Genomic DNA, 53,936 nt, shown 5'->3' on the forward strand with positions numbered 1-53,936 from the left:
AGCGGGGCCCAGGAGCCCCGCAGGGGACAACGGCCCTGGCGGGCCGCACCGGGCTCCGCCCGGACCCGCGCCTCAAACGCCGGCGAGGCTGGGTGTGGCCGGGGCCGCCTCGGGCTCTGCCCGGACCCGCGTCTCGAGCGACGGCGGGGCTGGGTGTGGCCGGGGCGGCATCGGGCTCTGCCCGGACCCGCGTCTCGAGCGACGGCGGGGCTGGGTCGCCGGGCCGCATCGGGCTTTGCCCGGACCCGCGTCTCGAGCGCCGGCGAGGCTGGGTGTGGCCGGGGCCGCATCGGGCTCCGCCCGGACCCGCGTCTCGAGCGCCGGCGGGGTTGAGGTGGCCGGGCCTCGGGATGTGCGGCCCTCGCATCGATGATCTGCCGCGGTCGGCCCGGCCCCCTCAGAAGGCCCCGCGGGTCACGTGGACGTAATAGGCCACCAGTCCCACCACGCAGGCGACGACCAGCCACGAGCCGAAGCCGGTGTGCCGTCCGGTGCGGCGCGGGCGGCGGATGCGCCGGGGGCGCTCGCCGCGCGCCCGCGGCGCCGCTCCCGCCGATCCCGGCGCCGTCTCGGCCAGCAGCCGACGGCAGACCGCGGCCAGTTCGGCCGTACCGGCGGACAGCCGGGCGACCGCCTCGCACCGGGCCGGGGCGGTGGTCCCGCCGTCGAGGATGCGTCCGGCGCGCAGCAGGACCTCGTCCGCCCCCGCGCCCGAGGACAGGCTGATCCAGCGCTGGACGTGATCCCCCCGGATCACGACCACGCCCGACCGGTCGCGGTAGACGGTGTGCTCCCGCCACAGCACGGCGGCCAACTCGCCTGCGATATCCCTCAGTTGCGTGTTCATCCACGCACCCCCACTTCACCCGGACATTCGAACAAGCTGGTGATTCTAGCGGCCGCCTCCGACACTCCGACCGGTGGGCGACCGGCCATTGCGGTCAACTCAGGCCAAACGAGCGCGAAGAGGTCCGGGGCAGGGCCTCGGGAGGTCAGAATGATCAAGAATGTCCGCGGACCGAACCGAGCCCGCGGACCGGAGAACGGGAGACGCAGATGCCTTCCCCACGCCTCGACCGACACCACCTCGACCGCCAGCGCCCCCACCGACGGCGCCGCATCCAGGGCGCGGTGGCCGCCGCCGCGGTGCTGCTGTCCCTGCCGGCCGGTGCGGTTCCGGCGGCGGCCACCGCCCCCGCGGATTCCGCCGGCCTGGACCACGCGCGGCTCACCCGCGACCTCGACGCCGTGCACGCGGCGGGCATGTACGGCGCCTACGCCTCCGTGCGCGACGGCCGCGACCGGTGGCGCGGTGCCACCGGCTTCGCCGACATCGCCACCCAGCGGCCCATGAGCCCCGGCATGCGTCACCGCGCCGGCAGCGTCACCAAGTCGTTCACCTCGGTCGCCGTGCTCCAGCAGGTGGGCCGGGGCCGGATCGAGCTCGACCGGCCGGTCGGGGACTACCTGCCCGCTCTCGTCCCGGGCGAGCGCGGCCACAAGATCACCGTCCGCATGCTCCTCAACCACACGAGCGGCATCGCGGACTACTTCCCGATGGCCTTCCCGTCCCTCCTCCAGGGATCGACCCGGAGCCTCGACGACAACCGGCACCGCCACTTCGCCCCGGCCGAGCTGATCGGGTACGGCGTCGGTGCCCCGCAGCTCTTCGAGCCGGGCGCCGGCTGGTCGTACTCGAACACCAACTACGTCCTGCTCGGCGAACTCCTGCGCGCCCGCACCGGCGAGGACCCGGAGACCCTCATCACGCGTGACGTGATCCGGCGGGCCGGGCTGAAGGACACCTACCTCCCCGGCGCCGAGACCCGGGTGCGCGGCCGGCACGCCAAGCTCTACGAGTCCTTCTTCGGGTACATCGACCCGCCCCGCGACTACAGCGAGTACGACATGTCCTGGGGCGGTACGGCGGGTGCCCTGGTCGCCACCATGGACGACCTCAACACCTTCTACCGGGCCCTGTTCCAGGGCCGGTTGCTGCGTCCCGAACAGCTGCGCCAGCTGCGGACCACCGTGCCCGTGAAGGACGCGGGCGGACGGGTGACGATGCGCTACGGCCTCGGCGTCGTGCGGCTCGAAACCTCCTGCGGTCCGGTCTGGGGCCATGACGGAGCCGTCTTCGGCGCCGGCACCCTGGCCCTGTCGTCGCCCGACGGCGGCCGCCAGCTCGCGATCGGCCTCAACCTGACGAAGTACGAACGGCTGGACGCGACCGGCAACCCGCTCCCGAACGCCATCGACGCGGCCCGGAGCGTCTTCATCAACGAGGCCCTGTGCGGGGGCACGCAGGCCCGGCCCGGCGCCCGCGAGGACGCGCCGGAGCCGTTGCGGGGGCCGGACGAGGGCCTGCTCGGGCCTCCTCAGCCGCCCGCCGCGTAGCGCCAGAACGCGCGCATCAGCGGCGGCGGCGTCGGGCCGCTCAGCTCCAGCTGGGTCAGCAGGATCGCGGCCGTGCCGGTGGAGGGCGCGAGGTGCGCCGCCGTACCGGTGCCGCCCACCCATCCGTAGCGGCCCGGCACGTTCCACGGGTCGCGCGTCTCGACGTCGACGGAGCCGCCGAAGCCCCAGCCCTGGCCCTCCAGGAACAGCTCGCCCCCGGCGCGCTGCTCCGGGGTCAGCCAGTCGGTGGTCATCAGCCGCACCGACTCGCGGGACAGCAGCCGCTCCGGGCCCGGGCCGGCGCCCGGGCCCGGGGGCACCGCGCCTTCGGCGAGCATCATCCGGGCGAAGGCGTACCAGTCGTCCACGGTCGAGACCAGTCCGCCCGCGGCGGACGGGAACGCGGGCTCACGGCTCCACTGGCCGTCGCGCGCGTCGACCAGCTCCAGGGAACCTTCCCCGTCCGCGGCGGCCCGGTAGTGGTCGGTGAACCGGTCCGCCGCCGACGCCGGTACGGCGAAACCGGTGTCCTTCATGCCCAGCGGCGCGAAGATCCGCTCGGCGAGGAAGTCCCCCAGGGGCTGCCCGGTGGCGCGGGCGATCAGGACGCCGAGGATGTCCGAGCAGGTGTTGTAGAGCCAGGCGTCGCCCGGCTGGTGGAGCAGGGGGATCCCGGCCAGCGTCTTCATCCACTCGTCCGGCGCCGCGACCCGCTGCGGCTGCGGGGGCCCCTGGCGCAGCTCGCTGAAGAGCGGGCCGACCGCCGGGAGCGAGAAGTCCCCGGGGAAGCCGTATCCGGCGCGGAAGGTCAGCAGGTCGGTCACCGTGATCGGCCGGAGCGCGGGGACCACGTCGTCCACGGGGCTCGACGGCGTACGTACGACCACCCGGTCGGCCAGCTCCGGCAGCCAGGGGGTGACCGGGCCGTCCAGGGTGAGCGGACCCTCCTCGACCAGCAGCATCACGGCGGCGGCGGTGATCGGCTTGGTCAGCGAGGCGATGCGGAAGATCGTGTCCCGGGCCATCGGGGCGGTGCCGCGAGCGCCGGACGCCCCCACGGCCGCCACCTCGACCCGGTCGCCCCGGGCCACCAGGGCCACCGCTCCCGGCAGCGTCCCGGCGCGCACCGGCGGTTCCAGAATCCCGCGCAGACTGTCCAGGGTCATGGCTCCACACTCCACGTTCGCGACGCTCCGGCCGGCCGCGCGCATCCGCGGGCGGCCCTTCGGAGACAAGACTCCGGGGGCCGCCCGAACTCATCGCCGACGCGGCGCGCACCCGGATCCGGCGCGGGCTCGGAGCCCGAGCGGGCCCGGGTCCGGGGCGGGCTCGTCGCGCGGGCTACCGCGGATCCATCCCCGGATCGTCGATCCGGCTCTCCTGCTCGCTCTGCTCCTGCAGACGGCGCGCCTTGTCCTGGAGCCGCTTGCGGTCCTGCGGGTCGGCGGCCCGCTCGGCGGCCTCGTTCAGCTCCTGCGCCTTCGCGCGCATCTGCCCGGCCCGGCCGCCGGAATCGCCTGCACTGCTCATGATCACTCCTCTGATCGCTCGGGGAGAGCGGGCGCATTCAGCGAACCAGCAGTACGCCCCCTCCGCATCCCGAAGCCCCCCCGACGGCGTGCCCGGGGCCGGTCCCGCAGTCCGGTGGCGCCCTACGCCGGGTGGTGGCCCCGCGGCCTCGCCGGCGTCTGAGGCGCGGGGTCCGGGGCGGAGCCCTGGGGTTACCCGTGGGGCTGGGTCCACTCCTGGAGCTCGATCAGGTTGCCCTCGGGGTCGGCCAGGTGTGCCGCCCGGATGCGGTCGCCCAAGGGGGCCGGGTCGCGCAGGAACACGCCGCCCCGTGCGGTGAGTTCGGCGTGGACCGCGTCGAGGTCGTCCACGCGGAGCGCGATCAGGGCCCGGTGCCCCGAGGGCGCCCCCGCGAGGGCTCCGACCAGGTCGGCCATCTGGGCCCGGTCGTGCAGGGCTATCGCCGCGCTGCCGCCCTCCGGGGAGAGCTTGGCGTACGGACCCTGCTCGTTGTCGAACTGCGGCGCGAGGCCGAGCACGTCCCGGTAAAAGCGGTAGCAGGCGGGGAAGTCCGAGACCAGCAGGCGGATTTGAGTGAGTTCCATGGCTGTGCATCGTAGAGCGGGGGTCGGCCCCCGTGCGGCCGGGCCCGTGCGGCCGGCCCTCGTGCGGCCGGTTCCCGTGGCGGTTGACAGGAGAGATCCATCAGTCAATGATTCCACTAGTCACATAGTGGATTGATGGAGAGGGGGGCGGTGTGCGGGACGGGATCACTTCCGGCACGACAAGCGCCCGATGGGCCGTGGAGGCGAGCGGCCTCGGCAAGAAGTACCGCCGCACCTGGGCGCTGCGGGACTGCTCGTTCCGGATCCCGGCAGGCCGGGTCTGTGCCCTGGTCGGGCCCAACGGCGCGGGCAAGAGCACCCTGCTGAACCTGGCGGCGGGGCTGGACGCCCCGACGGAGGGGGAGCTGCGGATCTTCGGGACCCCGGCCGGGTCCTTCAGCGTGCTGCCCCGCTGGTCCTACCTGCCCCAGGACAAGCCGCTCTTCAAACGGTTCACGGTCGCGGAGCACCTGCGGATGGGCCGGGAGCTCAACCCCGGCTGGGACCGGGCGATCGCCGAACGGATCGTGGCGGAGGGCCGGATCGCGCCCGACGCCCGTGTCGGCCGGCTGTCCGGCGGCCAGCGCACCCGCGTCGCCCTCGCGCTCGCCTTCGGCAAACGCCCCGAACTCCTGCTGATGGACGAGCCGCTGGCCGACCTCGACCCGGTGGCCCGGGACGAGATCGGCGCCCTGCTGGTGTCCGAGGCCGCCGAGCACGGAACCACCGTCCTGATGTCCTCCCACGTCCTGGCGGAGCTGGAGGACACGTGTGACTACGTACTCGTACTGGCCGAGGGCCGCGTCCGGATGGCCGGCGAGGTCGAGGAACTGGTGGCCATGCACTCCGTGGTCACCGGCCTGACCGCGGGCGGGGAGCTGCCCGCGGCGCTGAGCGCCCACACGGTGATCGAAGTCCGCACCGCGGGACGGCAGTTCACCGCGATGGTGCGCCGTCAAGGCCGCCTCGACGACGACTGGCAGCGCGCCGAACCAGGAATGGAGGAGGTACTGCTCGCCTACCTCCGCTCACCCCGCGCGCCCGCCCTGCTGTCCCCGGCCGCCGTCCCCGCTCACCGAGAGGAGGGCGCGGCATGAGCGCCTCCGCCCACACCACCGACCGCGCCGCCGCCGACCGGGCGGGCGCCCGCGACCGGCCCCGCCGGCTGCGCGGACTGGCCTGGCTCATCGCGCGCCAGCACCGCACCGTCCTGATCGTCTGCGCCGCGGTGACCGTCCTCGGCGCCCTCTGGATCGTCTATCAGCGCGCCGCGATGCTCGACACCCTGCACGCCGCCGGATGGCCGGCCACACCGGCCGGCTCGATCGACCCGGACGTGTACACGCGCACGGGGAACGACTTCGAGTCCCACAGCGGGGTCCTGGCGGGGCTGTCGGCCCTGTTCGGCGTCTTTCTCGGCGTCCCGCTGATCGCGGGGGACCGGGAATCGGGCACCGCGCGGCTGGTCGCCACCCAGTCGGTGTCCCGGGGGCAGTGGCTGCGCTGGAAACTGGGATTCGCCCTGGTCCTGGTCACGGTCACCGTCGGCACGCTGAGCATGCTGCACTCCTGGTGGTGGCGCTCCGTCCAGCCCTTCGCGGCCGGTAGCTGGCTGCAGGGGAGGGCGTTCGACACGACCGGCCCGATGCTGCTCGCGACGGCGCTGTTCGCCCTGGCGCTGGGCATCGCCGTCGGCGTCGTGGTCCGCCGCACGGTGGCCGCGATGGCCCTCACCTACGTCGGGACCTGGGTCGCCACGATCGTCGTCTCGTACTTCCGGGAGCGGCTGGCCACCCCGCACGTCATCACCTACCCGTTCGGCGGCCCTTCCCCGGTGCTCGACCGCGCCGCGCAGACGGACCAGTGGGTCGGTACCGCCTCCGGCAAGCTCTACGGGTACGGGACCTGCGTGCACGACGCGGCCCCGGACGCCTGCCGGTCCGGGCTGGGCATCGTCAACTCGGTCTGGGAGTACTTCAGTTACGACCAGATGGCGACCATCCAGTGGACCGAGGCGGGGATCTACCTGGCCCTCGCCGCGGCCCTGACGGCCCTGGCCGTGTGGTGGGCCCGGCGATTCCCGCTCTAGGCCCCGGAGGCCCTTAGGCTCTGTAGGCCCACGGCGCAGCACAGCGCGACACACTCACGACACGACATCGGAAGCAAGGAGGCGGGTTCGCGTGGTCGTATTCCGTATCGAGCGCCGCGGCGGCCTGCCCACCTACCTCCAGATCGTGTCGCAGGTGGAACAGGCGCTGCGCATGGGCGCGCTGGTCGAAGGGGACAAGCTGCCCACCGCGGCGCAGGTCGCCGCGAGCACGAAGGTCAACCCGAACACCACGCTCAAGGCGTACCGGGAGCTGGAGCGCTCGGGCCTGGTCGAAGTGCGCCAGGGGGCGGGTACGTTCATCACCCGCACCCTGGTCACCCCGCAGTCCCGGCCGGAATCCCCGCTACGGGTGCGGCTCACGGAGTGGGTGCGCGAGGCGCGCGAACAGGGTCTGGGGGCCCAGGACATGACCACCCTGTTCGACGCCGTGCTCGCCGAGGCGTTTCCCCCGAAGGAGACGAACTAGCCGTAAATGGCCGGATCCGGTATGGGGAGTACCAACTCCCCATTTCGGGCTGCTAGGTTCCCCGAGTTGATCTTGCCGGTCGCCCTCGAGCGGCGACGGCGAACCCCTCGTGCAAGGAACCCACATTGGTCCGCCAGTCCTTACGCCAGTCCTTACACCAGCCCTTACACCGGCCCTTACGTCAGTCCTTACGTCAGTCGTTACACCGGCCCTTACGCCGGACCCTCCTGCCCGCGCTCCTGCTGGCCCTGCTGCCCGCCCTTCCGGCAGCCGCCGCCGAGACGCCCCACCTCGACTCCGTCGAGCAGACCCTGCGACAGGTCAGCCCCGGCCTCGAAGGCCGGGTCTGGGAGCGCACCGAAGGCAACAGCCTCGACGCGTCCACCCCCGGCGGTGGCGACTGGCTGCTCCAGACCCCCGGCTGCTGGGGCGACGCCACGTGCGCGGAGCGCCCCGGAACGCGCCGGCTGCTCGACAAGATGACCGAGAACATCTCCCGCGCGCGGCGCACCGTGGACATATCCACCTTGGCGCCCTTCCTCGACGGGGCCTTCCAGGACGCCGTCGTCGCCGGGCTCAAGGCCGCGGCCGCCACCGGGAACAAGCTCACCGTGCGCGTGCTGGTGGGCGCCGCCCCGGTCTACCACCTCAACGTCGTCCCCTCGAAGTACCGGGACGAGCTGGTGGGCCGGCTCGGCGCGGACGCCCCGAACGTCACCCTCAACATCGCCTCGATGACCACCTCGAAGACGGCCTTCTCCTGGAACCACTCCAAACTCCTCGTCGTGGACGGCCAGTCGGTGGTCACCGGCGGCATCAACAGCTGGAAGGGCGACTACCTCGACACCGCCCACCCGGTGTCCGACGTCGACCTGGCGCTGACCGGCCCCGCGGCCGCTTCCGCGGGCAAGTACCTCGACGAACTGTGGTCCTGGACCTGCCGGAACAAGAGCAACATCGCCACCGTCTGGTTCGCCTCCTCCAACGGCGCCGGGTGCCTGCCCACGCTCGCGCGGGCGGAAGCCCGTACGCCCGCCACGGGTGACGTCCCGGTGATCGCCGTCGGCGGACTCGGCGTGGGGATCAGGCGCGACGACCCGGCGTCGCTGTTCCGGCCCACCCTGCCCACCGCGCCCGACACCACGTGCGGCATCGGCTTGCACGACAACACCAACGCCGACCGGGACTACGACACGGTCAACCCGGAGGAGAGCGCGCTGCGCACGCTGATCGCCGGCGCGGGCTCCCACATCGAGATCTCGCAGCAGGACCTCAACGCCACGTGCCCTCCGCTGCCCCGCTATGACATCCGCATCTACGACGCCCTCGCGGCGCGCCTGGCCGCGGGCGTCAAGGTCCGCATCGTCGTCAGCGACCCCGCCAACCGCGGTGCCGTGGGCAGCGGCGGCTACTCGCAGATCAAATCCCTCTCGGAGATCAGCGACACGCTCCGCGACCGCCTCGCCCGGCTCACCGGTGACCAGGCCGGCGCCCGGACCTTGATGTGCTCGGGCCTGCAGCTCGCCACCTTCCGCGGCGCGGCGCATCCGACCTGGGCGGACGGGCACCCGTACGCGCAGCACCACAAGCTGGTCTCCGTCGACGGCGCCGCCTTCTACATCGGGTCGAAGAACCTCTACCCCTCCTGGCTCCAGGACTTCGGCTATGTGGTGGAGAGCCCGGCCGCCGCCGGGCAGCTGCGCGACCAGCTGCTCGCGCCGCAGTGGCAGTACTCCAGGGCGACCGCCACGGTCGACTACGAGCAGGGCATCTGTCGCTGATATCCGGACATTCGGCGGCACAGCCGGTATGCAGGGGCATGGTCGTTACTTCGGCCATGTCCCCGCTGCCGTGACCGGCCCGCCGGGTGAGTCGTGGCAGCGCGCGGCCGCCCGCCGGTGCGCCGCGCCGATCCGTTCGCGCCAGCCGGAGGGCGGGTCGCGTGCTGCCGTCCGTCGTACGGAATGTGCCACTGGCAGCTGCGGCCCCTCGACCGGTGCAGGGCGCACCTTGTTGAGTCGCACCGCGCCGGGACGCCGCGGGCCGCGTTGGAGTCAGCGGTGAACACGGCCTTCTGTTCAGCTACTTGAGGAGCATCAATGAACACGGTTCGTTCTGCTGTCGCCCTCGGTGCGGCCGCTCTCGCGGTCACGGCGGCGCTCGTGACACCGGCGTCGGCCGCGGCCGACCCGGGCGCGGCGCCCAAGGCCGCGAAGTTCTGCACGTACGTCGTCGACACGGGTGAGGGCGGCTGTTTCGCGACCAAGGCGCAGGCCGCGCAGCTGGGCGCGAACGCCGATTACAAGGACCTGGGCAAGATCTGGAGCGACGCCAACTCCAGCGGCAGCGAATTCACCTTCCGCGGCAGCGTGGGCTGTGACTGGCGCTACCCGGAGTTCAACGACCTCGGCAAGTGGGGGTGGAGCGACACGGTCAGCTCGGCGCAGGGCATCACCTGCCCGATCACGTTGTGGGAGCACAAGGACTTCCGGGGCGCCCACCAGACGTACTACGGCTACAACGCCTACGTCGGGGACGGCATGAACGACAAGGCGTCCTCGGTCAGCTTCGACCTGCGCTGAGCCACGCCGCGCGCCGCGGCCCCGGAAGGGTGGTCGCGGCGCGCGGCTGGTCGGCTCAGTGGAACAGCATGGAGGCGCCGCCCGCGGCCGTGGTGACCGAGCCGGGACAGAGGAAGCTTCCCGAGGTCTTCGTCGCGGTGAAGGCCTGGTTGACGTACTTGCGGGTGGCCCCGTCGCGGTTCCACGCGATGTTGGTGGCCTTGTAGCGGCAGGAGATGAAGCTCTGCTTGCCGGTGATGTCGATCGCGTCCGTCTTCGCGACTCCGCTCGCGTCGTCGAAGGTGAACGCGGGATTGTTGTTGAGGCTCGCGGTGATGCCGCCGGTGCAGGACAGGTTCCCGCCCGGTGCGTTGATGGTGGTGCGGTCGACGGTCAGCGCGCTCGGGGGATTGGCGCTGGCCTTCGCGTTGGTCCAGGTGCAGGTGTTGCCCGCGACCACGATGACGCCGTCGGCCCGCTGATCGGCGGTGGGTCCGAGGGCGAGCGCCGCCGAGGATCCGGCGAGGACCGTCGCGGCGGTGAGGGCGGTGAGGCCCGTCCACTTCCTGATGCCCGTGCCCGTGCCCGTGCCCGTGCTCTTCCGCATGCTCATCATGATGCGCTCCTCTGGGGCTGGTCCTCGTGGGGTGGACCGACGCGCAGGGGAACGTCCCATAGGGACCTTGAAATGTCAGGCCCATGCTAAACAATTGGCCGAATCACCGCCCGGCGCGACGGCCGAGCGCGGCGTTGGCCTTCATCAGGGCCGGGATCAGTCCGTACGCGGCCACCGGAATGACCACCGCGGTGAGGATCAGCGTCCGCAGCGGCAGCGGAAGGCCGGCGGTGACCGGCCCGAGCAGGCCGAGGGTGATCGTGATGGTCGGGTAGACGGCCAGCCAGGTGATCAGGGCCCGGCGGTGCACGGAGGGTCCGGCCGGGGCGGGCGTCGCGGCCGGGGCCGCGGTGGCGTCGGCGGTGGCGAGCGTGGATTCGGGCATGGCGGTTCTCCTGGTCGTGTGCGGCGAGCGGCCGGATCCCTGATCCCCAACCGACTGGTTGGAGTCTTGCACGGGACCCTTCCCATCTCCAACCCCACGGTTGGAGATGGGCTAGAATCGAGCCATGGCCTGGGACACTGCGCGCACGAAACAGCTCCTGCTCGACGCCGCGGTCGAGGAGTTCGCCGAGTACGGCCCCGAGGGCGCCCGCATCGCCCGGGTCGCCTCGCGCGCCGGCGTGAACAAGGAGCGCATCTACCAGTACTTCGGCGGCAAGGAGAAGCTGTTCGTCGCCGTCCTGGAGTGCGAGCTGCAGAAAATCGCGGCCGCGGTGCCGCTGGTCGGCGACCAGGCCGAGGACCTGGGGGATTACGCGGGCCGGGTCTACGACTACCACCTGCTCCACCCGCACTTCGTGCGCCTCCTGGCCTGGGAGGGGCTCCTGTGCCAGGACCGGGTGGTCGCCCAGTGCGCGCGCACCGACCACTACGAGGAGAAGATCGCGGCCATCTCCGCCGCCCAGCGGGCCGGAGCGCTCACCGGCGCGGTCGATGCCGGGCAGCTCATGCACACGGTGATCGCGCTGACCGTGTCCTGGTTCACCATGCCCCAGCTCGCCCGGCTGATCGTCCCCGCCGTGGCGGACGCGGGCGCCCCCGCGCAGCGCGCGGCCCTGGTCGAGATGGTCCGCCGCCTGACGGCCTGACGGCCTGACGGCCTGACGGCCTGAGGAGGCCCGGGAGCCCGGTGTCGGGCGCCCCGCCCCGCGGTCACACCGTGATGACGGCCTTGCCGCGGACCCGGTGCTCCGCCAGGCTCCGGACAGCCTCGGGTGCCTCGCTCAGCGGGTACGTCCGGTCGAGGGCCGGGGTCAGCCGCCCCGCGCCCACGAACTCGCCGAGCACCACCAGGTCCTCGTACCGCTCCGCCGCTGCCATCGGCCGCAGCCGCTGGCGGACGAACGGCGAGAGCAGCGCGGCCCACAGCAGGCGGCCCAGCCCGCCCGTCCACCGGCCCCCGGTCTCGTTGCCCACCAGGACGAGCGTTCCCCGCGGCGCCAGCGCCCGCCGCAGCCGCGCCACGGGCCGCCCGCCCGCGATGTCGAGGATGAGGTCGTAGCGGACCACCCCACCAGCCGTGCCGCCTTCGATGTCCGCGCGCGTGTAATCGATGACGTGGTCCGCGCCGAGCGAGCGGACCAGGTCCGCCTTCGCGGTCCCGCACACCCCGGTGACCTCGGCGCCGTACGCCTTGGCGAGCTGCACCGCGTACGAGCCCACGCCCCCCGAAGCGCCGATGACCAGCACCTTCTGTCCCACCGTCAGCCCGCCCCGGTCGCGCAGGGCTTGCAGGGCCGTGAGCCCGGACACCGGCAGGGCGGCGGCCTGCTCGAAGCTCAGGAAGGGCGGCTTCAGGGCGAGTTTGGCCTGGGGCGCGCACGCGTACTCCGCGTAGGCGCCCTTACCGATGCCGAACACCTCGTCGCCGGGCCGCAGTCGCGTCACGTTCGCACCGACCGCCTCGACCGTGCCCGCGAGGTCCATGCCGGGCACGCGGTGCTTGGGGCGCCGGAGTCCGTAGCCCATGAGCCGCACCGGATACGGCGTCCCCGTCATCAGGTGCCAGACCCCGGCGTCGACCCCGGCGGCGCGCACCCGTACGAGGACGTCGTCGTCCCCGGGGACGGGTCGCTCCGCGGCGGCGTCGAACCTCATCGCGTCGGCCGTGCCGTACGCGTCCTGGACGATGGCCCTCATGGTGTCCCGTTCCCCTTCGCGTTGCCGGTGTCGGTGTCGGTGTCGGGCGCCTCGTCGTCCGGGTACTGGAAGACCTCGTCGAGCGGGGCCTTGAAGACGCGAGCGATCTGGAAGGCCATCTGGAGCGAGGGGGAGTAGCGCCCCTTCTCGATGGCGATGACGGTCTGGCGCGTCACGCCGATGCGGTCCGCCAGCTCCGCCTGCGTCATCTCCCCGTGCGCGAACCGCAGGGCGCGGATGGTGTTGGTGACCTCCGTGGGCTTCACCATGCCGGGAAACCCCGCCGGTAGGCGGCGATCCGCGCCATGGAGCCGAGCACCGCCGACAGGACGAAGGCCAGGTACACGGCGTTGGCGATCCAGAAGTAGTCCAGCTCGGCCATGGCCATCACGAGCGCCGCGATCCCGCCGATGACGACGAACGACTGCCCGATGTGCTCGCCGAACCGGCTGATCTCCCGGTCGCGCTGATCGATTCTGCGGCCACTTCCGGGCGAGCCGATGCCGAGGGCGATGTTGACCGCGATCGTCGCGCCGATCGAGCCGGCGATCGCCCACAGCATCAGCGGTACGTACGCCACCTGCGTCGGGGAGCCGTCCCCCGCCCGCCCCAGGATCAGGGAGAGGTAGGCCGCGTAGGCCGCCAGCGCCACCAGCCCCATGGTCCACGCGCGCTTCTCTTCGAACGACACCTGCGCCCTCCGCTCCCATGTAAAGCATCTTTGACACCCTGAACGTAAGCTGTGCTTGACTTCATGTCAATGATTCTTTACTTCGATGGGCCCACGGAGCCGCCGCTCGACATCCTGGGCGAGTGAACGGCCGCGAGGTGGAACGGATTGCGCGGCGAGACTGTCTACCCTGACGCGCACCGATGGTGGTGCGCTCCGGACCCGGGGGTCCGGCCCGGAACATCGCAGAGAGCAGTTCTGATCCGTGAGTCTGATGAGTAACGCGTTCCTGGTGACCATCTTGCTGGGCACGCTGCTGGTGTTCGTCGCCGGTGTGTGGCTGTGGCCGCGGCTCGCTCGGCGGAGCTGGCGGGCCGTGCTGGGCCGCGTCGGGCTGATCCTCACCGCGCAGGTGCTCGTCCTGGCCTCGGTCGGCCTCGTGGCGAACCGGACCTTCCTGCTCTACGCCTCGTGGGGCGACCTGTTCGCCGGACAGAAGACGGAGGCGTCGCAGAACGGCGTCGCGCCCGGCGGCTCGGCGGTCAAGGTCCTGGCCCGGCAGAAGCCCGAGGTCCCCGGCGCCGCCGATCCCCGGTCGGCCGGCGTGATCGAGAAGGTCATGGTGCAGGGCGAGCGGTCCCGGCAGGGCGGCGAGGCGTACGTGTACCTGCCGCCGGAGTACTTCCAGAAGGGGAACGAGACCAAGAAGTTCCCCGCGGCGGTCGTCCTGACCGGATACCCGGGCATGGCCGAGAACCTGGTGCGCAACCTGCGCTACCCGAGGACGGCGTGGACGCTGGCCAAGGAGAAGAAGGCGCAGCCGATGATCCTGGTGATGATGCGGCCCACCGTCGTGCCGTCCAACTCGCAGTGCATCGACATCCCGGGCGGCCCGGCCACCGAGACCTTCTTCGGGACCGACCTGCCCCGGACGATCTCGCAGGCCTACCGGACGGGTACCCGGGCGCGGGACTGGGGCATCATGGGCGATTCCACCGGCGGTTACTGCGCGTTGAAGATGGGGCTCCAGCACCAGGAGAGCTACTCCGTGGCGGTCGGCCTGTCGGCGGACTACAAGCCGGAGGTCGACGCGCAGTCCGGTGACCTCTTCCACGGGGACAAGAAGCTGGAGAAGCGCTCCGACCTGATGACGAACCTGGAGAACCTGCCCAAGGGGAAGTCGTCCTTCCTGGTCACCACCTCGCTCATCGGGGAGTCGAACCTCAAGCCGACGCGGGAGTTCGTCGAGAAGGCGAAGGGCCGCGCCAACGTCTCGTCGATCACTCTCGACAGCGGTGGCCACGGCTTCAACACCTGGCGCCGGGAGATCCCGCCCGCGATGGAGTGGATGAGCGCCCGTCTGGGCAAGTAATCCGATCCGGGCAGGGGCCGCGTGCCGCGAGGAACTCCTCGCGGTGCGCGGCCCCTTCGTCTGAGTAGAGAAATTTTCTAGAAAAACCTCCAGAATTTCCGTTCCGTGATCCACACTCGACCCATGAGTGGGAATCGTCGATCATCGGCACGGCCGGTGCTGTACTCCAACGTCGTCCTGCTGGCCGTGGGTCTGGTCCTGACCTGGCTCATCAGCGGGCCGCTCTACGACTACTACGTGCGCGCCACCCCCGTGACGGTGACGCTCGGGCACTCCTGCAAGGTGCCCGTCATGGGTTCGCGGGCCGCCGTGACCTGCGAAGGGGCCCGGTGGGCGGTCGACGGGCGCACCGTCACCGGAACCCTGCGCCCGCGCGACGGCGAGATCCACGGGGGAGCCGTCTTCTACGCCGCCCCCGGCACCGCACCGCTGTCGTACAGCGGACGGGCCCGGGCGATCGGTGACACGGCCTACAGCGCGCCCGGGCTGTCCCGGAGCGTCGCCGCCCTCACCGCCGCCCTCGCGGCCGCCGTCGCACTGCCGGCCACCATCGTGAGCGCCGTGCTCTACCGGCGGCGCGGGCGGGCGCCGGGACCCGCCGCCGGGGCGGTGCACGGACCGGTGCCCCGGGCCGTGGGCGAGCTGCTCACCCGGCACACCTCGCGGCCCGACTACCGATGGATGCTGCCGCTGGAGGGCGCGGCCGTGGTCTTCGGGGGATCCCTGTCGGCGGCTGTACTACCGCCCTCGGACGCGGGGGTCCTGCCGGGCGTCGCCGGTATGGCGGCCGCCCTGGCCGTGGCCCTGGTGGCCGGGAGCAGACTGTTCGCCGAAGTCCGCCGCGGGGAGCGCGGCACGGTCCTGATCGGGCGGCGCGGCCTCGCCGTCCTGACCGGTGAGCACCGCGTCCTCGTCCGCGAGTGGAGCGAAGTGAGCCTGCTCGGCATGCCGCAGGCCACCGGGGCGGCGGCGGACACCGCCGGATTCACCGTGCGGACGGCCGACGGCGACCGGTACACCTTCCGCCCCTCCGGCTGGACCGGATTCGCCGAGCTGCGTCTCGCCGCCGCCGAGGCCGTCTTCGCCGCGGCCTGGCCGCGCACCCTGCGCGACCTGTCCGACGGCCGGACCGTGCCCTTCGGCGCGTTCGCCGCCACCCCCGGTGGAGTGCGCACGCCCGGTGGGGAGTTCGGCTGGCGGGACATCGCCGGGGTGCGGATGGACGGCCCCGGCCGGGCGGTGATCAAGACCCCGGCGCGCAACGTCGTACTGCCGCTGGCCAGGACACCGGACGTCGAGGTGTTCCTCGGCCTGCTCCTCGGCCGGGGCCGCCGGGCTTCGTGACCCCCCTCGGCGACCGGGCTACGGCGCCGCCGGTTCCGGGAGGCGGCGGGCCAGGGCCCAGGCCAGCAGGGGGAGTACGGCCAGCGGGAGCAGGGCCGTGCGCAGCGAGGCGGCGTCGGCCGCCGCGCCGATGAGGGGGCTCGCCAGGCCGCCGACGCTGACCGTCAGGCCCAGGGTCACCCCGCTCGCGGTGCCCATGCGCGTCGGCAGGTAGTCCTGGCCCAGGGTGACCTGGAGGGAGAACGGGACGTACAGCGCGGCGGCGGCCAGCGCGGAGCACGCGTACACCAGCGGCAGCGGGAGGAAGAGGACCCCGGCGATCGCGGGCACCGCCGCCGCGTAGGAGCGGTGGACGGTGGTCACCCGGCCCCAGCGGGCGGCCAGCCGGCCACCGAGCAGGGTGCCCCCGGCGCTCCCCGCGAAGAGGGCGAACAGGGCCACCGCCCCGGCGGTCGGGCCCCCGCCGCGCTCGCGGACGTACAGCGAGATGAAGGTGCTCAGGCCGATGAAGACCACCGAACGGACGACGACCACGAGGGACAGCCGCAGGAACGCGCGCCAGTCGTCGCGGGGCTGCCGGGACGGCGCGGGGGCGGTCGCGGGCTCCTCCCGCGAACCCCGGCCGGAGGGAGGCCGGTTGAGGAACACGCCGACCGCGGCCGGAAGGGCCATCAGCCACCAGCCCGCCGTCCCCGGCAGGGCCAGCGCCGCGACGACCAGGAGCGGTGCGCAGGCGAAGCCGATGTTGCCGCCGAGCGCGAACCAGCTCATCGCACCGTGCCCCGGGCCGCCCCGCGTACGGACCAGGCGGGCCGCCGCTGGATGGTAGGCGGCGACGCCCAGCCCGGAGAGGGCGACCGCGGCGAGCGTGGCCGGGTACCCGGCGTCGAGCCCGACCAGCGCCACGCCCAGCCCGGCGGCAGCGGTGGCCAGCGGTATCAGCCAGGGCATCGGCCACCGGTCGGTCAGCGCGCCGAACAGCGGCTGGACCACCGAGGAGAGCAGGGACGCGGCCAGCACGATGCCGGAGGCGGTGGCGTACCCGTACGCCCGGTCGGAGACGAGGAAGGGGACGAGCGCGGCGACGGCGCCCTGGTAGACGTCCACGCACGAGTGGCCCGCCGAGAAGGCCGCCGTGCGCAGCCGGCCCGGGGGAGCGGCCGGGGAGGGTTTCCGGGGCGTGGGAAGGGACGGGGGAAGGGGAGTTGTCGAGGTCACGGTCGAGGATCGCTTCCGGCCGCCTCGGCCCGCTTCCGATAAAATGCCGGGTGATGCAGAAAATCCGCCACACGCCCCGCGCCGCGACGAGCGTCCGGGAGCTCGACACGCACCACGGCATCGATCCGCACCGCCACGACGACCACCAGATCTGCTACGCCGGATCCGGAGTGGTCTCCGTCTCCACCGACTCCGGCACCTGGGTCGCGCCGACCACCCGCGCGCTGTGGATCCCCGCCGGTACGGTGCACGAGCACCGGGCGTTCGGCCGCGTGGACCTGCACTGCGTGGGCCTGCCGACCCACCTCAACCCGCTCGCTCTCACCGCCCCCGCCGTGCTCGCCGTCGGCCCGCTGCTGCGCGAGCTGATCCTGGCCTACACCCGCGCCCCCGAGGACGGCAGCGCGGAGCGGCGCCGGATGCTCGCGGTCCTCCTCGACCAGGTGCGGGCCTCACCGCTCCAGCCCCTGCACCTTCCCGCCCCGGCCGATCCCCGGCTGGCCGCCGTGTGCGCGCTGCTGCACGCCGATCCGGCGGACCCGCGCACCCTGGCGCGGCTCGCGGCGGCGGCGGGCGCGGGGGCCGGGGAGCGGACGCTGAGCCGGCTGTTCCGCGCCGAGCTGGGCATGACGTTCCCCCAGTGGCGGACCCAGCTGCGCCTGCACCACGCGCTGCGCCTGCTGGCCGTCGGCACTCCGGTGACGGCCGTCGCCCACCACTGCGGCTGGTCCTCGGCGAGCGCCTTCATCGACGTCTTCCGCCGCGCCTTCGGCCACACCCCCGGCGTACACCGGTAGGGCCGTACACCGGTAGGACCGGGCCGATTCAGGGAGCGGGCGCGCGCAGGGTCTGGCGGACCGACCACACGACCGACACCAGCGGCACCGCCACGACCGCGCCCACCACCCCCGCGGCGATGGCCCCCGCGACCACGGACAGCGCCACCACCACCGGGTGCAGACGCACGGCCCAGCTCATCACCAGCGGATGCAGCAGGTGCCCCTCGATCTGGCCGATGACCACGATCAGCACGACCACCAGACCGGCGATCAGCGGCCCCTTGACGGCCAGCGCCACGATGGCGGCGACCGCGAGCGCCACCGGGGAACCGATCAGCGGGATGAACGCGGCGAAGAACTCCAGCAGCGCGAGCGGCACGGCCAGCGGTACCCCCAGCAGGAGCAGCGCGATGCCCACGAGGATGGCGTTGGTCCCGGCGACCAGCACGATGCCGTGGGTGTACCCGGTGAAGGTCCGCCACGCGGCCCGGCCGCCGTCCATGATCCGCTGCCGCGCGCCGCGCGGGAACTGCGCGCAGAACCACGCCCACTGCCGGTCGCCCGAGTGGATGAAGAAGACCGAGCAGAACAGGGCCAGGGCGATGGCGGTGAGCGCCTGGACGAGCCGCCCGGCCCCGGTCACGGCCGTGTCGAGGAGGGTCGTCCGATGGCTGGAGAGGTACGAGCCGATCCGGGCCTGCAGATCGCTGAGCGCGTGCGGATCCAGCCGGAAGGGCGGGCGCTCCAGCCACGGCTCGATCCGTGCCAGCCCGTCCCTGAACTCCGCGACGAGGTCGGTCCACTGACTGGCCACCGTCTCGCCCACGAACGCCAGCGCGCCGAGGAAGAGCACGATGGAGCCGATCAGGACGCCGGCCACCGCCAGCGGCCGCGGGATCCACCGGGCGAGCAGATCGGCGGGCGGCCGCAGCAGCGCCGTCGCGACGAGCCCGAGGAAGACGGCGATGCCGATCTCGTGGAAGCGCCCCAGCACCACGAAGACGCCGTAGGCCACGATGCCGACGACGAGCAGCCGCCAGGCGTAGGCGGCGACGGTGCGCAGCAGCGGCGACACGCGCGCCGAGCCCGGCGCGTACGTCCTGTGCGTGCCGGGCGGCGCGGTGATCCGCCGCCGCCCGCGTCGTCCGGGGGAGCGCCCCCGCGTCCGCTGATCCGCCATGAGGCCATCAAAGGGCCCGGTCCGCGCCCCCGCCTCACGGGCGGGGCCGCGCGTTGGCCCCAATGGCCCCCTAGGCTCGCGCCCGGCGCGGCCCCGGTGTCCGCTGGAAGGGTGAACCCCGCACCCGGACACCGCTGGTGGGCGGGCCTGCCCCCGGCGGCGGGCGCCGCCGTCATGGCCGCCGGCATCATCTCGGTCGGCCTGCACCTGACCGGCCATCCCGTGGCCTCGCTCGTCGCGCTGGCCGTCGCCGGGGCCCTGTGGCTCGTCCTCGCCGCCGACTTCGCGGTCCGGCTGCTCGGCGACCGGGGCCGCTTCCGGGCCGAGGCCGACACGCCGGCGGCGCTCACCGCCGTCGCGGCCACCGCGGTGCTCGGCGCCCGGCTGTCCCTGCTGGGCTGGCGGCCGGCCGCCGCCGTCCTGCTGGTGCTGGCCGCCGTCCTGTGGCCCGGGCTGATGGCCGCGGTCCTGCGGCACTGGCACCGGGGCGCGTCCGGGGCGGCGTTCCTGGTCTGCGTCGCCACCCAGGGCCTGGCCGTCCTCGCGGCCGTCGTCGCCGCGGACAGCGGGCGGGACTGGCTGGCGTGGGCGGCGCTGGCGGCGTTCTGCCTCGGGCTGCTGCTCTACGGCGAGGCACTCGTCCGGTTCGACTTCCGGGAGGTGGTGCGGGGCGCGGGCGACCAGTGGGTGGCGGGCGGTGCGCTCGCCATCTGCTCCCTCGCCGCGTCCAAGCTCACCGCGTCACCCGTATGGGTCGGATGGCCGCACACCGCGCTGCGTACCGCCACCCTGGTGACGCTCGCGCTCTCGCTCACCTGGTACGCCGTCCTCCTGACCGCCGAAGCGACCCACCCGCGCCCGCGCTACGACATCCGGCGCTGGGCGACCGTGTTCCCGCTCGGCATGACCGCCGCGGCCAGCCTCTCCGCGGCGGGGCCGACCGGGGTGGGCTGGCTGCTGCCGCTCGGCGAGGTCCTGCTCTGGATCGCGCTGGCCGCCTGGCTCCTGACCTTCGTCGCCCTGCTCGGGACGCACGGTGCGGGGCGTGGCCGCGTGGGTGTGCGGGCGCGGCGCCATGCCTGCCTCCGGCGGCGCCTCAAACGCCGGCGAGGCTGAGAGGGGCCCGCTCTCAGCCTCGCCGGCGGGGTAAGGGTGCGGCGCGCGGACCGTAAAACGTCGCCGCGGCCCGAGCCCGCCAAAACCAGCCCGCCCGGCGTTTGAGGGCCCGCCGGAGGCCATACCCGGCGGCACCCGACGAACGGGGCTCCGCCACAGCCAGCCCGCCCGGCGTTTGAGGGCCCGCCGGAGGCCATACCCGGCGGCACCCGACGAACGGGGCTCCGCCACAACCAGCCCGCCCGGCGTTTGAGGGCAGTGGCAGTCAGGGCGGGCCCCAGGTGAAGCGGGCCTGGACCAGGGTGTGGGCCGCGGCGGGGTCCGGAGCGGCCAGGGGCCCGCGGCGCCCCGGCTCACCGGCCCGGCTGCCCGCTCAGACGGGCATGTCCCGGCCCCGGCCACCCGCTTCGACGCCCGTCCGGCCGAACTGCTCGTCCAGCACCGACAGCCGGCGCCAGTACTCGTCCTCGTCGATCTCGCCCGAGGCGAACCGGCGGCCGATGATCGTGATCGGCGAGTGCTCGCCGTACGGGACGCGTCCGGCCGCCGCCCACGGCCCGCGCCCGCCGCGCCCGCCGCGCCACACGGTGCGGCGCAGCACGCTGACCACGGTGAAGATCACGGCCGCCCAGATCAGCGGGAAGAAGAGGATCCACGGGCCGGGCCCGTCGTACGCCAGGGTGTTCATCACGACTGCGCTCCTCGGAAGGGGTTGATCCGTCACCCCGAGCCTCGCCCCGGGACGGCGCCCCGGTCGTCGTACCCCCGGCGGCAGTACGGATACCACCGGGGGAGTACTCCGGCGGCCGGGCCCGGGTCCGGGCCCGGCTCAGCCGAGCCATCCGGGCCGGACCAGCCCCGACTCGTAGGCCAGTACGACCAATTGCGCCCGGTCGCGGGCGCCCACCTTCACCATGGCCCGGCTGACGTGCGTCTTCGCCGTGAGCGGACTGACCACCAGGCGGCGCGCGATCTCCTCGTTGGACAGCCCCATGCCCACCAGGGCCACCACCTCGCGCTCCCGCTGCGTCAGCCGGTGCAGCTCACCGGCCGCCGCCGATGCCTCCGGCGCCTTCGAGCGGGCCGCGAACTCCCCGATCAGGCGGCGCGTCACCCCGGGGGAGAGCAGGGCATCGCCCGCCACCACCGCCCGTACCGCGCGCAGCAGCTCCTCCGGCTCGGTGTCCTTGACCAGGAACCCCGAGGCCCCGCCGCGGATCGCCTCGAAGACGTACTCGTCCAGCTCGAAGGTGGTGAGCATGACCACCTTGACCGAGGCCAGCGCCGGGTCCCCGGTGATCGTCCGGGTGGCCGCCAGACCGTCGAGTACCGGCATCCGGATGTCCATCAGGGCGATGTCCGGGCGCAGCGCGCGGGCCAGCGCGACCGCCTCGGCCCCGTCGGACGCCTCACCGGCCACCTCGATGTCCGGCTGGGCGTCGAGCAGCGCCCGGAAGCCCGCCCGGACGAGGTGCTGGTCGTCGGCGAGCAGTACGCGGATCACCCGTCGTCCCCCACTTCCGTGTCGCCCTTCGCTCCGTCACCCGCGGCTCCGGTGCTCCGCGCCGCGGCCCCTCCCAGCGGCAGCCGGGCCACCACCCGGAAGCCGCCGTCCGGCCGGGGACCGGCCTCGATGGAGCCGCCCCGGTCCGCCGCCCGCTCGCGCATCCCCGTCAGTCCGCTGCCGCTGCCGCCCGGGTCACCGCCCGTGGCCGGGCCGTCGTCGTCGATCCGCAGCTCCAGCACGCCGCCCGGGCGGGAGATCCGGACCCGCGCAGTCCGGGAACCCGAGTGGCGCACCACATTGGTCAGCGCTTCCTGCACGATCCGGAACGCGGCCAGATCCGTACCCGGCGAGAGCCCACGGCCGTCGGCCCCGCCCTCCAGCGAGACGGTGAGCCCCGCGGACGCGGCCTGGGCGAAGAGTTCGGGGAGGCGGTCGAGACCGGGAGCGGGCGTACGGGGCGCCGCGCCCGGAGCGCGCAGCGTGTCCAGGACCTGCCGGACCTCGCCGAGGGCCTCCTTGCTGGCCGCCTTGATGGTGCGCAGGGCGGTACGGGCCTGCTCCGGATCGGAATCCAGCAGCGCCAGCCCCACCCCCGCCTGCACGTTGATCACGGAGATGCCGTGCGCCAGTACGTCGTGCAGCTCGCGGGCGATCCGCAGCCGCTCCTCGTCCGCCCGGCGCCGCTCGGCGGCCGCCCGCTCGGCCCGGTCGCGGGCCCGCTGTTCGCGGCGTACGCGCACCACCTCGGACACGGCGAGCACGGCGAGCGCCCAGGCGATGACCGGGCCCTCACCCGCCCAGGGCGCGGGCCCGTCCCCAGCGGGCGGCAGCCACCGGTACAGCCAGTGGGCGATGGCCAGGTGCCCCGCCCACAGCAGCCCGACGGCGGTCCAGGCCGCGTACCGGTGCCCGGCGCCGACGGCGGCCAGGCAGGCGAGGGCCACGCTGAAGAAGACCGGGCCGTACGGGTAGCCGCCCGCCAGATAGCCGAGCGCGACCGCGCAGACCCCGGCCACCACCGCCACCGGGTAGCGGCGGCGCAGGACCAGCAGCAGGGGGCCGAGCAGCAGCAGGACCCGGCCGAGCCAGCCCAGCGGCTCCCGGCCGGGCTGGAGGTGCTCCGCCCAGCCGGTGCCCACTTGTGCGACCACGGCGACCAGCAGCGAGGACCGCCACGGCGGTCCGTCCCTGCTGGTCCGCCGTGACCCGTGCTCCCGCCGCTCCGCCATGCGGCCACGCTAGACGGCCCGGGGGCCCGCCGTCGTCCGCCGGGCGGCGCGGGCGGACGTACTCCCCCCGTAGTACGGGGGTGCGGGGCCACCGGGCCGGGCCGGCCGGTCGGCCGGTCAGCTGTTCAGCCGGTCAGCAGCTGAAGTTGACGAGCCGGAAGCTCGCGTAGTGGTCGGCGGTGTAGTAGTCCTCGTTCGTCTGCTGCCCGGTGATGATCCGGCGCGCGCCGCGCGTCGGGGAGCCCGGGGTGATGACCGTGTACTCGTGGTAGTACCCGGTGGTGTGGCTCGGCAGCAGGTGCTCGCGGTTCTGGAAGACGACGCCGTCCTGGGAGTACGGGAACGGGCCGCCCGCGTCGATGAGGTCGAGGGTGTCGTGGGCCTGGGACGGCAGGGCGGAGTAACAGACCGTACCGACGGCCGTGATGGAGGCGCCCGAGAGGGCCGGGGCGGCTGCGGCGGGCGGAGCGGAGGAGACGGCCGAGGCGGTCGGCGCGACGAGGAGGGCGAGGGACACGGCTGCGGCGCCACCGAGGGCGACCAGGCGCGGGGGGATTCTCATGGGCCCATGGTGACGCGCGTAGAGCTACCACCGTCAATGCCAACTGGCCTCAATTTCCTGCCTGTTAACCCACCCGTCGATCACCGCGGGTCAAGTGTCCCCGGAGTTTCAGCCGGAGGGTGTGGAGACTCTCGGGCCGGGCGGGAGACAGGGGTGCGCGAGGAGGTGCGGGAGGGGTTGCGCAAGGGGGTGCGCAAGGGAGTGCACGAGGGGGTGCACAAGCGTTTACCGTGGGGGTGAACGCTTGTGCACCCCCCCCCACGGGCCCTTGAGGCCGCCGACTGGAGCCATATGCCCGCCGTGCCGCCCGATCCGATACCCGAAGCGGTACCCGTCGCGGTGCCCGGACCGGCAGGCGCACCGGCGGCAGCCGGACCCGCGCCCCGGCTGATCGTGCCCGTCCTCGCCTTCTGCGGCGCGGTCGTCGCCGTCATGCAGACGCTGGTCGTGCCCCTCCTCCCGCACGTCCCGCGGCTGACCGGCTCCACCCCCGGCGCGGCGGGCTGGCTCGTCACGATCACCCTCCTGACCGGCGCGGTCTTCACCCCCGTGCTCGGCCGGGCCGGTGACATGTACGGCAAGCGGCGCGTGCTGCTCGCCTCGCTCGGCGTGCTCACCGCCGGGTCCGTGCTCTGCGCGGTCACCTCCGACATCGGCGTCCTGATCGCGGGCCGCGCCCTCCAGGGCGCCGCCCTCGCCGTCATCCCCCTCGGCATCAGCATCATCCGCGACGAACTCCCGCCCGAGCGGATCCTGCCGTCCATCGCCCTCATGAGCTCCACGCTCGGCATCGGCGCCGCGATCGGCCTGCCCGTGGCCGCCGTCGTCGTCGAGAACTTCGACTGGCACACCATGTTCTGGGCCTCCGCCGCCCTCGGCGCCCTCGACCTGGTCCTCGTGCTGTGGATCGTGCCGGAATCCCCCCTGCGCACCCCCGGCCGCTTCGACGTCCTCGGCACCCTCGGCCTCGCCGCCACCCTCGTGGGACTGCTGCTCGCGATCACCCAGGGCGCCGACTGGGGCTGGACCTCGGCGCGCACGCTCGGGCTGCTCGGCGGGTCCCTGCTCATCGCACTCCTGTGGGGCCGCTACGAACTGCGCACCGCCTCCCCGATGGTGGACCTGCGCGTCTCGGCCCGCCCGGCGGTGCTTCTGACGAACATCGCGGGTCTGCTCATCGGCTTCGCCTTCTACGCGAACTCGCTGGTGACCGCCCAGATGGTGCAGGAGCCGACGAGCACGGGCTACGGGCTCGGCGCCTCCATCGTGGTCAGCGGGCTGTGCCTGCTGCCGGGCGGCCTGTCCATGGTGGCGCTCTCCCCGGTCTCGGCGCGGCTGTCCGCCGCGTACGGTCCCCGGACGGCCCTCGCCCTCGCCGCCGCGGTCATGGCCCTCGGGTACGTCGTCCGCTTCTTCACCAGCCACAGCCTCTGGCTGATCGTGGCGGGCGCCACCGTGGTCTCCTCCGGCACCGCCATCGCCTACTCGGCCCTCCCCGCGCTCGTCATGCGGGCCGTGCCGGTGACCGAGACCGGCGCGGCGAACGGGCTGAACACCCTGATGCGGTCGGTGGGGCAGGCCTGCTGCAGCGCGGTGGTGGCCGCCGTGCTGGCACACGTCACCTTCACGGTCGGCGGGCGCAGCGCGCCCACCCTGCACGCCTACCTGCTGATCTTCCTCATCGCGGCCGGAGCGGCGCTCGCCGCTCTGGTCGTGACCCTCTTCCTGCCGACGGCGCGGCCCGCGGGCCCGGCGGGTACCGTCGCCATGACGAAGCCCCCGTGCGCTGCCCCGGAGACCGCATGAACGCGACCGAGGACCCCGCCCCGGCGGCCGACGCGGACGCCGACGCGTACGCGGACGCCGGGAGCGGATCCCCCGTCGGCCCCGAGGCGGGGACCGGCCGTGACGCCATCGTGCGCGCCGCCCGCCGCGCCTTCACCCTGCGCCCCTACGCCGAGGTCACCCTGCGCGGCATCGCCGCCGCCGCGGGGGTGAGCCCGTCCCTGATCGTGAAGCGGTTCGGGAGCAAGGAGCGCCTGTTCAACACGGTCGCCGACTTCGGCCCGGCCGCGGACGCCCTGTTCGCGGCGGCCCCGGACGCGCTCGGCCGACACCTCGTCCTGACCATGGTCCGGCTGCGCGACGAGCTGCGCGGTGACCCGCTGCTGCGGGTGGTCTTCTCCCTCGGCAACGAGGACGAGCGCACCCTGCTGCGCGAGCGCTTCCGCGCGCAGGTCACCGGCCGGCTGGCCGACTCCCTGACCGGCCCGGACCGGGAGCTGCGCGCCGAGCTGATCGCGGGTCAGCTGCTGGGGCTGGGTGCCACCCTGAGCCTGCACCGGCCCGATGGCGCGGGAACCCGTACGCCGCCGGAGCGGCTCGCGGAGCTGTACGCCCCCGGGCTCCAGCGGCTGGTCGACGGCGAGGACTGAGCCGCCCCGCGCCGCCTCCTCTTCCTCCTCGAATTCCTACTCGAACCGGCTGGGGTCACCCGCGCCGCGGCGGACGATCTCGGCCTCGCCGCTGGAGAAGTCGATGACCGTGGTCGGCAGGGTCCCGCACTCGCCCGAGTCGACGACGATGTCGAGGACGTGGTCGAGGCGGTCCTTGATCTCCCAGCCCTGGGTCATCGGTTCGGGCTCGTCGGGCAGGAGGAGCGTGCTCGACAGCAGCGGTTCGCCGAGTTCGGCGAGCAGTGCCTGGGTGACGACGTGGTCGGGGATGCGCACGCCGACCGTCTTCTTCTTGGGATGCTGGAGCTGGCGCGGCACCTCCCTCGTCGCGGGCAGGATGAAGGTGTAGCTGCCGGGGGTGGCCGCCTTGATCGCGCGGAAGACGTCGTTGTCGACGTGGACGAACTGGCCCAGCTGCGCGAAGTTCTGGCACACCAGAGTGAAGTGGTGACGGTCGTCGAGATCGCGGATCGAGCGGATCCGGCGGACGCCGTCCTGATTGCCCAGCTGGCAGCCCAACGCGTAACAGGAGTCCGTGGGGTACGCGACGAGCGAGCCCCCGCGGATGCTGTCGGCGATGCTGCCGATGGTGCGCTGCTGGGGGTTTTCGGGGTGCACATCGAAATACTTCGCCATCCGCCGAGCGTACGTGATCAGGAGCGCCCGCACGCGGGCGCGGGCGGGCGACCGCCCGTTCGGGTAACCCGGGCCGATCGGGGGCGACCCGCGTAATCGAGCAGGTGTTCGGATAGCGCGGTATGCTGGCACCATGCACGCCCTCCAGGGATCCCTCTTCGACCAGAGCGACGAAACGGCGCTCGGCCCGCTCCGCGGCCTGCGGCGGACCGCGCTGGGAGCCGGGGCCTGGGCCGACCACCTGCCCGGCTGGCTGACCGGGGCGGACGCCCTGTTCGAACGGCTGGCCGCCGACGTGGCGTGGCAGGCCGAGCGGCGGCAGATGTACGACCGCGAGGTGGAGGTGCCCCGCCTGCTCGCCTATTACGGGGCCGACGCCCCCTTGCCGCACCCCGTCCTCACCGCCGCCCGGGCCGCGCTGACCCGGCACTACGCCGCCGAGCTGGGCGAGCCCTTCGTCACCGCCGGGCTGTGCCTCTACCGCGACGGCCGGGACAGCGTCGCCTGGCACGGGGACCGCACCGGGCGCTCCGCCACCGAGGACACCATGGTCGCGATCGTCTCCGTCGGGGACCCGCGGGACCTGGTCATCCGCCCGCGCGGGGGTGGCCCGACCCTGCTGCGGCTGCCGCTCGGGCACGGCGACCTCGTGGTGATGGGCGGCTCCTGCCAGCGGACGATGGAGCACGCGATCCCCAAGACCGCCCGCGCCGTCGGCCCCCGGATCAGCGTCCAGTTCCGTACCCGGGGGGTGAGGTGAGGCGCGGCGGCGCGCCCACCGACGCTCGTCGGGTGGGCGCGCCGCCGCGGTCCCGCCGGGGAACCCGGCAGGGCGCCGGTCAGTGGTGGCGGCTCTCCCGGACCAGGGCCGGGACGAAGCGGGACGCGTCGATGGTGCCGATGCCGGTCGCCATGTCGTAGCCGTTCACCGCCGTGTAGCCGGTGACGCCCGCGTACGTGTTGTTCGTACCGTCGTTGACGTCCACCAGGCCGCCCGAGGGCTTGTACCCCTCGTGCTTGTACAGCGCGTACAGGGCGTCGTTGAAGTCGCCGATCCGCCGGCCCGCCGCCTGGTCGGCCAGGGCGACGATGCCGGAGAACAGCGGGGCGGCCTCGCTGGTGCCGCCGTAGACGTCCCAGCCGACCGCGGTCGGGTCGAAGCTGGAGTACACCCAGGCCCCGCCGTTGACGGCCGCCGCCATCGAGATGTCGGGGGTGCCGCGGCGGTTCCCGACCGTGCCGCGCACGCCGTTCTGGAAGTCCGGCCGGTCGAACACGTGCGACTGGCCGCCGCCGCCCGCGCCGAAGTCGTTGTAGACGCTCTCCGGGCTGAGCCGGTTGCCCTGGTCGTCGAGGTGCAGCTGGGTCCCGCCGATGGAGGTGACCAGCGGGTCCGACGAGGGCCAGGAGTTGACCCGCATCGGGTAGGTGCCGCTGCCGTCCGCGGTGCTGTCCGTCGCGCCGCCGTCACCGGAGGACGCGAGGACCGTCACGTCGTGGGCGGCCGCGTCCTTGAACGCGTACCGCAGGTTCTTCAGGCTGGAGAAGTCGCCCTGGTCGAAGCCCGGGAAGGTGTTCTCGGTGGCGCCGAAGCTCTGCGTGATGACGTCGCCGATGCCCCGGTCGATCAGCGCCTTCTCGGCGGACATCATCTCCGGGAAGCCTGTGACCCCCTCGGTCTCCGCGACCGCCGTCTCCACCAGCACGATCTTCGCGTCCGGCGCCATCGCGTGCGCCATCTCCACGTCGAGCGTGGACTCGCCCGCCCAGCCGGTCATGTCGGCGTTCTTCGGGTCCCACGGCGGCACCTTGCCCCACTTGACCACCTCGACCCGGCTGCTCGGTATGCCGAACTGCTTGCTGTAGACGTCGAGGTCGTGCTGGATCGTCGGCGAACCGAACGAGTCCACGATCACGATCGTCCGGCCCTTGCCGGTGATGCCCGCCTGGTAGAGCGGGGCGAGGTGGTACGCCTGGCGGTACTGCAAGGGGCCGTAGCAGGCGATCTTCCACTGCGCCTGACACTGCTCCGTGGTCATCGGGCTGCCGACGGCGCGGATCAGCTGGTGCCCGGCGATCGCGGGAACGGGCTTGACGCTCACGGAGGTTGAGGGAGCGCCGGCCTGAGCGGCGGCGGTGAGCGGGGTGGTGACCAGCGCGGCGGCTGCCAGGGCGGTGGCCCCGGCCAGCGCGACCGCTGCGCGGGACCGGGTGTGGGGAGTGCGCATGAGTGCTCCTCGGATGGAGTGACGCCGCACGGGACGGCTGCCGTGATCACATCGGGAGGTCATGCACAGGACAACCAGGTTTGTCGCTTGATGCCGAATGCTTTGCTTGGCGAGCTGTTCTTTGACGCTTCGCGGCAGAAGCCCGCCACAATCTTGGCCAGAGCCATACGCGCGGGGGTGGCCAACAGGGCGCGGCGCGCGGGAGCGTCCAACGGGTGGAAGGCTCCGCCGCCGCGACGCCGGTCCGGGCAGGATCTCCTTCGTGAGCACACCGTCGTGAACACATGCTCATGAACACACCGTCGTACGGACCCGAGGCGCCGTACGGACACCCGCACCGGAGAGGCCCCCGTGACGATCGCCGACATCCCAGGCTCCAAGTCCATCACCGCGAGGGCGCTGTTCCTCGCGGCGGCCGCGGAAGGGACCACCACCCTGCTGCGCCCGCTGCACTCGGACGACACCGAGGGCTTCGCGGAGGGACTGACCGCCCTGGGCTACCGCGTCACCCGGCAGGCGGCGGCCTGGACGATCGAGGGGCGCCCGGAGGGGCCGGCCGCCGCCGAAGCGGAGGTGTACTGCCGCGACGGCGCGACCACCGCCCGGTTCCTGCCCACGCTCGTGGCCGCCGCGGCCCGCGGCACGTACCGGTTCGACGCCTCCGCCCAGATGCGCCGCCGCCCCGTGGCCCCCCTCACCCGGGCGCTGCGGGCCCTGGGGGTCGACGTACGGCACGACGACATCGAGGGCCACCACCCCCTGACCGTCACCGCGCACGGGGTCAAGGGCGGCGAACTCACCCTGGACGCCGGGGAGTCGTCGCAGTACCTCACCGCCCTGCTGATGCTGGGCCCGCTGACGGCGGAGGGACTGCGGATCACGGTCACCCGGCTGGTCTCGGAGCCGTACGTCGACATCACCACCACCATGATGCGCGCCTTCGGGGTGGAGGTGGGCCGCCGGGACACCCCGGAGGGCAGGGTCTACACCGTCCCGCCCGGCGGGTACCGCGCCGCCGCCTACCCGGTCGAACCGGACGCCTCGACCGCGACGTACTTCTTCGCGGCGGCCGCGCTCACGGGCCGCGAGGTCACCGTTCCCGGCCTGGGCCACGGCGCCCTCCAGGGAGACCTGCGGTTCGTCGAGGTCCTGGAACGCATGGGGGCCACCGTGCGGACGGATGGCGACCGTACGACCGTGACCGGCGCCGCCGCCGGGCAACTCCGCGGCCTGACCGTCAACATGCGCGACATCTCCGACACGATGCCCACGCTGGCGGCCATCGCGCCCTTCGCGTCGGGGCCCGTACGCATCGAGGACGTGTACAACACCCGCGTCAAGGAGTGCGACCGGCTGGAGGCCTGCGCGCAGAACCTGCGGCGCCTGGGGATCGAGGTCGCCACCGGACGGGACTGGATCGAGATCACCCCGGGCGTCCCGAGCCCCGCCGAGATCGCCACCCACGGCGACCACCGGATGGTGATGTCCTTCGCCGTGACCTCGCTGCGCACGCCCGGCATCACCTTCGACGACCCCGGCTGCGTCCGCAAGACCTTCCCCGGCTTCCACGCCGCCTTCGCGGCGCTGCGCGAGGAGCTCCTGCCCGCGTAGGGCCGTGCCGGTCTCATGGCGTCCGGGATATTCAACGGCGGCTCGAATGATCGTGTGGCAAGATCGCGGCGTGATACGACTAACTGACTTCATCGTCGACTGCCCGGACACGATGAAGCTGGCAGCCTTCTACTCGGAGGTGCTGGGGCTCCCGGTCAAGGACGACAGCAACGAGCACTGGGCCGGCATCCGGTTCGGCCAGCTCGAACTCGCCTTCAACCGGGTGGACGACTACCGCGCCCCGCAGTGGCCCGACAGCGAGCACCCCAAGCAGTTCCACCTCGACTTCGAGGTCGATGACATCGCGGCCGAACAGGACCGCGTCCTGGCTCTCGGCGCGACCCTGCAGCGGGAGCACATCGACCCCGAGGGCTACGGCTTCAGCGTGTACACCGACCCCGTCGGCCACCCCTTCTGCCTCTGCCGCAACAAGGGTGTCATCTGGACCGATCAGGGCCTCATCTGGCCCACGCGCGACGAGAGCTGAAGTACCGACGGGCCGGACCAGGTGATGCCCCGGTCCGGCCCGTCGTCCGTCGGTCGTGTCGATGGCCACGACCGTGTGCAGCTGGTCGCCGCGGTCTGGGGAAGGGACGGCGGGTCGGACGTCGGGAACACGCACTACGTGATCACGAACCCCGGGGCCGGGAGGTCGCGGTGGAAGGTCAGGCGGTCCCAGGTGGGATAGGCGAGGTCGGTGACCGCCAGCAGTCGTCCGGTGGTGTCGTGCAGGGTGCGGCGCACGGTCAGCCCGCAGGCCGGGTGGGCCGCCGGGGCGCCGGCCGAGGGGCCGGTCCGGGCCGACGGGTGCGTGGTGCGGGTCATGGTGATCGTCTCGGCCGTCCGGGCGGTGGCCGCGGTGTGTTCCAGCCACCGGTGCAGGGGCCGCAGGTCCTCGTCGCGGACCGCGATGGCGTCGCGGTCGCGGTAGCCCGCCAGTTCGGGGGTCCCGGCCACGGTGGCCGGGCAGAGGTACGTCACGGCGTGGTGCAGGATCCCGCCCCCGGGGCCGAGCGCGCGGTGGTGGTGGACCAGGGTGCGTTCCCCGCCGCGCAGGGAGAGCACGGCGGCGATCGAGGGCGCCACGGTGACGTGGGTCAGCCAGTTGTGGCTGCGGGCCGCCGACGCGGCAGGGCCCGCGGGAGACATGCGCGGCGTCGCGCCGGCGTCGCCGGCGCCGGACGGTCCCGTCCGCACCGGCCGGGTGCCGCGGCGGCCGGTCACGATGAGGCCGTCCTCGCGCAGGTGCTGGAGGGCGGCCCGGACGGTCTGCCGGTTGACCTGGTAGCGGGCGGCCAGGACGCGCTCGGAGGGCAGCGTGGCGCCGGGAGCGCCGTCGGCGGTGCGCTCCAGTTCCTGCCGCAGCGCTGCCGCGATCCGCTGGTACTTGGGCATGACGGCGGGGCCGTCACCCCGCGAAGGGGAGGGCATGGCTTCTCCTCGGACGGGTGGTCAAGGACTGCGCGGTCTGCTGAACCAACGTAGCAGTGGTCTATACCTTTCGGTGAGTAGGTGTCCGGCAACCGAACGGGTTTGGCCGGATCGGACCCCGGCCCCGGCCGCCCCAGGGGTAGCGTGGAACCCGTTTCCGGCCCGGGGGGAGGGGTGTTGGACGGATCTCACGACCCGGTGGTGGAGTTCGGCGCGTTCTACCGCGCGCTGACCGCGCCGCTGGTCGCGCTCCTCCTCGCGCGGGGCGCCGGCCCGCTCGAGGCGGTGTGCCTCGCGCAGGACACGATGGCCGCGGCCCGGGCCCGGGTGGCGGCCGACGGGGCACCGGCGGCCGAGAGCGGTCATCGCGACCGGGCCCGGGAGTTGCGGGCCTGGACCCACCGGGTCGCTCTCGGCGGACTGGAGCGGCGGACCGCCCCGGTCCCGGCCGACGCCGTGGGGCCGGCCGCGCCGCTGCTGCCCTCCGGGGCGCGGGCGCTGCCCGTGTGCGGCGCGTGGGAGACGGTCGCCGAGCGGCTGGCCGCTCTGGGACCCCGCCCGCGCCGGGTGATCGCGCTGACCGCGGTCTCGTACGCCCCGGGCGGGATCGGCTACGAACTGCTCCTGCCGGCGAGCAAGGTCCACCGGACCCTGCGCTCCGTGGGGCGCCTGCTCGGCGAGCCCACCGAGGACGCGCTGACCGCCCGGCTCACCGCCACCCTGGACGAGCTGGCCGCCGTCCTCGCGGGCGCGCTGGACCTGGAGGCGGGGCTGGCCGGGCTCGACGCCGGGGGAGAGGGGGAGCGCGGCCCGTACGCCGGCTTCGCGCGGGCCTTCCCGGGGGCCTGGGCGGTCGACCCGCGGCTCCCGGTCCCGCCCGGCGCGGCCCCCGTGCCGCCCGCCCCCGCGCTCGGCCCCGGCCACGGACCGGGGGCCCCGCTGCGCGGCTACGCCGCCGAGTTGGCCGGGCGCGACGAAGGCCACCGGGCCCGTGTGCGCGCGTACGTCCCCCGGGCCGAGCTGGCCGCGGCGCGCCTCGGCGCCCTGTTCGCCTTCCACACCGACCGGTTCCGCAAGGACGCCGAGGCATCGTGGTACCGGGACTCCGGGGTCGACTTCCCGGCGGCCGACGCCCGGGCGTACGCCGCCGCGCTGGCCCGGGACGTCAGCCGGGCGAGCGCCGTCTTCGAGGCCGTGTGCGGCCCGGCCGGTGACGCTCCGCGCCGCGCGGACAACCTCGCGTCCTGGCTGGAGCGCGACGAGCCCTCGTCGGTCGAGGTCTCGTACGAGGGCATCGAACTGTCCCTCGCCCTGGGCCGGTTGCGCGCCTCGGCGCTGAGCCGGGCCCTGCGCGCCGCTTACACCGTGTCCGCCTCCGGCGCGCTCGCCGACGGCGGTCTGCACCGCGCGCTGGCGCCGGCCGAGACGGCGGCCCGGGGAGCGATCGGCCGGCTGCGGGCACTCGGCGCGGACCTCTCGCGCGCCGAATCGACCCTGCCCGACGGCTACTACGTCGACATGACCCGGGACTTCGCCGCCGACGAGGCACTCAACCGCGACCTGATCCACGGGGTGGAGGAGCTCGAACGCGCCCTCGCCGACGGCCCCCTCACCGGCTGAGCCGCGCCGCGGGGGCCGGACGTAAGGTGGGCGCCATGCCACAGGACACAGGGGACACAGGGGACGCAGGGGACACAGGGGACGCAGGAGTCGCCGAGGCCGCGGCGGCCACCGGCCCGGCGCGGGACACGGCTCCGGACGGAGTCGACACGGCCCGCGTCGTGTACGGATGCATGGCTCTCGGCGGCAGCTGGGGCACCGACCCGTACGGACCCGCGGACATCGACGAGGCCGAGGCGGTGATCGAAGCGGCCCTGGAGAGCGGGATCAGCGTGTTCGACCACGCCGACATCTACCGGCACGGGAAGGCGGAAGCCGTCTTCGGCGAGGTGCTGAGCCGCACACCGGGCCTGCGCGAACGCGTCACGCTGCAGACCAAATGCGGCATCCGGCTGGCCGACGGAGACCGGCCCGGCCACTACGACCTGCGCGGTACGGCCATCCTCCAGCGCGTCGAGGAGAGCCTCGGCCGCCTGCGCACCGACGTCATCGACGTCCTGCTCCTGCACCGCCCCGACCCCCTGGCCGATCCGCGGCACGTCGCCGCCGCGCTCACCTCGCTCCGGCGGCAGGGCCTGGTCCGCGCCTTCGGCGTGTCGAACATGAACGCGGCCCAGATCGCCGGGCTCCAGGACCACCTCGACTTCCCGCTCGTCGTCAACCAGCTGGAGATGAGCCTGGACCGGCGCGACTGGGTGGAGGACGGAGTCCTCGTCAACACCGCGGCCGCCGCCGCGAACGGCTTCCCCACCGGAACCCTCGAATACTGCGCGGCCCACGACGTCCGCCTGCAGGCCTGGGGCGCCCTGGCCCAGGGCCGCTTCACCGGGCGGGAGGAGACCGAGGAGCAGCGCGCGACGGCGCGCCTGGTGCGCTCGCTCGCCGAGGCGAAGGGCACCACACCGGAGACCATCGTCCTCTGGTGGCTGCAACGCCACCCGGCCCGGATCGCCCCCGTCGTCGGAACCGGCCGCCCCGAGCGGATCCACGCCTGCCGCGACGCCGCGCGGCGGGACCCGGACCTCACCCACGACGAGTGGTACGCCCTCTGGCTCACCGCGCGCGGCGCCCCGCTCCCGTAGGCCGTCGGCCTACGGCGAGGTCTGCGCGGCGGTGAGGCCGCTCTCGCCGCCCCAGGTGAAGGTGAGGCCGCCCGCCCGGGCGGCGTGTTCGAGCTGGCTCTGCAGGACGCTCATGGCGATGCTGGCGGCCTGGAGGCCGTCCACGCCGTGGATCTCGTAGACGGCCGAATCGTCCAGGCCCTCGATCCGGCAGGGGCAGATCCAGTCCCCGTCCGGGTCGCCGTCCGGGCGCGGCGTCCCGAGCTGGAGGGAGACGGTGAAGGACGCGCCGCTCTCCGGTGCCGCCTCGAGCGTGCGGTACGCGATGACGGGACCGAGGGTGTCGCTGTCGGGCATGGTCGCTCCTGTGATCCTCCTCCGGGTCGTCGGCTCGCGGAGCCCGGAGGTATGTCTGCGGTTGCTCGCCGGAGGCATGGGCAGGGGGCCGTGGCCACCCATGCCGACGACCGTACTCCAGAAAAGCGGAATATCTGGTTCCCCCAGCCGGGCCTGTCGTCGAAGTCCCACGTCAGACGGCCCGCACGGGTCGGCGTGTCCGGACGGCCGCGCCGCGGCCCGCGCGGCCGGGGCCCCTCGCCAAATCCGCTTGCCCGGCCCCGGGGCCGGTGACAGGGTTCCGGGATGCCCACCTTCTGCGCGTCCGACGGAACCCGGCTGGCCTACCACGTGTCCGGCGACGGCCCGCCGCTGATCTGTCTGCCCGGCGGGCCGATGGAGGACTCCGCGTACCTCGGCGACCTCGGCGGGCTGGCCGCGCACCGGCGGCTGATCGTGCTGGACCTGCGCGGCACCGGGCGGTCGGCCCGGCCACGGGACGACGGCTCCTACCGCTGCGACCGGCTCGTCGACGACGTCGACGCCCTGCGCGAGCACCTCGGCCTCGGGCGCGTCGACCTGCTCGCGCACTCGGCGGGCACGAACCTGGCGGTGCTGTACGCCGCGCGGCATCCGGAGCGCGTCGCCAGGCTCGCGCTGATCACCCCCAGCGTCACGGCGGTCGGGATCCCGGTCACCGGCGACGCCCGGCGCGCGACGGCGCTGCTGCGCAAGGACGAACCCTGGTTCCCCGAGGCGTTCGAAGCCCTCGAAGCGATCGTCGCGGGCCGGCCCGGCGCCGACGCCTGGCAGGCCATCGCACCCTTCTGGTACGGCCGTTGGGACGAGACGGCCCGGGCCCATCAACGGGCGGCGGACGGCCGGCGCAACGCCGAGGCCGCGGCCGCGTTCGGCGCCGAGGGCGCCTTCGACCCCGAAGCCACCCGCCCCGCGCTCGCCCGGCACGCGGCGCCCGTCCTCGTGCTCGCCGGCGAGCTCGACCTGAACTCGCCGCCCGGCGCGATGGCCGAGGTCGCCGACCTCTTCCCGGACGCCCGGCTCGTCGTGCAGTCCGGCGCCGGACACTACCCGTGGCTGGACGACCCCGCGAGGTTCGTGGCGGCCACGTCGGCGTTCCTGGGATGACCGACGCCCCCACCCGGTGACCGGCCACCTCGACCGCCCAGCTCATCCGGCCACCACGCCCGGCCACGCCGTGGCGGTCCCGGCGCGCGGGTGGCGGTGCCGACAACCGTCACCCGCGCGGTTCCACCGGGCCGGGCGTCGGCGCCGGAGTGAGGACACACTCCCCGCCCGCCCGTCCCGCGGCGCGTCCCACGACGGTCGCACCGCGCCCCTTGCTTCGGGGGCGGCGCCCCGCCCGGATGGCCGACGGCGGCTCTTTCCCCCGAAGGGGTGAGCCGACGGGTGAGCCGCCGGGATGTCCCGGCGGCCCCCGCGGCTCAGGGAGTCCGCTCCGCCGGGCCCATCGACTGGCCGCCGATCCCCGCGGCCCCGGCGAGCTGCTCCCGCCACCAGGACTCCACGTCACCCTCGCTCATCGCGGCCCAGTCGGGCGTCCGCTCCACCTGGGCCCGGCCGAGCCTGCGGGCCAGCGCGACCATCTGCCGGCCCGCCGGGCCGCGAGCCTCCTCGTACCCCCGCAGCAGCCCCTCCCAGGAGCCGGACGCGCGCCACGCGGCCTCGAAGGCGCTGGCGTCCTGCAGGGCCTTCGCGGCTCCGCTGGTGTTGTGCGGCCGGACCACGGTGGCGGCGTCACCGCCGAGCAGGAACCGCCCCGCCGTGGTCCGGGGGGTCTCCAGGTCGTAGATGGGCTGGACGAAGGTGTCCTCGGGCTCCGTCAGCGAGAGCACGGCGGCCCAGTACGGCGGGAACTCCTCGGCGAGCAACGCCGCGAGATGCGCGGCCAGTTCCGCGCTCAGCCGCCCGGCCGGGAAGCTCGTCGGATCATCGAGCCGCAGCCCGAGCCCGTCCCGCGGCGGGGTGGCGTACAGCACCCAGTTCACCCGGGGCCCGTCCGGCCCCGGGATCCGGTAGACCACACAACTCCCGCCGGGGAAACAGACGGTGGTGACCGCGTCGTCCCACGCCCCGCCCGACGGATCCAGCGCCGCCGCCCCGCGGGCGTCGAGATTGCCCCGCCAGCAGACGTAACCCGCGTAGTGCGGACGGGATTCGGGACAGACCGTCCGGCGCACGACCGAGCGGTATCCGTCGGCGCCGACGGCCAGGTCGAAGCGCTCGACCCCGCCGTGCCCGAAGCGCACCTCGGCCCGCTCGCCGCTCCGGGCGACCGCCGTCACCGACTCGCCCTGCCGGTAGTCCACGGCGGCGGGCATCCCGTCCCGCAACCCGCGCCACAGCAAACCCCAGTGGTACGAGTGGAAGGGGAAGGGCTGCTCCCAGATCACCCGCCCGGACACGGACGGGGAGGCGGAAGGCGACGGGGAGGCGGAAGACGACGAGGACGCCGCGCGGGACGGGTCCCGGACCACCCACCGGCGCCGCGTCAGCCGGTGCGCGGCGATCCCGGCGGGCAGCGCCCCGGTGGCCGTCAGCTCGGCGGCCCGTTCGTCGTGGACGCACAGTCCCAGCCCGCGGTCCTGGAGCCGCCCAAGGGTCCGCTCCAGGACCACCACCTCACCCGCGCCCGCCCGCACGGCCGCCGAGGCGAACGCACAGCCCGCGATGCTCCCGCCGATGACCGCGACCGCAGCGCCGCCTCGCATAACCGCTCCTTCCAGGAAGTGCACCGGAGGCTGACCCTGCCCACCGGACCGCGGCCCCACGCCTGCCGGCCGGATCAGGCGTGCAGGACGCCCGTACCCAGCAGGCCGAACAGCAGCAGGCCGATGACCACGCGGTAGGCCACGAAGGCGTTGAACGAGTGCTTGGCGACGAACTTCAGCAGCCAGGCGATGGAGGCGTACGCGACCACGAAGGACACCAGTGTCCCCACCGCGAGCGGGGCGGCGCTCACTCCGGCGCCGACCGCGTCCTTGAGCTCATACAGACCCGCGCCGGTGAGGGCCGGGATGCCGAGGAAGAACGACAGGCGCGTCGCCGCGACCCGCTCGAGGTCGAGGATCAGACCGGTCGACATGGTCGCGCCGGAACGCGAGAAACCGGGGAAGAGCAGCGCGAGGATCTGCGAGGAACCCACGAGCATCGCGTCCTTGAGCGAGGTGTCGTCCTCGCCGCGCTTGTTCCGGCCCATCTGGTCCGCCACCCACATCAGGCCACTGCCGACGATCAGGGATCCGGCCACCACCCACAGCGAGGCCAACGTCCCCTCGATCAGGGGCTTGGCGGCGAGCCCGACGACCACGATCGGGATCGTGGCGTAGATGACCCACCAGGCGAACTTGTAGTCGTGGTGGTAACGCTCCTCCTTGTTCCGCAGGCCCCGCCCCCACGCGGAGACGATCCGCACGATGTCCTTGAAGAAGTACACGAGCACCGCGGCGATGGCGCCCACCTGGATGACGGCCGTGAACGCGACCACGCTCTTGTCGTCGACGGGGATCCCCATCAGACCTTCGGTGATCTTCAAATGTCCGGTGGAGGAGACCGGCAGGAACTCCGTCACTCCTTCGACCACGCCCAGAATCACGGCCTGACCGATGTTGATCGCGCTCACGTACATCACCCTCGAGGTGTCGTTGGAAGGGGCGCGGGCATCAACACCCGCCGCAGTTGTAATACAGGACGTCCCAGTGGCTGCCTTCGTCGGCATAGATGTTGCCCGACCCGGACTGCCACTGCGGCGCACCGTCACCCCGCAGACCGATGTACGCGAAGGTGTTCTTGACGTAGTTCCCGACGCAGGTGCCCTTGGTCAGGTCGATCTTGTACCCGTTCCAGTGCGAGTAGGTGCCGCTCGCGTGGCCCGTCTCCGTCCCGCCGGTGATGTTGAGGGCGCAGCCGCTGGCCCGCTTGAGCACCTGCGCGGCCTGCGCCGTCGCGAGGTTCAGCTGATCGAAGGACGTACAGGTCGCGTTGGTGCGGTCGGAGCAGTTGCCGGAGGACGACCAAGTGATGCCCACCTGCCGGAACATCGACGTCGCCGTCGCGTGGCTGATCTTGGCCGGAGCGGCCTGGGCCTCGGTGGCCGAGGTGAGGACGCCGAAGCCGGGGGCGGTCAGGGCCGCGGAAACGAGGACGAGCACGCTGAGCAGAGGACGTACGCGCACGGTGGTTCCTCCGGTTCGATGAGGCGAGGGGAGGCGATGCGGGTGCGGTGCTGGTGCGGTGCTGGTGCGGTGCGTGTGCGATGTGATGGTGCCCGAGGGGGCTGTACGAGCGCCAGAGCGCGGGGACGCGGATGTGACCCGGTCCGGCCCGGCCCGGGCCCCGGTGCGGCGCCCCGGCGTGTCGGTCGCGGCCCCGCGGGCGGCGGGGCGTGCATGGTGGCCGGGCGGCGGCCGCCGGTCCGGTGGCGCCGGTACAGCAGGGGCGAGGAGGATCCATGAAGGCCACGGAGCTACTGGCCGACGCGTACGGACGAATCCAGGAGGTCGTGCACGAGAGCGTCGAGGGGCTCTCCGCCGACGAACTGGCCGCACGCCTCGACGATCAGGCGAATTCGATCGGCTGGCTGGTGTGGCACCTGACCCGCGTCCAGGACGACCACGTCGCCGAGGTCGCGGAGCTGGAACAGGTGTGGACCGCCGGGGGATGGGCGGACCGGTTCGGCCTGCCGCTGCCCGCCGACGCGACCGGATACGGCCAGACCTCCGAGCAGGTCGGCGCCGTCCTGGTCGGCTCGGACGCGCTGCTGCTCGGGTACTACGACGCCGTGCACCAGCAGACCGTCACCTTCCTGCGCGGCCTCACCGCCGCGGACCTGGAACGGGTGGTCGACGAGCGCTGGGACCCGCCGGTCACCCTCGGGGCCCGCCTGGTCAGCGTGCTGAGCGATGACCTCCAGCACGCCGGACAGGCCGCCTTCGTACGGGGCGTACTGCGCCGCCGCTAGAACCGCCGACCGTGGCGTCCGTACGCCCGGACCCGCGGTGCGGCGGCCTGCGGGCGCGCTGATAGAACTGGGCCTTGACACACGGTCCGTCGCCCAGCGCGGCAGGAGAGGGAGTTTTCCGATGGATGTACGGCACTTCGAGCGGATCACCGCGTTCATCGAGGCGCGCCTCACCCCGCTGTTCGCCGCGGAGACCGGAAGCGACAGCGGATTCGGCATGGACGACACCTCGCGGGCGCTGCGCGCGCTGCGCAACGCCGTGCTGGAGGCCTCCGCGGTCAAGGGGCTCCTGGAGCAGCGCCCGACCGCCGAGCCGGCGGTGCGCCGCGTCATCGACCAGTCGGTCGAGCAGCACTGGGACGTCCTGCGCGGGGTGGCCCGCCAGTGGGAGGACCACCCCGACTTCGTACGGGAGTTCAAGCGCCACGGGTGGGAACTCGACGAGGCGCCCGCCGCCGCACCCGCGGCGGGCTGAACCACCGGCCCGGGCGCACGCACCCGGGCCGGCCGGCGGAGCGGCTCAGTTGTTCTGGGCCGCGTCGCTGTCCGCGTCGGCCGCCGCCTTGTCGGCGTCGTCCAGCTTCTGCTGCATCTCCGCCTGCTTGGCCTTGTCGGCGGACTGCTCCGACGCGGGACGGGCGCTCGTGTCCGGCGCGCAGCCGGTGAGCAGCAGCGCCGTCCCCACGGCCGCCACGGCGAGCGCGGCGGCGGCGCGGCGGCGCACGGTCACTTGGAGTCCTGGGCGGCGCACCAGGTGCTGACGGCCTTGAGGTCGCCCTGACGCTTCTGCAGGGTCGGCAGCAGGGCCTTGCGGGCGGTGAGGCGGTCGTTCAGGTAGGTGTAGATCTCGGTGTGACCCGCGCTCTTGGCGTTGGCGACGCGCTGCTCCAGCCGCGCGACCGAGCCGTTCACGGTCGCGTCGCCGCCGAGGCGGGTGATAGCGGCGTCGATGCGGGTCCTGGTCTTCGGAAGCCGCTTGCAGATCTCCTTGGACCCGTCGCCCTTCGGCGCGGACTTCGCGGTCTTGCCCGGCTTCGCCGGAGCGGTGGTGTCGGCCTGCGCGGGTGCGACGGAGAGCAGCGCCCCGGCCAGCGCCACGGCGCCGATCGCGGCGGCGGTCTTGCGGTTCGCGAGCATGGTGGTATCTCCTCGAGTGCGTGCGTACAACGGCCGGCTCATGGGCGGTCCAGCCGGACAGGACGCTAGAGGGCGTCTTTGTGGTTTCTTTGTGAGTCCGCGTCCAAGGAGACGGGACGGCTCAGTCGGCCCGGGAGATCCAGTCGCGCCGCGCGGGCAGCGCCGGGGCCGGCGCGTCGCCCGCGAGCGGCAGGCGCACCTCGATCCGGGCGCCTGCGCCACCCGGCGGCGTCCCGATGGCGACGGTGCCGCCGTGCAGCGCCACCTGCTGCGCGACCAGCGTCAGCCCGAGCCCCGACCCGGGACTGCCGGGCCGGTGGTGGAAGCGCCCGAACACCGCTTCGCGCTCCTGCGGCGGGATGCCGGGCCCCTCGTCGTCGACGGTGAGCACGGCGTACGGGCCCTCGGCGCGCAGCCGTACGGTGATCCCCGGCGGCTCGTCCGGCAGGTGCCCGTGGACCACGGCGTTGCCCAGCAGATTGGCGAGCAGGATCATCAGCCCCGCGTCCCAGCCGAAGACGGGCAGCTCCGCGGGGAGCGCGGTGCTCACGCGCGCCCCCGGGTGGCGCCGGGTGATCTCCCCGACCGCCGTGTCCACCAGCTCGGCGAGGTCCAGCCGACCGAAGGCGGACACCTCCACGAGATCGCCGCGGGCGAGCATCCGCAGCGCCGTGAGCAGTTCGAGCAGCCGGGCGTGGTCGCTCTGCAGGTCCCGCACCACCTCGGCCCGTTCGCCGGGGGAGAGGTCGGGGTGCGCGGCCAGGACGTCCAGGTCGGTCCGCATGCTCATCAGCGGTGTGCGCAGTTCGTGCGAGGCGGCGGCGGAGAAGGACCGGGCGGTGTCCAGCGCCTGCGCCGTCCGCGCCGCCTGCTCCTCGTACCGGGCGAGCAGCTGGCCGATGGCGGACGACAGCTCGTCCACCTCGGCGATGTTCACGGGAGCCGTGGTGAAGGCCGCCGCCCCCGCCCGGGGGTCGAGCGCGGCGGCCCGGCGGCTGAGGCGTCGTACGGAGGCGGTGGCGCGCCCGGCGAGGGCGTAGGCGAGCAGGCCCGAGACCGGGGCCGAGAGCAGGGCGACCAGCAGCACCCGCCCGCGCACCGCCGTCAGCTGGGGGTCGGTCGCCGAGGCCGGGGTGAACAGCCAGAGCGTCCCCGGGGCCGGCCCGGCCACGGGGACGGTCAGCACCCGCCAGGCGTGTCCCTTGGCCCGTACGGTGACGGGCCCGTCCGGGGTCGCGTCGGGCAGCCGCGCCGCGTCGGCGGGCTGCGGGCCGCCCGCCAGGACCTCGGTCCCGTCCCCGGACCGGACCAGGATCCCCGCGTCGAGGACGGCGTCGAGCACCCTGCGGTGCTGGTTCTGCTCCACCTTGGGCCGGCGGTTCTTCTCGGCCGTGAGCAGGGTCCGTACGTCGGGCAGCGAGGCGGCGGCCAGGTCCCGCAGCCGGGTGTCCTGCTGGTGGTGCAGGTCGCGGCTGACCAGCCCCAGGACCAGCAGGCCCGCGGCGAGCACCAGCAGCGGCACGATCACGGTCACCGAGAGCGCGATCCGGGTGGCGAGCTTCACGGACCGCTCTCCTCGGGCACGCGCAGGACGAAGCCGACACCGCGGACGGTGTGGATCAGGCGGGGGCGCCCGCCCTCCTCCAGCTTGCGGCGCAGATAGCTGACGAAGGTGTCGACGGCGTCCGTGCGCACCTCGAAGTCGTAGCCCCAGACACGGTCCAGCAGCTGGTCCCGGGTGAGGACGATCCTGGCGTTGCGCACCAGCTGGACCAGCAGCTCGAACTCCCTGCGGGTGAGGTGGATCTCGATGCCGTCCTGGTGCACCTGCCGGGTCGCCTGGTCGATCACCAGCGGGCCGGCCCGCAGCACCTCCGAGGGGGGCCGCTGTGGCCGCCGCCGCAGGATGGCCCCGAGCCGCAGCACCAGTTCCTCCAGCGCGAACGGCTTGACGAGGTAGTCGTCGGCCCCGGCCTGGAGACCGGCGACGCGGTCCGCCAGCTCGTCGAGGGCCGAGAGCATCAGGACGGGCGTCTCGTCCCCCCGGGCCCGCAGCCGGCGGCAGACCTCGGTGCCGGTCAGGCCCGGCATGGACACATCCAGCACCAGGACGTCCGGGGACCGCTCGGCGAACAGGTCGAGGGCGGCGGTCCCGTCCTCGGCGAGCAGCACGGTGAAGCCGCTGAGGCGCAGGCCCCGCTCCAGCGAGCGGCGGATGGCGGCGTCGTCGTCCGCCACCAGCACCACGCCCGCGTGTACGTCCCCGCTCACCCTGCCTCCTCGTACGGCCGCCGTCCGGGCCGGGCCCGACCCTCTCACGGGACGGCGGCCGCCAGGAACCCGGGGGCGGAGGGCGTGGCGACGCACCGCTGCCCCGGGGGGATTCCCGGGGGCAGCGGCGTCGGGGCGGAGCGGCCGGGTTACGGCTGGAGGGTGATCGAGTTGATCGGGCCGAGGTCCTTGATCATCCAGGTCCCGGCGAGCAGGTAGCCCTGACAGCCGGTGCCGTTGTAACCCGTGCAGGTGCGCATGGTGGCGCCCCCGGTCTGGTTGTTGGCGATGTAGTGGTTGCCGTACTGGTTCGAGAGGTTGTGCGCCCCGTAGCTGTAGTAGGTGAGGCTGGGGCTGTCGTTGTTCCACCCGGCGTCCTGCGGGTAGATGCAGACCGCGCCGGACGGGCAGCCGTGCCACGAGCCGGTGGCCGCGGCGGAGGCGCTCGGGGCGGCCGTGGCGGCCAGGCCCAGCGCCAGGGTGCCGGAGGCGGCCAGGACGGCGAGCTTCTTGCGTGCGTTCACTGCGAACTCCTCTGGTGACTCTGATGACTTTGCTGACGAACCGTGTGGTGGGAGGACGGGCGGGTCACTGACAGGTCGGGACGCCGTCCAGCCAGGCCGGCCCCTGGATGTAGATGTTGGTGATCCACGCCTGGTAGTCCGGCAGGTACGACCAGGCGTCGTTGTGGTAGCCCTCGGCGTCCACCCACTGGGCGTGCTTCTGGCAGCTGATGCGGACCCGGGTCGGGCCGGGGAACTTGACGGCCCGCGGGCTCGTCGTGGACGGCTCGGTGTGCGTCCACACGTCCGTGCCCCAGGTGGAGAAGTTGGTGCCCTGGCCCGGTGAGGCGCTGATGCGCACCGCCCCGTTGTAGTCCCCGCCCGTCGTCAGGTTGCTGACCATCACGTGGGTGCCGGACTGCTTGGCCTGGACCATCTTTCCGGCGCCGAGGTAGAGGGCGATGTGGTGTATGGAGTTGTCGCCGCCCCAGGCCAGCAGGTCGCCGGGCAGCAGTGCCCCGGTGCCCTGTGACGCCGGGATGCGGGAGGTGACGCGCGGCGAGTGGTACTGGCTGTTCGCGTTCCCCGCCAGGATGTCCTGCCCGGTGGCCTGGGCGTAGGCGTAGCGGACCAGGCCCGAGCAGTCGAACCCGATGCGTTCCGGGTCGTGTTCGCTGGCCGGGTCGGTGGGGTCGACCTGGCCGTAGGTGGCGCCCGGCTGCGGCCCGTGGCCGCCGCCCCAGGTGTACCAGACGCCGATCTGCGTGCAGGCCGCCCGGACCGCGGCCTCCGCCGCGGCCGAGGCCCCCGTCGCCAGGACCCCGCAGGCGGCTTCGGCCTGCGTGGGGCGGGCCGACACCGCCACCGCCGGCGCGGGCGCCGCCGCCGCGGCGGGCGAGGCGACCGCCCCGGCGGCGCAGACCGCCAGGATGCCCGCGATGACCGCGGACCGCTTCGCTCTCGTGAGGATGGAGCGCATGTGGTTGTTCCCCCGTTTCGTCGTACCGCCGCAGGCGTGGTGGACCGAATGCGGTCACCGGCTGCGGTGGTTCGAGACTGGGGCGCGGCCGGGGCCCCTGTCGAGGCGCCACGCGTCGCCCGTGCAGGTGGGAAACGGGAAACCCCCGGGAAACGCCCCCGGGACGGCCGGGCCCGGGCCGCCCGCACGGCCGGTGCCCCGCGGCCGGCGCCCCGGGGGCCCCAACGGCCGCTCAGCGCCGGGCCGGACAGACGCGCTGGTACGGCTCGTCGGGCAGCAGCCGGGCCCACCGCGCGCTCCCGGTGTCACCCACCAGCCGGCACACCTCGGCCCCGCGCTCCGCGACGTCCGTGTTCCACAGCCGGACGGTCCCGTCGTTGCTGCTGCTCGCCAGCGTGCCCGGGAGCACGGGGTCGAAGACGACCCCCCAGACGGCGCCCGTGTGACCGCTCAGCGTGGCGATCTGCCGGTCGCCCACGGGGTCCCACAGCTTCACGGTCTGATCGCTGCCGCTGCTCGCCAGCACCGCGCCGTCCGGGCTGAACGCCACCGCGCGCACCGAGCCGTTGTGCCCCGCGAGGGTGCCGGCCGCCGTCCGGCGGACCAGGTCCCAGAGCCGGACGGTGCCGTCGTTGCCCCCGCTGGCCAGGGTGCGCCCGTCCGGGGCGAAGGCGATCCCGCGCACCGACCCGGTGTGGCCACGGAGCACCGAGCGCTCCGGGTGCCCGGGATCCCTCGCGTCCCACAGCCGCACCGTCAGGTCGTCGCTCCCGGTGGCGAGGGTCCGCCCGTCCGGGCTGAAGGCGACGGCGTTGACGAAGTCCTGGTGCCCTTCGAGGAGGTCCTCGCGCCGCCCGGAGCCCACGTCCCACAGCGCGACCGTGCGGTCGGCGCTGGCGGAGGCGAGCGTCCGGCCGTCCGGGGCGAAGGCGAGGGCGAAGACGGAACCGGTGTGCCCGGTGAGGGTCCCGGACGGCTTCCCCGTCGCCGTCTCCCACAGTCTGACCGTACGATCGGCGCCCGCCGCGGCCACCAGTCGCCCGTCGGGGGAGAACGCCACGGCGAACGCGGAACCACCGAGCCCGGTCAGGGTGTTGACCAGGCGGCGGTGGGCGGTGTCCCAGATGCGTACGGTGCCGTCCGCCGCGGCGGCGGCCAGCAGGCGCCCGTCCGGGGAGTAGGCCGACTGCCACGACTCGGCGAACGGCCGCGCGGCGAGGGCGGAGCGGCCGGGGTCCCACAGCACCACGGACTGGTCGAACCCGCCGGTCGCCAGCTGCTCCCCGGGCCCGGCGGCGATGGCCTGCACGTAGTCCGTGTGCCCCGACAGGGTGGTGATCACCTTGCGCGTGACCGGGTCCCAGAGCTTCACCGTGCCGTCGCCGCTGGCGCTGACGAGGGTGTCACCGCCCCGGGTGAACGCCACCGCGTTCACGTCGTCGCCGTGCCCGGTGAGGACGGCACGCACCGTGCCCGCGGGCAGGTCCCACAGGCGGACGGTCCGGTCCGCGCCGCAGGACACGAGCGTGCGGCCGTCCGGGCTGAAGGCGACCCCCAGCACCTGGTCGGTGTGGTCCGCGAGGAGCGCCACCTGCCGCTCCGCGCCGGTGCTCCACAGGCGCACGGTGCGGTCGGCGCCCGCCGAGGCGACGGTGGCGCCGTCCGGGCTGAAGGCGACGCCCATGACCGCGTCCTCGTGCCCGGTCAGGACGGTCCGGACCGTACCGTCGGGCAGGTTCCACAGCCGGACGGTGTGGTCGACGCCGCCGCTGGCCAGCGCGCGGCCGTCCGGGCTGAACGCCACCGAGCGCACCGAACCGTGGTGCCCCGTCAGCGTCGCGGTGATCCGGCGCGCGCCCGCGTCCCACAGCCGTACCGTGCCGTCCGCGCTCGACGTCGCCAGCCGCAGGCCGTCGGGGCTGAAGGCGACCGAGGTCACCGGGCCCGTGTGCCCCCGCAGGATGGCGACGAGGCTGCGGGTGGCGACGTCCCACAACCGGACCGTGGTGTCCGAACTGCCCGAGGCGATCAGCTTGCCGTCGGGGCTGAACGCGACGGAGTTGACCGGCCCCTCGTGCCCCCGCAGCCGCCCCGCGAAGTACTGCGCCTGCGTGCTCAGCAGCGCCCCGCGCGCCTGCGGGGTGCGGGCCGTGCCGTAGGCCCCCGCCGCGAGCAGCATCGACGCCTCCGGCTGCCCGGCGGCGAGCAGACCGGAGCGCACCGCCATCGCCTGGGACTGCGCGGTGCGCCGCTGGTCCACCGCCCGCGCCCGCTGCTGCACGGCCAGGGCCCCGGCGGTCAGCGCCACGGCGAGCAGCCCGGCCAGGGTGACGACCATGGCCCGGCGGACCCGGCTCTGGCGCCGCAGCGCCCGCTCCCGGCGGTCCTCCTCGGCCTCGCAGGCGGCGATGAACTCCCGCTCCTCGGGCCCGAGCCGCGAGCGGTCCGCGGCCCGGGCCGTCCACTCCCGTACGCCCGCCAGCCGCGTCCCCCGGTAGAGCAGGCTGGGGTCGCGGCCGGCCGCCCGCCACTCGGCTCCCGCCTCGGAGAGCTGCTGGCGCATCCGCAGCGAGGCCCGGTCCCGCTCGGTCCACTCGCGCAGCCGCGGCCAGGCGTGCAGCAGCGCCTCGTGGGTGATCTCCACGGTCTCGCCGCCCGCGGTCACGAGCCGCGCCTCGATGAAGGCGTCGAGGGCCCGGCCCCCGGCCCCGGGGTCCGGCAACTGCCGCAGCAGCCGCTCGCGCTCCACCGGTCTGCGGGTCTGGACGGCGCCCTCGGCGATGTGGACCAGGCGCAGGAGCAGCTCGCGCGACATCCGCCGCTCGGCCGGATCGAGGAGGCCGAAGACGGACTCGGCGGTCCGGGCGACCGCGCCGTGGATGCCGCCCGTCATCTCGTACCCCGCGACCGTGAGGGTCGTACCGGCTCGCTGCTGCCAGGTGATGAGCAGGGTGTGGGCGAGCAGCGGCAGCGATCCGGCATTGGCCGCGGAGCCGTCGCCGAGGTCGCGCAGGAGCAGTTCGACCAGGCCGCCCTCCAGGCCGAGGCCGGCCCGGGCGGCGGGACCGGTGATCGCCTCGCGCAGCTGCGCGCCGGACATCGGACCGAGGGCGAACAGCCCGTGGGTGAACACCTCGACGAGTTCCGGGTGATCGAGGCAGTGGCCGCAGAAGTCCGCGCGGATCCCGATCACCACGGCGGTCGTGGCGGCGGCGGTGCCGGTGGCGGTGGCCGCGCTGCCGGACGCGCCCGCGGCACCGGATTCGCCCGGCGCCCCGGCCAGCGCGTGCAGCACCCGGACGAAGGCCCGGCGCTCCCGCTCGTCCTCGCAGAGCGTGAACACCTCCTCGAACTGGTCGACGACGAGCACCAGCCCGGCCTCCCCGCGCGCGGCGGCCGCCGCCTCCAGCAGGGACCGCGGACGCTCGGCCAGCCCCTCCGGGGTGATCTCCGCGGCCGCCGCGCCCAGCACCTCGGCCGCGCAGCGCAGCAGTTCCTTCAGCGGATGGGCGCCCGGCGTGCACACCACCACCGGCCAGTCGCTCGCCCCCGGCACCGGCAGCACCCCGCGCCGCAGCGCCGGCAGCAGGCCCGCTTTGAGGAGCGAGGACTTCCCCGCGCCCGAGGGGGCCACCACGGCCAGCGCGCCGCGCCCGGTCCGCCCGGCCAGCCGGGCCGCCAGCTCCGCCGTGTCACCGTCGCGCCCGAAGAACCACTCGGCGTCCCCGGGCCCGTACGCGGCGAGCCCCCGGTAGGGACAGACCGCGGCGGATCCCTGGGGCGGGCCGCCCGCGCCCGTACGAACGGCCTCCGCACCCGCGGCCCCCGGCGCCGGGCGCTGGGCCGGGACGAGCCGGGCCAGCTCGCCTCCGGCGTCGAGCGCCTCGTCGCAGCGGCGGGCGAGGTCGGGGGTGGGCGGCTTCCCACCGTTCTCGATCTTGCTCAGGTACCCCTTGCTGTAGTGAACGGAGCGGGCAAGAGCCGAGAGCGACATCTTGCGCAGCTGGCGCAGGCGCCGCAGCTCCGCCGCGAATCCATCGGTCGTCCCATCGTCCGTCGGCACGGGGCGTACTTTCCCGCACGGGAGGGACGTACGCCTCGGCGGGAGGAGTTCCTCCGGTTGTCCGCATGCCCGCCCGGCCGCGGGGGTCCGCGCGCCGCCGCTACGCGTAGGGGTCGAAGGGGATGGGCGGTTTGGCGGCGTTCAGGGCGTCGCCGAAGCGGCCGTCGGTGATCTTGATGGTGGCCGAGCCGAAGTCGGCGTTCATCAGCTTGTCGCGCAGACCGGCCGGATAGCCGTTCCAGCCGACCAGGCGCGGGTAGAACCAGGCGCCGGTGTGGTTCTCCGGCGGCTCGTCCCGGGAGTTGGCGAGGCGGAAGAAGTGGGTCGAGACCCCGTCCTTGTGATAGACGGCCTTGGGATGGGTCCCGTCGAAACGGACCTGGGAGGCGGGATACCACTTCCAGCCGCTGTGCTGCGAAGTCGACACGTACTGGACCTGGTTGTCCTTGATCCAGACCACGACGTGCTCGAAGTCGTGGCGGTGCCCGATGGCCGCCGGGCCGAGCGTGGCCTGGTCCTTCTCGAAGTAACTGGCGTACATGACCGCGCACCAGCCGTTGTCGCACTTCTCGCGCGCGTAGGTGTTCGAGTTCTGCAACTGCGTGGAGTCCCGGCAGTGCCCGTTCACGTCTCCGCCCGGCTTCAGACCGGGGTTGAGCCGCCCGTCGCCGCTGATGGCGGCGGTGGCGTAACAGCCGTCCCGGTCGTAGTCGTAGGCGGGGGAGAAGGTCTGCTCCAGGCCGTCCGCGTGCTGCGGCAGCGAGGGCAGTACGTCGGCGGTCGCGACGGCGGGCAGCGTCATCACGAGCGCGGCCGCGCCGAGACCCGCGGCGGCCAGGGCCCGTCGTATCCCGCCCCGGCGACCGGACGGCGTCGTGGACGACAGCAGAGTGCGCACATGAACTCCTCGACCTTGTGGGGGTGGTGGCATTCTGCGGGGCCCGCCCGGGGAAGACGAGGCCTGGGAACGGCTGTTCTCCGGATCCTCAATATCCGCGGTATGCCCGCCGTCCCGCGTCCGTTCGGTGTTTACTTCCGTTGCGTCGACGCGGGCGACGCGACCAGCTGGGGGGCGGGTGCAATGGTGAACGCAACGACGGAGCCTGGCCACGCGGAGGGCGCCGATGCCTTCCTGCGGCACATGATCTGGCGGTATCCGCAGCAACGGCAGCCCGTCATGGCCCTGCTGGGGCCGCGCAGTTCGGGCAAGTCCACCCTGCTGTCCACCCTGTCCCAGGGCTGCGGTTCGACGGTGGTGCACGCCCATCTCGACTTCAACGAGAACCCGGTGGACCCGGTGTCCGCCGCCGCCCTCGTCGCCTTCCAGATGATGCGCGGCTGGGACACCCTGCGCCGCAGCCCCGTCTTCCACCGCTTCGCGCTCGGGCTGCTCGCCCTCAACGAGAACCTGGAGACCGACCGCGCCCGGGCCACCGACCAGATCAGGAGCCTGATCCAGGCCTACACGCGGGGCACCCGGCCGGGCCGGTTCGCCACCCACGTGGAGGACGCCGCCGTCACCACCATGGACGTCGTGGCCACCGGAGCGCTGAGCCCCCTGGTGTCCGGGACCGGCCGCCAGGTCGTCGCCGCGGTCCGGGACCAGGCCCGGCCCGTCATCGGCTCCCTGCTCCAGAGCGCCGCCCGCTGGGGACTGCGCGACGCCCTGCGCTGGCACGTCAGCATCCCGGAGGCGGAGGCGGCCGGCTCCATCGACGCCCTGATCAGACTCAGCACCGCGTCCCGCTCGGCCGCCGTCGGCCCGCTCCTCGCCGCCTTCCTCGCCGACGCCCAGGACCAGGCGGAGCGGCACCCCGCCCTGCGGTCCACCTGCTCCTGCGAGGTCCCCGAGCAGGAGGCCGCCCGGGGGCGCCACGACCACGCGTGGGTCCTGCTGGTCGACGGGGCCCAGACCGCGGCCGGCCGCCGCTTCCTCGGCGCCCTCATCAACGCCCGCATCCGCAACCGGCAGACCGGCCCGGGCGCCTCGGCCGGGGCCGACCCGCTGGTGGTGCTCGCCGCCTGCGACCAGTGGCAGCCCGAATGGACCCACCGCTGGTGCGAACCCTGGCGGACCACACCGCTCGCGGGCACCTCACAGCGCCGCGTCCCGCTGCTCTCGCGCGCCGGCCGCGCCACGTGGGCCCGGGAGGGCGACGCGGGCGCCGCCGCGGACCCCGACTCGGTGGCCGCCCAGTGGTACCCGGTGTGGCTCGACCCGATGACCGAGGAACAGGTGGGGTACGTCACCGACGTCGCGGGATCCCTCGCGCCGCCGCTCGCGGCCTCCGTCGCCCACCGGCTCACCGGCGGCCACTGGGGCGCGGTCACCGCCGTACAGGAACAGCGCGAGGGCGCGCCGCCGGACGAGGACGCGACCCTGGCGGACAGACCCCTGCCCGCCGCCCTCGACACCGCGGGCAGACCGCTGTGGTCGCGGGCCCTGCAGGCCGGCCTGCCCGAAGGGCTCGCCGTGCCCGGCGCGCGCTGGACGCCCCCGCCCGCCATCGTGGTGGCGACCGCGTACCTCGCCGACATGCGCACCGCCGACGACCCGTGGGTCCCGGCCGAGCTCGCCGACCTCCCGCACAGCCTGGAGCTGCTGCGGCGCAACCTGTGGGTCAGTACGTACGCCCACGGCTCCTCCCGGATCCGCGAGATCGGCTGGGGCCCCGCGGACCGGCCGCCGGTCCTGCACCCCTGGCTGAGCCGGTGCGTCCTGACCGCCCTGGCCGCGGCGCCGCCCGAGCCGCTCGCGGGCGGCCCGTCCAGGACGCCGCGGGACGGGGACGCCGTCTTCGCCGACCCCTGGGACCAGGTCTTCGGCCGCCAGGCGCAGGCGCTGGCCGGGATGTCCGCCGCCCACGGCCGGCCGCCGGAAGCGGCCGAGGAACAGCGGCTCTTCTACGAGCTGTGCCTCGGCCGGTTCGCCCCGGTGGCCGAAGCGCTGGCCGCCCGGTTCGACCGCGACCACCGGGCGTGGGTACGCCTGCTCGACTACCTGGCGTCGGCGCCCTGCCGCCCGGTCCACCAGCGGTCCGCCCCCGAGGTGTACGCGCTCCTGCTCGCCGGGATCGAGGAGCGCGGCCGCGGCGTCGTGGCGGTGGCCACGGCCAAACTGCTGGCCCTGCTGTGGCTGTACAACGATCCGCTCACCGAGCACAGCCGCAGCTGGGACGCCCAGATCGAAGAGGGCTTCGAACGGCTCTCGCACAACTCCCGCCTGCTGGACGTCAGCGCCCTCCAGCAAGCGGGCGCGCTCTTCGCCTGACCCCTGCCGGCCCCGCCGCAGGGCGGGTCCGGGCGCACCGCTAGGAGAGTTCATGACCGTAGGTGTCCACAACCCCCGACTCGGACGGCTGCGCCGTCATCCGGTGCTCTCCCTGGCCGCCGCCCTCATAGTCCTCGCCGGGTGCGTCCTGGGCGGCAACTGGGTCTGGGACCGCGCGTTCCCGCCCGCCCTGAGCTGCGGGGCCGGGATGACCGCGGCCGGCTCGCCCCTGGCCTGCGTCGGCGTGAACCTCGACAGCGCACCCTTCACCAAGGCCGAACCGGCGCGCATGCGCACGCTGGAGGAGGCGATCAAGGGGTACAACGAGGCCGTCAAGGGGCCGTCCACCAGCGTGGTGCTGCTGCTCGACCTCTCGCCCGTCGCCGACCTGGACACCCTCACCTACGACTCGCTCTACCCCAACATCGAAGGAGCCGTCACCGCCGTCTGGCGCGCCAACAACACGGCCGCGTACGGCAGTACGCCCGGTGTGAAGCTGTACCTGGCCAACATGGGCAGCCAGTACGGCGCCTGGAAGGAAGCGGTGGCCAGCGTCGAGAAGCACGCGAAGGCCGAACACATCTCCGCCGTCGTCGGCCTCGGCCAGAGCACCGAGCAGACCCGGCAGGCCGCCGCCGCGATCTCCTCCCGGCTGCACATCCCCGTCATCGGCTCGACGGTGACGGGCACGTCGATGAACATCGACCCCGCCGACCCGGCGGGCAAGCGGCTGATCCCGGACATGTTCCGGGTCTCGCCCACCAACACCGACTCGGTGATCGCCGCCAACCAGTACGTGTCCGGGCTGCGCCCCGCCGTCAGCTCGCTCGCGGTGGTCGCCGACGGGGTCGCGGGCGACGACTACACCGCCACCCTCGCCGCCGAGGCCAAGGTCCGCTTCCAGGCGCCGAACCGCGCGGTCACCGTGCTTCCGTACACCTCGCCCCAGAGCCTGCCCAGCGGTTCCGGCCGACAGGACTATCTGGTCCAGCAGTTCAACCTGATGCACGCCAACCTCTGCCAGGCCGCGCCGTCCGTCCTCTACTTCGCCGGGCGCGGCCGCGACCTCGGGGCGTTCGTGCAGAACTGGGTCCAGGGCCCGCCCTGCGGGATCCCGACGCTGCACATCCTCGCCGGGGACGACGCCTCCGAGGCCATCCACGACGAAGCCGTCCTCAAGGGGGTCGCCTCCGGCCGGGTCACCGTCGCCTACACCGCGCTGGCCAGCCCCGACGAGTGGGGCACCGAATGCCCCGGCTCGGACGCGAAGCACAACTACGACCAGTTCTGGGCGGCGTACACCGGACGGCCCGACCCCTGCACCGGCCAGCGCCTGACCACCCAGGGCGACGCGGCGGCCCTCGCCCACGACCCCGCCGACCTCGCCAACGGCCAGGCGATGCTCACCCACGACGCCACGGTGGCCGCGATCAGCGCGGCCCGCAACGACAGCGCGGGACTGAAGGATCCGGGTCTGGAGACCGGTCTCCTGCACCAGTTCTACTGCGCGCAGATGCTCCCGGGCGCCAGCGGCTGGCTGTCGTTCGGCCCCGATGGCAACCCGGTCGGCAAGCCGGCACCGATCGTGCAGATCCAGCCGGACGGCAAGACGAAGACGGTCACCCTGACCTGGCCGAACTCCGCCCCCAACCTGAGCCTGCCGCAGCGCGGCGGCACGGGCGCTCCCGGCTGCTGAACGGCCGCCGGGGACCGGCGTGCGGGGGTGGCCGAATTCGCCTGCTGGCCCCGGCCGCCCCGCACCAGGAGGATGCTCCCCGCCGGATGGCCCATCAGGAGGGCGGGGAGCACATGGACGTACACCGCACACGGGGGCGGGACCGACGTGCCGGGGCGTGGTGCGCAGTACGCCCCGGTGATAGGCGTCGTCGAGGAAGGCGACCATGTCCCAGGGCAGCTGTCCGGTCAGCGGGAGCCAGAACCGGGAGAGGAC

The 53,936-nt window shown here is 73.8% G+C and carries 53 protein-coding genes; 23 read left to right on the forward strand and 30 right to left on the reverse strand.

Annotated features, from left to right (window positions below; translation table 11 throughout):
* Positions 1-397: 397 nt before the first annotated feature.
* A complete protein-coding gene (locus tag ABT084_RS27485; RefSeq protein ID WP_351049205.1) occupies positions 398-847 on the reverse strand; it encodes a hypothetical protein in 450 nt (149 codons plus the stop codon).
* A 209-nt stretch (positions 848-1,056) separates the two neighbouring features.
* On the opposite strand from ABT084_RS27485, the gene ABT084_RS27490 reads away from it, so the two are divergent.
* Positions 1,057-2,397 (forward strand): serine hydrolase domain-containing protein, encoded by a 1,341-nt coding sequence (locus ABT084_RS27490; protein WP_351049208.1) that lies wholly within the window; start codon positions 1,057-1,059, stop codon positions 2,395-2,397.
* Here the strand turns inward: ABT084_RS27490 and ABT084_RS27495 are convergent.
* From ABT084_RS27495 to ABT084_RS27505, 3 genes are all read right to left on the reverse strand, one after another.
* Positions 2,379-3,563 (reverse strand): serine hydrolase domain-containing protein, encoded by a 1,185-nt coding sequence (locus ABT084_RS27495; protein ID WP_351049211.1) that lies wholly within the window; start codon positions 3,561-3,563, stop codon positions 2,379-2,381. The genes ABT084_RS27490 and ABT084_RS27495 overlap by 19 nt on opposite strands.
* A 175-nt stretch (positions 3,564-3,738) precedes the next feature.
* A complete protein-coding gene (locus tag ABT084_RS27500; protein ID WP_351049214.1) occupies positions 3,739-3,927 on the reverse strand; it encodes a DUF6381 family protein in 189 nt (62 codons plus the stop codon).
* 191 nt (positions 3,928-4,118) lie between these two features.
* Positions 4,119-4,511: a VOC family protein gene (locus tag ABT084_RS27505; RefSeq protein WP_351049217.1), complete on the reverse strand. Its 393-nt coding sequence runs from the start codon at positions 4,509-4,511 to the stop codon at positions 4,119-4,121.
* A 152-nt stretch (positions 4,512-4,663) separates the two neighbouring features.
* Here ABT084_RS27505 and ABT084_RS27510 point away from each other — a divergent pair, with 152 nt between their 5' ends.
* From ABT084_RS27510 to ABT084_RS27530, 5 genes are all read left to right on the forward strand, one after another.
* Positions 4,664-5,608, forward strand: a complete 945-nt coding sequence (locus ABT084_RS27510) for an ABC transporter ATP-binding protein (RefSeq protein WP_351049219.1) — start codon at positions 4,664-4,666, stop codon at positions 5,606-5,608.
* Entirely contained in the window at positions 5,605-6,600 is a 996-nt protein-coding gene (locus ABT084_RS27515) for an ABC transporter permease (protein ID WP_351049221.1), read from the forward strand. Before ABT084_RS27510 ends, ABT084_RS27515 begins: the two co-directional genes overlap by 4 nt.
* Before the next feature lie 91 nt (positions 6,601-6,691).
* Positions 6,692-7,087 carry a GntR family transcriptional regulator gene (locus ABT084_RS27520; RefSeq protein WP_351049224.1) on the forward strand — a complete coding sequence of 132 codons (396 nt, stop codon included), beginning with the start codon at positions 6,692-6,694 and terminating at the stop codon, positions 7,085-7,087.
* Between the two features lie 125 nt (positions 7,088-7,212).
* Positions 7,213-8,868: a phospholipase D-like domain-containing protein gene (locus ABT084_RS27525; RefSeq protein WP_351049227.1), complete on the forward strand. Its 1,656-nt coding sequence runs from the start codon at positions 7,213-7,215 to the stop codon at positions 8,866-8,868.
* A gap of 318 nt (positions 8,869-9,186) precedes the next feature.
* Entirely contained in the window at positions 9,187-9,669 is a 483-nt protein-coding gene (locus ABT084_RS27530) for a hypothetical protein (RefSeq protein WP_351049230.1), read from the forward strand.
* 55 nt (positions 9,670-9,724) lie between these two features.
* Here the strand turns inward: ABT084_RS27530 and ABT084_RS27535 are convergent, their stop codons facing one another.
* Together ABT084_RS27535 and ABT084_RS27540 are read right to left on the reverse strand one after the other, a co-directional pair.
* Positions 9,725-10,255, reverse strand: coding sequence for a hypothetical protein (locus tag ABT084_RS27535; protein WP_351049232.1), 531 nt, complete (start codon positions 10,253-10,255; stop codon positions 9,725-9,727).
* 112 nt (positions 10,256-10,367) lie between these two features.
* Positions 10,368-10,649, reverse strand: coding sequence for a putative antibiotic biosynthesis monooxygenase (locus tag ABT084_RS27540; protein WP_351049235.1), 282 nt, complete (start codon positions 10,647-10,649; stop codon positions 10,368-10,370).
* 124 nt (positions 10,650-10,773) lie between these two features.
* Here ABT084_RS27540 and ABT084_RS27545 point away from each other — a divergent pair, with 124 nt between their 5' ends.
* Complete coding sequence (locus ABT084_RS27545) at positions 10,774-11,355, forward strand: TetR/AcrR family transcriptional regulator (RefSeq protein ID WP_351049238.1); 582 nt, start codon at positions 10,774-10,776, stop codon at positions 11,353-11,355.
* A gap of 64 nt (positions 11,356-11,419) precedes the next feature.
* On the opposite strand, the gene ABT084_RS27550 is transcribed toward ABT084_RS27545, so the two are convergent.
* Genes ABT084_RS27550 through ABT084_RS27560 form a run of 3 tightly spaced genes read right to left on the reverse strand, consistent with a single transcriptional unit; the run spans position 11,420 to position 13,097 of the window.
* Positions 11,420-12,406: an NAD(P)-dependent alcohol dehydrogenase gene (locus ABT084_RS27550; RefSeq protein ID WP_351049241.1), complete on the reverse strand. Its 987-nt coding sequence runs from the start codon at positions 12,404-12,406 to the stop codon at positions 11,420-11,422.
* A complete protein-coding gene (locus ABT084_RS27555; RefSeq protein WP_351049244.1) occupies positions 12,403-12,675 on the reverse strand; it encodes a helix-turn-helix transcriptional regulator in 273 nt (90 codons plus the stop codon). The genes ABT084_RS27550 and ABT084_RS27555 overlap by 4 nt, the downstream gene beginning before the upstream one ends.
* Positions 12,669-13,097 (reverse strand): hypothetical protein, encoded by a 429-nt coding sequence (locus ABT084_RS27560; RefSeq protein WP_351049245.1) that lies wholly within the window; start codon positions 13,095-13,097, stop codon positions 12,669-12,671. Before ABT084_RS27560 ends, ABT084_RS27555 begins: the two co-directional genes overlap by 7 nt.
* Before the next feature lie 244 nt (positions 13,098-13,341).
* Here ABT084_RS27560 and ABT084_RS27565 point away from each other — a divergent pair, with 244 nt between their 5' ends.
* Positions 13,342-14,448: an alpha/beta hydrolase gene (locus ABT084_RS27565; RefSeq protein WP_502969214.1), complete on the forward strand. Its 1,107-nt coding sequence runs from the start codon at positions 13,342-13,344 to the stop codon at positions 14,446-14,448.
* Positions 14,449-14,571: 123 nt separating this feature from the next.
* Positions 14,572-15,792, forward strand: coding sequence for a hypothetical protein (locus tag ABT084_RS27570; RefSeq protein WP_351049251.1), 1,221 nt, complete (start codon positions 14,572-14,574; stop codon positions 15,790-15,792).
* Positions 15,793-15,810: 18 nt separating this feature from the next.
* Here ABT084_RS27570 and ABT084_RS27575 read toward each other — a convergent pair whose 3' ends face one another.
* Complete coding sequence (locus tag ABT084_RS27575; RefSeq protein ID WP_502969215.1) at positions 15,811-17,010, reverse strand: MFS transporter; 1,200 nt, start codon at positions 17,008-17,010, stop codon at positions 15,811-15,813.
* A 53-nt stretch (positions 17,011-17,063) separates the two neighbouring features.
* On the opposite strand from ABT084_RS27575, the gene ABT084_RS27580 reads away from it, so the two are divergent.
* Positions 17,064-17,807 (forward strand): helix-turn-helix domain-containing protein, encoded by a 744-nt coding sequence (locus tag ABT084_RS27580; RefSeq protein WP_351049253.1) that lies wholly within the window; start codon positions 17,064-17,066, stop codon positions 17,805-17,807.
* Positions 17,808-17,835: 28 nt separating this feature from the next.
* On the opposite strand, the gene ABT084_RS27585 is transcribed toward ABT084_RS27580, so the two are convergent.
* A complete protein-coding gene (locus tag ABT084_RS27585) occupies positions 17,836-18,969 on the reverse strand; it encodes an AI-2E family transporter (protein WP_351049256.1) in 1,134 nt (377 codons plus the stop codon).
* Positions 18,970-19,080: 111 nt separating this feature from the next.
* Between ABT084_RS27585 and ABT084_RS27590 the strand changes: the two genes are divergently transcribed.
* Positions 19,081-20,085, forward strand: coding sequence for a tellurite resistance/C4-dicarboxylate transporter family protein (locus ABT084_RS27590; RefSeq protein ID WP_351049259.1), 1,005 nt, complete (start codon positions 19,081-19,083; stop codon positions 20,083-20,085).
* A gap of 373 nt (positions 20,086-20,458) precedes the next feature.
* Here ABT084_RS27590 and ABT084_RS27595 read toward each other — a convergent pair whose 3' ends face one another.
* The 4 genes from ABT084_RS27595 to ABT084_RS27610 all read right to left on the reverse strand — a co-directional run bounded on the left by ABT084_RS27595 (position 20,459) and on the right by ABT084_RS27610 (position 23,383).
* Positions 20,459-20,773: an SHOCT domain-containing protein gene (locus ABT084_RS27595; RefSeq protein WP_351049344.1), complete on the reverse strand. Its 315-nt coding sequence runs from the start codon at positions 20,771-20,773 to the stop codon at positions 20,459-20,461.
* A gap of 141 nt (positions 20,774-20,914) precedes the next feature.
* Positions 20,915-21,589 (reverse strand): response regulator transcription factor, encoded by a 675-nt coding sequence (locus tag ABT084_RS27600; RefSeq protein ID WP_351049262.1) that lies wholly within the window; start codon positions 21,587-21,589, stop codon positions 20,915-20,917.
* Positions 21,586-22,821 carry a sensor histidine kinase gene (locus ABT084_RS27605; protein ID WP_351049264.1) on the reverse strand — a complete coding sequence of 412 codons (1,236 nt, stop codon included), beginning with the start codon at positions 22,819-22,821 and terminating at the stop codon, positions 21,586-21,588. Before ABT084_RS27605 ends, ABT084_RS27600 begins: the two co-directional genes overlap by 4 nt.
* A 133-nt stretch (positions 22,822-22,954) precedes the next feature.
* Positions 22,955-23,383: a guanyl-specific ribonuclease gene (locus tag ABT084_RS27610; RefSeq protein WP_351049267.1), complete on the reverse strand. Its 429-nt coding sequence runs from the start codon at positions 23,381-23,383 to the stop codon at positions 22,955-22,957.
* 291 nt (positions 23,384-23,674) lie between these two features.
* Between ABT084_RS27610 and ABT084_RS27615 the strand changes: the two genes are divergently transcribed.
* Complete coding sequence (locus ABT084_RS27615; protein WP_351049269.1) at positions 23,675-25,189, forward strand: MFS transporter; 1,515 nt, start codon at positions 23,675-23,677, stop codon at positions 25,187-25,189.
* A complete protein-coding gene (locus tag ABT084_RS27620) occupies positions 25,186-25,818 on the forward strand; it encodes a TetR/AcrR family transcriptional regulator (protein ID WP_351049272.1) in 633 nt (210 codons plus the stop codon). The genes ABT084_RS27615 and ABT084_RS27620 overlap by 4 nt, the downstream gene beginning before the upstream one ends.
* Positions 25,819-25,854: 36 nt before the next feature.
* Here the strand turns inward: ABT084_RS27620 and ABT084_RS27625 are convergent, their stop codons facing one another.
* Entirely contained in the window at positions 25,855-26,475 is a 621-nt protein-coding gene (locus ABT084_RS27625; protein ID WP_351049274.1) for an L-threonylcarbamoyladenylate synthase, read from the reverse strand.
* A 133-nt stretch (positions 26,476-26,608) separates the two neighbouring features.
* Between ABT084_RS27625 and ABT084_RS27630 the strand changes: the two genes are divergently transcribed.
* The gene (locus ABT084_RS27630; RefSeq protein WP_351049277.1) at positions 26,609-27,235 is read left to right on the forward strand and encodes an alpha-ketoglutarate-dependent dioxygenase AlkB; all 627 of its coding nucleotides are present in this window, start codon (positions 26,609-26,611) and stop codon (positions 27,233-27,235) included.
* Positions 27,236-27,314: 79 nt separating this feature from the next.
* Here the strand turns inward: ABT084_RS27630 and ABT084_RS27635 are convergent, their stop codons facing one another.
* Positions 27,315-28,703 (reverse strand): S53 family peptidase, encoded by a 1,389-nt coding sequence (locus ABT084_RS27635; protein WP_351049279.1) that lies wholly within the window; start codon positions 28,701-28,703, stop codon positions 27,315-27,317.
* 351 nt (positions 28,704-29,054) lie between these two features.
* On the opposite strand from ABT084_RS27635, the gene aroA reads away from it, so the two are divergent.
* Both aroA and ABT084_RS27645 read left to right on the forward strand, forming a co-directional pair.
* Entirely contained in the window at positions 29,055-30,314 is a 1,260-nt protein-coding gene (gene aroA, locus ABT084_RS27640) for a 3-phosphoshikimate 1-carboxyvinyltransferase (protein ID WP_351049282.1), read from the forward strand.
* Positions 30,315-30,384: 70 nt separating this feature from the next.
* On the forward strand, positions 30,385-30,801 hold the full coding sequence (locus tag ABT084_RS27645) for a VOC family protein (protein WP_351049285.1): 417 nt from the start codon (positions 30,385-30,387) through the stop codon (positions 30,799-30,801).
* 134 nt (positions 30,802-30,935) lie between these two features.
* On the opposite strand, the gene ABT084_RS27650 is transcribed toward ABT084_RS27645, so the two are convergent.
* On the reverse strand, positions 30,936-31,745 hold the full coding sequence (locus ABT084_RS27650) for a GntR family transcriptional regulator (RefSeq protein ID WP_351049288.1): 810 nt from the start codon (positions 31,743-31,745) through the stop codon (positions 30,936-30,938).
* Positions 31,746-31,922: 177 nt separating this feature from the next.
* Between ABT084_RS27650 and ABT084_RS27655 the strand changes: the two genes are divergently transcribed.
* Positions 31,923-33,365, forward strand: a complete 1,443-nt coding sequence (locus ABT084_RS27655; RefSeq protein WP_351049291.1) for a hypothetical protein — start codon at positions 31,923-31,925, stop codon at positions 33,363-33,365.
* A gap of 35 nt (positions 33,366-33,400) precedes the next feature.
* On the forward strand, positions 33,401-34,447 hold the full coding sequence (locus tag ABT084_RS27660; protein ID WP_351049294.1) for an aldo/keto reductase: 1,047 nt from the start codon (positions 33,401-33,403) through the stop codon (positions 34,445-34,447).
* 9 nt (positions 34,448-34,456) lie between these two features.
* Here ABT084_RS27660 and ABT084_RS27665 read toward each other — a convergent pair whose 3' ends face one another.
* Positions 34,457-34,783, reverse strand: coding sequence for a DUF6968 family protein (locus ABT084_RS27665; protein ID WP_351049297.1), 327 nt, complete (start codon positions 34,781-34,783; stop codon positions 34,457-34,459).
* Positions 34,784-35,068: 285 nt separating this feature from the next.
* Between ABT084_RS27665 and ABT084_RS27670 the strand changes: the two genes are divergently transcribed.
* Positions 35,069-35,908 carry an alpha/beta fold hydrolase gene (locus ABT084_RS27670; protein WP_351049300.1) on the forward strand — a complete coding sequence of 280 codons (840 nt, stop codon included), beginning with the start codon at positions 35,069-35,071 and terminating at the stop codon, positions 35,906-35,908.
* A gap of 317 nt (positions 35,909-36,225) precedes the next feature.
* On the opposite strand, the gene ABT084_RS27675 is transcribed toward ABT084_RS27670, so the two are convergent.
* From ABT084_RS27675 to ABT084_RS27685, 3 genes are all read right to left on the reverse strand, one after another.
* Positions 36,226-37,512, reverse strand: a complete 1,287-nt coding sequence (locus ABT084_RS27675; RefSeq protein ID WP_351049303.1) for an FAD binding domain-containing protein — start codon at positions 37,510-37,512, stop codon at positions 36,226-36,228.
* Between the two features lie 74 nt (positions 37,513-37,586).
* Positions 37,587-38,423 (reverse strand): undecaprenyl-diphosphate phosphatase, encoded by an 837-nt coding sequence (locus tag ABT084_RS27680; RefSeq protein WP_351049305.1) that lies wholly within the window; start codon positions 38,421-38,423, stop codon positions 37,587-37,589.
* Between the two features lie 40 nt (positions 38,424-38,463).
* A complete protein-coding gene (locus ABT084_RS27685; protein ID WP_351049308.1) occupies positions 38,464-38,976 on the reverse strand; it encodes a hypothetical protein in 513 nt (170 codons plus the stop codon).
* 275 nt (positions 38,977-39,251) lie between these two features.
* On the opposite strand from ABT084_RS27685, the gene ABT084_RS27690 reads away from it, so the two are divergent.
* Both ABT084_RS27690 and ABT084_RS27695 read left to right on the forward strand, forming a co-directional pair.
* Positions 39,252-39,761: a mycothiol transferase gene (locus ABT084_RS27690; RefSeq protein WP_351049311.1), complete on the forward strand. Its 510-nt coding sequence runs from the start codon at positions 39,252-39,254 to the stop codon at positions 39,759-39,761.
* Between the two features lie 121 nt (positions 39,762-39,882).
* Positions 39,883-40,236, forward strand: a complete 354-nt coding sequence (locus tag ABT084_RS27695; RefSeq protein ID WP_351049314.1) for a hypothetical protein — start codon at positions 39,883-39,885, stop codon at positions 40,234-40,236.
* 45 nt (positions 40,237-40,281) lie between these two features.
* Here ABT084_RS27695 and ABT084_RS27700 read toward each other — a convergent pair whose 3' ends face one another.
* The 8 genes from ABT084_RS27700 to ABT084_RS27735 all read right to left on the reverse strand — a co-directional run bounded on the left by ABT084_RS27700 (position 40,282) and on the right by ABT084_RS27735 (position 49,516).
* Complete coding sequence (locus ABT084_RS27700; RefSeq protein ID WP_351049317.1) at positions 40,282-40,491, reverse strand: hypothetical protein; 210 nt, start codon at positions 40,489-40,491, stop codon at positions 40,282-40,284.
* Positions 40,488-40,898 carry a hypothetical protein gene (locus ABT084_RS27705; RefSeq protein ID WP_351049319.1) on the reverse strand — a complete coding sequence of 137 codons (411 nt, stop codon included), beginning with the start codon at positions 40,896-40,898 and terminating at the stop codon, positions 40,488-40,490. Before ABT084_RS27705 ends, ABT084_RS27700 begins: the two co-directional genes overlap by 4 nt.
* Positions 40,899-41,019: 121 nt before the next feature.
* On the reverse strand, positions 41,020-42,462 hold the full coding sequence (locus tag ABT084_RS27710; protein WP_351049322.1) for a sensor histidine kinase: 1,443 nt from the start codon (positions 42,460-42,462) through the stop codon (positions 41,020-41,022).
* Positions 42,459-43,169 (reverse strand): response regulator transcription factor, encoded by a 711-nt coding sequence (locus ABT084_RS27715; RefSeq protein WP_351049325.1) that lies wholly within the window; start codon positions 43,167-43,169, stop codon positions 42,459-42,461. The genes ABT084_RS27710 and ABT084_RS27715 overlap by 4 nt, the downstream gene beginning before the upstream one ends.
* Positions 43,170-43,318: 149 nt before the next feature.
* On the reverse strand, positions 43,319-43,693 hold the full coding sequence (locus ABT084_RS27720) for a hypothetical protein (protein ID WP_351049328.1): 375 nt from the start codon (positions 43,691-43,693) through the stop codon (positions 43,319-43,321).
* A 64-nt stretch (positions 43,694-43,757) separates the two neighbouring features.
* Positions 43,758-44,651: a C40 family peptidase gene (locus ABT084_RS27725; RefSeq protein WP_351049331.1), complete on the reverse strand. Its 894-nt coding sequence runs from the start codon at positions 44,649-44,651 to the stop codon at positions 43,758-43,760.
* Positions 44,652-44,883: 232 nt separating this feature from the next.
* Positions 44,884-48,714 (reverse strand): nSTAND1 domain-containing NTPase, encoded by a 3,831-nt coding sequence (locus tag ABT084_RS27730; protein WP_351049334.1) that lies wholly within the window; start codon positions 48,712-48,714, stop codon positions 44,884-44,886.
* Between the two features lie 100 nt (positions 48,715-48,814).
* Positions 48,815-49,516: an NPP1 family protein gene (locus ABT084_RS27735; protein ID WP_351049347.1), complete on the reverse strand. Its 702-nt coding sequence runs from the start codon at positions 49,514-49,516 to the stop codon at positions 48,815-48,817.
* A gap of 279 nt (positions 49,517-49,795) precedes the next feature.
* Between ABT084_RS27735 and ABT084_RS27740 the strand changes: the two genes are divergently transcribed.
* Together ABT084_RS27740 and ABT084_RS27745 are read left to right on the forward strand one after the other, a co-directional pair.
* Complete coding sequence (locus ABT084_RS27740; protein WP_351049336.1) at positions 49,796-51,985, forward strand: hypothetical protein; 2,190 nt, start codon at positions 49,796-49,798, stop codon at positions 51,983-51,985.
* Between the two features lie 52 nt (positions 51,986-52,037).
* Entirely contained in the window at positions 52,038-53,681 is a 1,644-nt protein-coding gene (locus tag ABT084_RS27745) for a type 1 periplasmic-binding domain-containing protein (RefSeq protein ID WP_351049338.1), read from the forward strand.
* The last annotated feature ends 255 nt before the right edge of the window (positions 53,682-53,936 follow it).

It is taken from the genome of Streptomyces sp. NPDC002138 (assembly GCF_040296485.1).
Lineage (GTDB): Bacteria > Actinomycetota > Actinomycetes > Streptomycetales > Streptomycetaceae > Streptomyces.

Excerpts from the sequence above, each read along its gene's own strand:
- ABT084_RS27690 (WP_351049311.1), top strand. The coding sequence starts at position 39,252 with ATGAAGGCCACGGAGCTACTGGCCGACGCGTACGGACGAATCCAGGAG.
- ABT084_RS27585 (WP_351049256.1), bottom strand. The coding sequence starts at position 18,969 with ATGGCGGATCAGCGGACGCGGGGGCGCTCCCCCGGACGACGCGGGCGG.
- ABT084_RS27745 (WP_351049338.1), top strand. The coding sequence starts at position 52,038 with ATGACCGTAGGTGTCCACAACCCCCGACTCGGACGGCTGCGCCGTCAT.
- ABT084_RS27660 (WP_351049294.1), top strand. The coding sequence starts at position 33,401 with ATGCCACAGGACACAGGGGACACAGGGGACGCAGGGGACACAGGGGAC.
- ABT084_RS27725 (WP_351049331.1), bottom strand. The coding sequence starts at position 44,651 with ATGCGCTCCATCCTCACGAGAGCGAAGCGGTCCGCGGTCATCGCGGGC.
- ABT084_RS27615 (WP_351049269.1), top strand. The coding sequence starts at position 23,675 with ATGCCCGCCGTGCCGCCCGATCCGATACCCGAAGCGGTACCCGTCGCG.
- ABT084_RS27620 (WP_351049272.1), top strand. The coding sequence starts at position 25,186 with ATGAACGCGACCGAGGACCCCGCCCCGGCGGCCGACGCGGACGCCGAC.
- ABT084_RS27570 (WP_351049251.1), top strand. The coding sequence starts at position 14,572 with ATGAGTGGGAATCGTCGATCATCGGCACGGCCGGTGCTGTACTCCAAC.
- ABT084_RS27705 (WP_351049319.1), bottom strand. The coding sequence starts at position 40,898 with ATGCTCGCGAACCGCAAGACCGCCGCCGCGATCGGCGCCGTGGCGCTG.
- ABT084_RS27675 (WP_351049303.1), bottom strand. The coding sequence starts at position 37,512 with ATGCGAGGCGGCGCTGCGGTCGCGGTCATCGGCGGGAGCATCGCGGGC.
- ABT084_RS27515 (WP_351049221.1), top strand. The coding sequence starts at position 5,605 with ATGAGCGCCTCCGCCCACACCACCGACCGCGCCGCCGCCGACCGGGCG.
- ABT084_RS27630 (WP_351049277.1), top strand. The coding sequence starts at position 26,609 with ATGCACGCCCTCCAGGGATCCCTCTTCGACCAGAGCGACGAAACGGCG.
- ABT084_RS27555 (WP_351049244.1), bottom strand. The coding sequence starts at position 12,675 with ATGGTGAAGCCCACGGAGGTCACCAACACCATCCGCGCCCTGCGGTTC.
- ABT084_RS27580 (WP_351049253.1), top strand. The coding sequence starts at position 17,064 with ATGCAGAAAATCCGCCACACGCCCCGCGCCGCGACGAGCGTCCGGGAG.
- ABT084_RS27625 (WP_351049274.1), bottom strand. The coding sequence starts at position 26,475 with ATGGCGAAGTATTTCGATGTGCACCCCGAAAACCCCCAGCAGCGCACC.
- ABT084_RS27485 (WP_351049205.1), bottom strand. The coding sequence starts at position 847 with ATGAACACGCAACTGAGGGATATCGCAGGCGAGTTGGCCGCCGTGCTG.
- ABT084_RS27665 (WP_351049297.1), bottom strand. The coding sequence starts at position 34,783 with ATGCCCGACAGCGACACCCTCGGTCCCGTCATCGCGTACCGCACGCTC.
- ABT084_RS27740 (WP_351049336.1), top strand. The coding sequence starts at position 49,796 with ATGGTGAACGCAACGACGGAGCCTGGCCACGCGGAGGGCGCCGATGCC.
- ABT084_RS27670 (WP_351049300.1), top strand. The coding sequence starts at position 35,069 with ATGCCCACCTTCTGCGCGTCCGACGGAACCCGGCTGGCCTACCACGTG.
- ABT084_RS27490 (WP_351049208.1), top strand. The coding sequence starts at position 1,057 with ATGCCTTCCCCACGCCTCGACCGACACCACCTCGACCGCCAGCGCCCC.
- ABT084_RS27540 (WP_351049235.1), bottom strand. The coding sequence starts at position 10,649 with ATGCCCGAATCCACGCTCGCCACCGCCGACGCCACCGCGGCCCCGGCC.
- ABT084_RS27545 (WP_351049238.1), top strand. The coding sequence starts at position 10,774 with ATGGCCTGGGACACTGCGCGCACGAAACAGCTCCTGCTCGACGCCGCG.
- ABT084_RS27635 (WP_351049279.1), bottom strand. The coding sequence starts at position 28,703 with ATGCGCACTCCCCACACCCGGTCCCGCGCAGCGGTCGCGCTGGCCGGG.
- ABT084_RS27495 (WP_351049211.1), bottom strand. The coding sequence starts at position 3,563 with ATGACCCTGGACAGTCTGCGCGGGATTCTGGAACCGCCGGTGCGCGCC.
- ABT084_RS27530 (WP_351049230.1), top strand. The coding sequence starts at position 9,187 with ATGAACACGGTTCGTTCTGCTGTCGCCCTCGGTGCGGCCGCTCTCGCG.
- ABT084_RS27595 (WP_351049344.1), bottom strand. The coding sequence starts at position 20,773 with ATGAACACCCTGGCGTACGACGGGCCCGGCCCGTGGATCCTCTTCTTC.
- ABT084_RS27610 (WP_351049267.1), bottom strand. The coding sequence starts at position 23,383 with ATGAGAATCCCCCCGCGCCTGGTCGCCCTCGGTGGCGCCGCAGCCGTG.
- ABT084_RS27535 (WP_351049232.1), bottom strand. The coding sequence starts at position 10,255 with ATGCGGAAGAGCACGGGCACGGGCACGGGCACGGGCATCAGGAAGTGG.
- ABT084_RS27605 (WP_351049264.1), bottom strand. The coding sequence starts at position 22,821 with ATGGCGGAGCGGCGGGAGCACGGGTCACGGCGGACCAGCAGGGACGGA.
- ABT084_RS27650 (WP_351049288.1), bottom strand. The coding sequence starts at position 31,745 with ATGCCCTCCCCTTCGCGGGGTGACGGCCCCGCCGTCATGCCCAAGTAC.
- ABT084_RS27500 (WP_351049214.1), bottom strand. The coding sequence starts at position 3,927 with ATGAGCAGTGCAGGCGATTCCGGCGGCCGGGCCGGGCAGATGCGCGCG.
- ABT084_RS27505 (WP_351049217.1), bottom strand. The coding sequence starts at position 4,511 with ATGGAACTCACTCAAATCCGCCTGCTGGTCTCGGACTTCCCCGCCTGC.
- ABT084_RS27550 (WP_351049241.1), bottom strand. The coding sequence starts at position 12,406 with ATGAGGGCCATCGTCCAGGACGCGTACGGCACGGCCGACGCGATGAGG.
- ABT084_RS27735 (WP_351049347.1), bottom strand. The coding sequence starts at position 49,516 with ATGACGCTGCCCGCCGTCGCGACCGCCGACGTACTGCCCTCGCTGCCG.
- ABT084_RS27695 (WP_351049314.1), top strand. The coding sequence starts at position 39,883 with ATGGATGTACGGCACTTCGAGCGGATCACCGCGTTCATCGAGGCGCGC.